General features: G+C 43.0%; 27 protein-coding genes. 6 read left to right on the forward strand and 21 right to left on the reverse strand.

Annotated elements, in window-relative coordinates; all coding sequences use genetic code 11:
• The 3 genes from AB5443_RS06650 to AB5443_RS06660 all read left to right on the forward strand — a co-directional run.
• The coding region (locus AB5443_RS06650; RefSeq protein ID WP_368119600.1) for a DUF3990 domain-containing protein at positions 1–438 on the forward strand (438 nt) is incomplete at its 5' end.
• Between the two features lie 187 nt (positions 439–625).
• Positions 626–1,846, forward strand: a complete 1,221-nt coding sequence (locus AB5443_RS06655; RefSeq protein WP_277133157.1) for an ATP/GTP-binding protein — start codon at positions 626–628, stop codon at positions 1,844–1,846.
• Positions 1,847–1,849: 3 nt separating this feature from the next.
• Positions 1,850–2,482 (forward strand): RloB family protein, encoded by a 633-nt coding sequence (locus AB5443_RS06660; RefSeq protein WP_277133159.1) that lies wholly within the window; start codon positions 1,850–1,852, stop codon positions 2,480–2,482.
• Positions 2,483–2,557: 75 nt separating this feature from the next.
• Here the strand turns inward: AB5443_RS06660 and mgtA are convergent, their stop codons facing one another.
• The 5 genes from mgtA to AB5443_RS06685 all read right to left on the reverse strand — a co-directional run bounded on the left by mgtA (position 2,558) and on the right by AB5443_RS06685 (position 13,722).
• Complete coding sequence (gene mgtA / locus AB5443_RS06665; protein ID WP_277133162.1) at positions 2,558–5,209, reverse strand: magnesium-translocating P-type ATPase; 2,652 nt, start codon at positions 5,207–5,209, stop codon at positions 2,558–2,560.
• A 132-nt stretch (positions 5,210–5,341) separates the two neighbouring features.
• Positions 5,342–6,709, reverse strand: a complete 1,368-nt coding sequence (locus AB5443_RS06670; protein ID WP_277133164.1) for an ATP-binding protein — start codon at positions 6,707–6,709, stop codon at positions 5,342–5,344.
• Complete coding sequence (locus AB5443_RS06675; RefSeq protein WP_073346444.1) at positions 6,706–7,392, reverse strand: response regulator transcription factor; 687 nt, start codon at positions 7,390–7,392, stop codon at positions 6,706–6,708. The genes AB5443_RS06670 and AB5443_RS06675 overlap by 4 nt, the downstream gene beginning before the upstream one ends.
• A 142-nt stretch (positions 7,393–7,534) precedes the next feature.
• A complete protein-coding gene (locus AB5443_RS06680) occupies positions 7,535–10,387 on the reverse strand; it encodes a glycoside hydrolase family 2 TIM barrel-domain containing protein (RefSeq protein WP_277133167.1) in 2,853 nt (950 codons plus the stop codon).
• 35 nt (positions 10,388–10,422) lie between these two features.
• Positions 10,423–13,722, reverse strand: coding sequence for a glycoside hydrolase family 2 TIM barrel-domain containing protein (locus AB5443_RS06685; protein ID WP_277133169.1), 3,300 nt, complete (start codon positions 13,720–13,722; stop codon positions 10,423–10,425).
• A gap of 232 nt (positions 13,723–13,954) precedes the next feature.
• Between AB5443_RS06685 and AB5443_RS06690 the strand changes: the two genes are divergently transcribed.
• A complete protein-coding gene (locus AB5443_RS06690) occupies positions 13,955–15,457 on the forward strand; it encodes an ATP-binding protein (protein ID WP_277133171.1) in 1,503 nt (500 codons plus the stop codon).
• Here AB5443_RS06690 and AB5443_RS06695 read toward each other — a convergent pair.
• From AB5443_RS06695 to AB5443_RS06705, 3 genes are all read right to left on the reverse strand, one after another.
• Positions 15,454–16,299, reverse strand: coding sequence for an AraC family transcriptional regulator (locus AB5443_RS06695; RefSeq protein ID WP_277133173.1), 846 nt, complete (start codon positions 16,297–16,299; stop codon positions 15,454–15,456). The two genes, AB5443_RS06690 and AB5443_RS06695, sit on opposite strands and share 4 nt — an antisense overlap.
• A 216-nt stretch (positions 16,300–16,515) precedes the next feature.
• Positions 16,516–20,715 carry a malectin domain-containing carbohydrate-binding protein gene (locus AB5443_RS06700; protein WP_368113510.1) on the reverse strand — a complete coding sequence of 1,400 codons (4,200 nt, stop codon included), beginning with the start codon at positions 20,713–20,715 and terminating at the stop codon, positions 16,516–16,518.
• 9 nt (positions 20,716–20,724) lie between these two features.
• Positions 20,725–23,424: a hypothetical protein gene (locus AB5443_RS06705; RefSeq protein WP_277133177.1), complete on the reverse strand. Its 2,700-nt coding sequence runs from the start codon at positions 23,422–23,424 to the stop codon at positions 20,725–20,727.
• 221 nt (positions 23,425–23,645) lie between these two features.
• Between AB5443_RS06705 and AB5443_RS06710 the strand changes: the two genes are divergently transcribed.
• Together AB5443_RS06710 and AB5443_RS06715 are read left to right on the forward strand one after the other, a co-directional pair.
• Complete coding sequence (locus tag AB5443_RS06710; RefSeq protein ID WP_368113511.1) at positions 23,646–26,078, forward strand: ATP-binding protein; 2,433 nt, start codon at positions 23,646–23,648, stop codon at positions 26,076–26,078.
• A gap of 95 nt (positions 26,079–26,173) precedes the next feature.
• Positions 26,174–26,707, forward strand: a complete 534-nt coding sequence (locus AB5443_RS06715; protein WP_277133179.1) for a GNAT family N-acetyltransferase — start codon at positions 26,174–26,176, stop codon at positions 26,705–26,707.
• A 454-nt stretch (positions 26,708–27,161) separates the two neighbouring features.
• On the opposite strand, the gene AB5443_RS06720 is transcribed toward AB5443_RS06715, so the two are convergent.
• The 13 genes from AB5443_RS06720 to AB5443_RS06780 form a co-directional block, all read right to left on the reverse strand.
• Positions 27,162–28,706, reverse strand: coding sequence for a hypothetical protein (locus AB5443_RS06720; protein WP_277133181.1), 1,545 nt, complete (start codon positions 28,704–28,706; stop codon positions 27,162–27,164).
• 22 nt (positions 28,707–28,728) lie between these two features.
• Entirely contained in the window at positions 28,729–30,291 is a 1,563-nt protein-coding gene (locus tag AB5443_RS06725) for a PQQ-binding-like beta-propeller repeat protein (RefSeq protein WP_277133183.1), read from the reverse strand.
• Positions 30,292–30,303: 12 nt separating this feature from the next.
• Positions 30,304–32,016 (reverse strand): hypothetical protein, encoded by a 1,713-nt coding sequence (locus tag AB5443_RS06730; RefSeq protein WP_277133185.1) that lies wholly within the window; start codon positions 32,014–32,016, stop codon positions 30,304–30,306.
• A gap of 13 nt (positions 32,017–32,029) precedes the next feature.
• A complete protein-coding gene (locus tag AB5443_RS06735) occupies positions 32,030–33,712 on the reverse strand; it encodes a hypothetical protein (protein ID WP_277133187.1) in 1,683 nt (560 codons plus the stop codon).
• A gap of 16 nt (positions 33,713–33,728) precedes the next feature.
• The gene (locus AB5443_RS06740; RefSeq protein WP_277133189.1) at positions 33,729–35,477 is read right to left on the reverse strand and encodes a RagB/SusD family nutrient uptake outer membrane protein; all 1,749 of its coding nucleotides are present in this window, start codon (positions 35,475–35,477) and stop codon (positions 33,729–33,731) included.
• A gap of 20 nt (positions 35,478–35,497) precedes the next feature.
• Positions 35,498–38,746 carry a TonB-dependent receptor gene (locus AB5443_RS06745; protein ID WP_368113512.1) on the reverse strand — a complete coding sequence of 1,083 codons (3,249 nt, stop codon included), beginning with the start codon at positions 38,744–38,746 and terminating at the stop codon, positions 35,498–35,500.
• 374 nt (positions 38,747–39,120) lie between these two features.
• A complete protein-coding gene (locus tag AB5443_RS06750; protein WP_368113513.1) occupies positions 39,121–39,876 on the reverse strand; it encodes a creatininase family protein in 756 nt (251 codons plus the stop codon).
• Positions 39,877–39,903: 27 nt separating this feature from the next.
• On the reverse strand, positions 39,904–40,896 hold the full coding sequence (locus AB5443_RS06755; protein WP_195407239.1) for a FecR family protein: 993 nt from the start codon (positions 40,894–40,896) through the stop codon (positions 39,904–39,906).
• Between the two features lie 5 nt (positions 40,897–40,901).
• Positions 40,902–41,522, reverse strand: coding sequence for an RNA polymerase sigma factor (locus AB5443_RS06760; RefSeq protein ID WP_277133194.1), 621 nt, complete (start codon positions 41,520–41,522; stop codon positions 40,902–40,904).
• Between the two features lie 54 nt (positions 41,523–41,576).
• Complete coding sequence (locus tag AB5443_RS06765) at positions 41,577–41,879, reverse strand: type II toxin-antitoxin system RelE/ParE family toxin (RefSeq protein WP_277133196.1); 303 nt, start codon at positions 41,877–41,879, stop codon at positions 41,577–41,579.
• Positions 41,861–42,184, reverse strand: coding sequence for a hypothetical protein (locus AB5443_RS06770; protein ID WP_277133198.1), 324 nt, complete (start codon positions 42,182–42,184; stop codon positions 41,861–41,863). Before AB5443_RS06770 ends, AB5443_RS06765 begins: the two co-directional genes overlap by 19 nt.
• Before the next feature lie 180 nt (positions 42,185–42,364).
• Positions 42,365–44,569 carry an alpha-L-rhamnosidase C-terminal domain-containing protein gene (locus tag AB5443_RS06775; protein WP_277133200.1) on the reverse strand — a complete coding sequence of 735 codons (2,205 nt, stop codon included), beginning with the start codon at positions 44,567–44,569 and terminating at the stop codon, positions 42,365–42,367.
• A gap of 28 nt (positions 44,570–44,597) precedes the next feature.
• Positions 44,598–46,082 (reverse strand): right-handed parallel beta-helix repeat-containing protein (locus AB5443_RS06780; protein WP_368119601.1); only part of this gene is annotated, 1,485 nt, incomplete at its 5' end.

A 46,082-nucleotide genomic window follows, 5' to 3' on the forward strand; every position in this document is an offset into this window, starting at 1 on the left:
GTCGTATCCTGTAGACAAGGAGGTACTATGTGGAAAGATTATGATATCATAAAAGGTGGTATAGCAGATGATCGTGTGATACGTACTATTTACCTCTATATGCGTGGTGATTATACCCGTGAAGAAGCTTTATCGCGTCTGGTTCATCAAGATCCTAACAATCAAATTTGTATCACAAACCAAAAAGTGATTGATGAACATTTACATTTTATAGATGCTATTTCCATACCTATACCATCTCCAACAAAAGAAGTTGCTAATGCTGATATTGTAATGCAAGGCAAATATTATGGTATTATGGAGCAACTTGCTGCCCGTCTGCACATTTCAGATATGCAAGCATTAGAAATATTTTATAATAGCGACAGTTATCAGCGTATTATTCATCGATTCGGGGATTTATACCTCATGAGTGATGCATATATTAAAACAGTGTAATAATAGTCCTGCTTCAAAATCTCCGACATTCAAATCATGTCTGATACCATAATCACGCATATGATAATATCCACTCTCTAATTGTATCCCGTAAGACATAAAATAATATAATTCACCTAATAAATATTCTTTTTCCTGAAAATAAATAGTATATTTGTGATAAGTTCTCAAATAAATCGATTAAAATATGATTATTCAATTTACAATAGGAAATTTTCTATCTTTCAAAGAGCAATCTACATTGTCATTAGTAGCGTCGGCTTTGAAAGAAATACAGATTCCGGCTGAAGATATAATCTTTGGTGTAGGGACTGCCGGATTATCATTGATGAAGAGTGCGGTTGTTTATGGTGCTAATGCATCCGGCAAATCTAATTTCATTAAGGCATTTGAGTTCTTTAAATGGTATGTGATAAATTCGTCGAAGGATATTCAGGCAGGGGAACGTGTTAATATAGAAAGTTTCCGGTTAAATTCGCTTACAGCGAGTGAGCCAAGTTATTTTGAAGCGATATTCTGTGATGAAGATAATCAATACCGTTATGGATTTGAAGCTGATAATTCATTAGTACATTCGGAATGGCTTTATCAAAAAGCCAATAAAAAGAGGGCTAAGGAAGTAGAATTATTTTATCGGGGAAAAGATAGTTTTGATATTCATACTAAGTTTGTCGTTGGCAAAGAACTTGCAGGTAAACGAATGGTGAGAGCAAATGCATTATTGCTTTCTGTTGCGGCGCAATTCAATGACCCCACAGCGGTAGAGATAATGCAATGGCTGAATGAGACTACTATTATTTCAGGTTCTAACGATGAAAAGATATGGAATACGGCAGCCATCCAATTGGATGATAGCAAAATGAAACAGAGAATTATTGAATTTTCCCGTTATGCTGATTTAGGCATTGAAAGTATTGAAAAAATTGATAATGCTATCGTGAGTACACACACGCAATATGATGAGAAAGGTAATGAAGTCAAAACTATTACTTTCCCATTCAGGAAAAATGAATCGGAAGGCACAATAAAGTATTTTTCGCTGGCATACCCTATCATTGATGCTTTGGATAATGGAAAGCGTCTTATTATAGATGAATTTGATTCAAAAATGCATCCGCTTCTCACATGTAGAATTATTGCCTTGTTCAATTCAAAAGAAACAAATCCGCGAAATGCCCAATTAATTTTCACTACTCACGATACAAACTTGTTAAGTGCTGACATATTCCGGAGGGATCAGATTTGGTTTACACAAAAAGACCGTTATGGTGCAACTGAACTTTATTCGTTGGCAGAGTATAAAGTACGTAATGATGCTTCATTTGAAAAAGATTATTTATCAGGAAAATATGGAGCAATTCCAATTGTTGGAGATTTAACCCGTTTGTTTAATACTCAAGAAAATTAAGCTATGGCGGCTAAAAGGAAAAATATAAATCCGCGTATCGAAAGAAAGATAACACGTATCAGCGGCGTACGTGAAGTAAAACAAACATTTCTGATTATTTGCGAAGGAGTTAATACTGAACCGGACTATTTTAATGCTTTTCGTTTGACCTCTGCCAATGTGAAAGCCCTCGGGCAAGGTATGGGAACATTAGCATTAGTACAAAAGGCTATCAATATAAAAGAGCAAGAAAAGCTAAAGGGACGGACATATAATCAGAATTGGGTGGTTTTTGATAAAGATGACTTTCCAGAAAATGATTTTAACTCTGCAATCTTATTGGCACAACAAAATGGTTTTGAAGTGGCCTACAGTAACCAAGCTTTTGAATTTTGGTTTTTATTACATTTTAATCTGTACCAAGGGGCTTTACATCGTTCCAGGTATGAAAAAATGCTGAGTACTCTGCTCGGATTTGCTTATACAAAAAAATCGGGTGTAAGTTCTAAAATGTTCAATGTTTTGTTTACTAAACAAGAACAAGCTATTAATCACGCTAAAACTATCATGAAACAATTTGACGGGAATAACCCGGCACAACACGAATCTTCTACTACTGTTCATTTGTTGGTAAAAGAGTTAAATAGATTTCTATAATGTGGTATCAACAGGAAGAATATCCTGCTAATACCACATTAATTGATTGTCAATTTTTCAGTAAACCTACTATTATTATAGCCAACGTACAAACTTCCTGATATACCAATTCTTAATAACTTGCGTCAAGATACAATAAGAAAGCAGAATACCTATCAGCCAGGGGAAATAGCTTAATGGAAGAGCCTGCAATCCAATGGAACGTCCGAAAGACGTGAAGGGTATAAGAATTCCTACTGCCATGATTAATAGCGTCATTCCCATTACAGGCCATGTTGCCCGGCTTTGTATAAATGGAATCTTTCGTGTGCGTATCATATGGACAATCAAAGTCTGTGACAAAAGCCCTTCAACGAACCATCCGGTCTGAAACAAGGTCTGATGCTCGGGACTGTTACAGCTAAAGACATACCACATGACCAAATAGGTGGCAATATCAAAGATAGAACTGATAGGACCGATATAAATCATAAAACGGCTTAAATCAGACGCATCCCATTTACGCGGCTTCTTCAGAAATTCCGGATCCATACGGTCAAACGGAATGGTTGTCTGCGAAATGTCATACAGCAAATTCTGAATAAGCAGATGTATCGGCATCATCGGAAGAAAAGGCAGGAATGCGCTTGCAAATATCACGCTGAACATATTCCCGAAGTTTGAACTGGCTGTCATCTTAATGTATTTATTAATGTTGCCAAAGGTCTTTCGTCCCTCCAGTACACCATCTTCCAACACTAGCAAATCTTTCTCCAACAAGATAATGTCGGCACTCTCTTTCGCTATATCTACCGCCGAATCCACAGAAATTCCAATATCTGATTGCCGCAGAGCACCGGCATCGTTAATGCCGTCGCCCAAGAAGCCAACCGTATTTTCCTGCTCTTGCAAAAGAGAGATTATTTGTGTCTTTTGCAACGGGGTCAGTTTAGAAAATAGCGTAGTGCTCCTTACCGCTTCTTTCATTGCCGGTTCATCCATATTCTCGATATCCATCCCCGTAAGAGAACGGGTAGTGTCGATGCCTACCTGACGGGCAATCGCCTTCACTACGATGTCATTATCTCCTGATAATATCTTGACCTCCACTCCATGTACATACAATTGCTCTATCGCTTCGGCGGCAGACGGTTTAGGCGGGTCAAGAAAAGCAAGATAACCTATCAATACCATTTCTTTTTCATCTTCGACTGCAAAGTTTCCGTTCTTTTCGATAAAACTCTTTTGGGAAACCGCCAGTACTCTCATTCCCTGCCGGTTCATTTCTTCACTTATCTTTTGTGCCTTGACTTTCAAGTCGTCAGTCAAAGGATGAATCTGTCCGTCGAATTCCGCATATGTACATACATCGAGAATTTCTTCCACCGCCCCCTTAGTGATAATCTGCCGTTTGCCCAAACGGTCTTCTATAACTACGGACATTCTCCGGCGTGTAAAATCAAAGGGAATTTCATCTACCTTCGTATAATCATCCTTCAAATGCTCCAAATTCAGTTCTCTTACGTGGGAGAGAATCGCTTTATCCATCAGATTCCTTAATCCGGTCTGAAAATAGCTGTTGAAATAGGCATGGCGAAGAATACGTTTACTATTGTCACCGCTTCCATCTGCATTTATATATTTCTCCAACACTATTTTGTCACAAGTCAGTGTCCCTGTCTTGTCCGTACAGAGTATATTCATGGCGCCGAAGTTCTGAATCGCGTTCAGGTTCTTCACGATTGTTTTCTTTTTCGACATGGCTAGCGCACCTTTGGAAAGATTGGCGGTGACAATCATCGGAAGCATTTCCGGTGTAAGCCCTACGGCAACGGAAATGGCAAAGATGAAAGCCTGAAACCAGTCTCCCTTTGTGAAACCGTTGACCAGAAACACAAAAGGAACCATGACCAACATAAAGCGAATCAACAAAAAACTAACTTTACTGATTCCTTTATCGAAAGCAGTGGTAGCCCTATGCCCCACCAGACTTCTGGCAATAGTGCCCAGATAAGTCTTATTTCCCGTCTCAAAGACGATTCCTTTTGCAGCACCACTAATCACATTGGAACCCATATAACAGATATTATCCAATTCTACCACGCTCCCACTGCGGTATTGCTTTCCCCTGACTTCCGGCAATTTCTCAATAGGTTCTGATTCTCCGGTCAGTGATGCCTGACTGATGAACAGGTCTTTTGACTCGATAATGCGGATATCAGCCGGAACCATATCTCCGGCAGCCAGATAGACAATGTCTCCGGGAACAAGTTCTGTAATATCCAACTCTTCTTCCTGAGCCCCCGCCCGTTTTACCAAACACGTATTCTTTACCATCTTCATCAAAGAGTCGGTAGCTTCGCTTGCTCTCCACTCCTGCCAGAAACGCAGAATGGCACTGAACACGACCATAGACGCAATAATGATGACACCCGTCCACTCCTGCTCTCCCGGTGAAGCCATGAGTACATCCAAAATCAGGGATACAATAGCCAGTCCGGTGAGAACTCCGATAAACGGATTTATAAATGTCTTGATAAACAGGATAAAGGGATTCTTTCTCTGCTCGTGAACTACTTCATTCTTTCCATAGGTGGATTGACGTTGTTCCACTTCTCCTTTTGTCAGTCCGAGCCGGGTGGCCTGCAAATATGAATAGGCAGATTTGCCCGGTTGGGTAGCAACCAGAAAAACTTTTTCTGAATTGAATGAGTACTGCGGTTGGCGCAATTTCTTCTTCCACATCATAATCTCTTATTTTTAAAGTTACGAATTGCATTTTTTCAATCACGATGCAAAGGTAAGGACAGCTCCACCGGGAAGCTGTTAGAGATATATTAGAGTGGTATTAGAAAATCATTAGAATATTATCAGGGAGTGTCAGATATGAGGGAGCTTTACCACAAAAGTAGTGCCCTCGCCCTGATGGGAAGATACGGTCAGTTCTCCTTTATGTAAATGAATGATTTTTTGAGTCAAGGTCATACCGATGCCATGCCCGGAAGCAAAAGCTTTGTTTTCCCCACGATAGAATAGCCGGAATAGGTTCTCCTTGTCCTTGTCGGAGATTCCCACGCCATTGTCCGACAGGCGGATGACAGCCGATTGTTCCCAAAAGGAAATCAGCACGAATGAGCTCCGGTTGGAAGAATACTTGCAGTTGTTCTCTATCAGGTTCACGAATGCGGTAGTCAGCAGATAATTGTTCCCGACAACAGTCAGGACATTGTCGTTTTCAGCTTCCTGATCGAATACGAGTTCGACATGATATTCCGGATGAGCTTTCAACACTAACTCCCGTGCGTCCAACAGCAATTCATCCAGACGGACCTCCTCCATCTTGATTTGTTCCGATTGGTAATCCGCCTTGGCAAGGTTCAGTAGTCCGTCAATCAGCTTGATGATTCGATGGGCGTCCTGCAAAGCATTGTCGATAGCTGACTGATACTGTTCCGCGGTACGCTCTTTCAGCAATGCCAGATCCAGTTCCGCCGTAAGCGAAGCCATAGGAGTACGGAGTTCGTGGGAGACATTGCTTACAAACATTTTTTGTGAGTTGAACGATTTCTCCAAACGTTCCAACAGGTTATTGAACGCAATACAGAGTTCTCCTAATTCATCCTGTTCGTTTTTTACGGGAAGCCTTTTGTCGATATGGGATGCGGTGATATTTTCCGCTTCCTTCACAATGCTGCGTATCGGCTTCAGGGTACTTTTAGCAAGGATATAGCCTACAACTGCCAGTATTGTCAGTCCACCGATAAATAACAGGATTAACATATTCCTCAAAGCATCCCGATTGGCATACCCATAGCCGTCATAGGCGGCAGCGGTAACGATATATTCTTTCCCTTCAAAGGTATAGACAAGTCCTACCGCCTGATATTCATTGACATAGAAATTGATAGCCTTTCGTTTCAAGATGCGGGTGACCATTTCAGGAGTTTCCTTGATTATATCATTTTGGAGAGCGTCATGGTATAATATCCGGAAGTCCGGGGTATAGACAGCTACTTCCACCTCATTGATAAACTGCCGATTGTTCAAATAAATAGATTGCATCGTTGCAGCATCCACCTGATTATTCAGAAAAAGATGCGCCTTTGTTATCGCTTCACTTTGCAGATTCCGAAAAAAGGCATTGCTGCGTGAATGTTCACTCACGTAGTAGACAGCTATAACGAATACAAGAAATACCGCTGCGGTCAGTCCTGCATATTGCAGGGTCAGCATTGTCCTGATTTTCATAATTTGTCGGTTAGTATGAAACCCATTCCGGCTTTGGTGTGGATGAGTTTCGGTTCAAAATTCCGGTCTATCTTTTTGCGAAGGTAGTTGATATATACGTCAATGAAGTTAGTTCCCGTATCAAAATGGGTATTCCATACTTTTTCGGCTATTTCAATCCGACTCAATACTCTTTCGGCATTCTCTACCATATAGAGCAACAGGTTATATTCTTTTGGGGAAAGTTTGATAGATATACCGTTCCGTTCTACATTCTTGCCTTGCAAATCGATACGTAAATCTGCATAGGAAAGTTCATGCGGCAAATCCTTTTTATCACTATTTCCCCGTTTCAACAATACTTTTATCCTTGCATTCAGTTCCCTGAAATCGAAAGGTTTCACCATATAATCATCCGCACCGGCATCAAACCCGTCCAACTTATCGTCAGTAGCCCCCAGTGCCGTCAACATCAGTATAGGAATACAAGAATTTACTTTGCGTATTTCCTTGCATAACTCAAATCCGTTCATTTTCGGCAGGACAATATCGGAAATGACCAGATCGAATGAATGTGCCTGAAAAAGCCGGAGTCCCATCAGACCATCATATGCCACCATTACCTGATAGCCATTCTCTTCCAGACCGTTCATCAGCAGATTAGCTACCCGGGGTTCATCTTCTATAATCAATATTGTGTACATAGGAATAATGCGTGAATGATATATATCGGCAAAAATAGTAAAAACCTGCCAAAGCCGGCCCATATACAGAAAAATATGCCAAAAGAAAGTAGCATTCTCTCTTCTGGCATATTCGTTCAGTTGTATTTGAGTACTTTTATTCTTATTCTGTAAACCGGAAAACGATTCGTCCCGTTTGCGGACCATTCACCCACTTGGGTTGTGAAGAAGGGCCGCACAAGTCTGTTGAGTTTACTTTGTTACGTACGGGCGGAATCACGTTCAGTACGGAGATTCCACTTTCGGGAAGCGTGTAAAGCAAACGGTCACGACCGTCACGGGGTTGATATATTCCGATGTAAGTGCCGGGTGTTTCGTTTGTCAGGCTGATTGTACCCTCTTTCGTGCGGATATTCATCCAGGAAACATCTCCGAAGTAACCTTTGAACTCAGGATAAGTAAAGGTTTCACCCGGAATAGGGTCGTTATAGTCATTTTCCCAAATATCGTATTGTGCACCATGAATACGATTTTGCCATACACGATAAGGACCTGCTCCTAACCAGCGTTTACTGATTACTTGTTCTTCAGGATAGTCGAAACAGATTCCCATCAGGTCTACTACACCGGAGAAGTTATAAGTATAGTCGAGTGTAACAATTCCGCTCGGGTTGATTGTCCATTGGGCTTTATCCAAGTTTCCTAATTTATAATTAGCGGTGATAATTAGGTTTCCACCGTCTTCCCTTACATCAAGTTTGGTAAATACGGCTGCATCGGGAAATTCGCTGTAAGTGCGGTCTTTTTCCTTAGCCTTTTCGTCATCGTGATTATAGAACTGATCCAGTGAACGGTCTGCGCGACGGGCACCGATGAAACGGGGACCGTTGGCAAAACTGATTTTGCGTTTGTTTACAGATACACCTTTCAACTGACCGTCTTTCTTTGAGAAGACAAAAGTGCGATTGTTCGCTTTTACTGTAAGGTCATTATCTGTTTCGGTGTAAGTTGCTTTGCCGGATAACGGAGAAAGTTCCTCTTTTACCTGATTCAATTTATCTATCGGGAATGTCCAACGCCAAAGTTCATGACCGTATTTGTCGACAGCCGTCACAAAGAGAGCGTCCGCATCAGGGAGAATGGTTGTTTTAAGATCTAATATGCCTGCTGAATGAGCGGCAATATCACTACCTTGCACTTCACCTTGTTTTACAACTTTAGTGCCGGCATTGGGAACATCTGTCGCCAAAGGGAATTTCACTTGTTTCCAGAGGAAACGGCAGGTGTTCAGATTCAGGTAATCATAGCGGTTTTCTACGGATAACTTGCCGTCGAATTGCCTGTCAACAGAAGTGTCCATTATTTGTACAGGACTCCATAACTGCTTGATAGTGTAATAACTGCCTTCCTTTTCGTGATGCGGGCCTACAATACCGTCAGCGCCAAAGTTACCTTGGTTATCAATGAAGCCGTCCATATCTACCCGTTTCACCCCTTCGTCTGCCAGTACCCATAAGAAGCCGCCGATACAACGGGGATGCTTGCGCATCATTTCCCAATAATCATACAATCCGGCACCGTGCCCGCCATCATACAAGCCGTGAAGAAATTCAGTGGGCATAAAGATTTCCGGCAGACGCATATAGTTCTGACTTTCCCCATAGGAACGATAATGCATGGTTTCAAAACCGGAGAAGTTACCTTGCGGATGAATGACCGGGCGTTTCTGCGGGTCATATTTATGGAATTCTCCGTCCAGTTCCGTGTTCCATCCTTTTTCATTGCCATTGCTCCACCAAATAATGGAAGGATGATTCACGTCACGCTCTATCATACCTTCAATCAGGCGAACTCCGGTCGGAGTATCATATTTGCCATGCCAGCCACCCAGTTCGTCCATCACATATAATCCGAGAGAATCACACGCTTCCAGGAATTCAGGGTCAGCCGGATAATGGCTCAGACGAACAGAGTTCATATTCATGTCCTTCATTAAAAGGACATCTTCGATATTCTTCGCTTTGCTCAATGTACGCCCACTTTCCGGACGGAAGCTATGGCGGTTGACACCACGCACATTGATACGTACCCCATTGACATAAAGCCCGTCACTTTCGCGTACTTCGATAGTGCGGAAGCCGAATGTTTCCGTTTCGTTATGCAATACTTTGCCGTTCTTGTCCAGTAATGAGAACTGTGCCTTATAGAGATTCGGTGTTTCCGCTGTCCACAGGGCGGGATTAGAGACGTTCAGTTGGATAGAAGTCCAGTCTCCACCGGCTTTTACCGGAACAGTTGTTTCGGCCAGTTTCTTGCCTTTGCTATCTGAAATCTGTGCACGGACACTCATTCCGTCATTCGATATATTCGTATAGCAATTCGCGCGGAACGAGCCATCCATTTGCGCGTCAATGACAATGTGACGCAGATTGACGGCAGGCTTCACTTCCAGAAATACAGGACGGAAGATACCGCCGAAGTTCCAATAGTCGGCACGGCGTTCGGCAAGGTTCACACTCGCGTTCTCACTTTCTTTGGATACTGTTACTTCCAACAGGTTCTTTTTACCATATTTCAAGAAGTCCGTAACATTATACGAGAAACGGTAGAAAGCTCCCTGATGTTTCGATCCGACCTTTCGCCCGTTCACTTTCACTTCCGTATCTGTCATGGAAGCTTCAAAGACAAGATTCACTTGCTGTCCGCGAAACTTTTCGGGAACTTCAAATTCGTACTTATACATGCCCTTCTCGTCGGCGATCCCTTCGGGAAAAGCTTTACCGTAAAAGGTGATTCCGTACTGATAAGTACCAAAGCCTTGCAATTCCCAACAGGACGGAACGCCAATCTTCGTCCATTTGCCGGAGTTGCGTCCGTCGGTACAGAAGAAGTCCCATTCTACCATGTCATCGCATCCGCGGCCGGAAAGGTATTGCCGTTCCGTCTGTGGAAGATTCTGAGCAGCCAGGGTAGTTGCCAATGCCAAGGTTGATAATAAAGTGGTTACTTTTTTCATTCTTACTTTTATTATTGTGTTAGTTATTTAATAATTCATTTTTTGGTTATACGTATATGTAAGGTATGTTCCTTCTTCCCGATGGCATATTTCTTCAAGACGCCCGGACCGCAACTGCTATTCCCTAACCCGAGTACGGCGGTATCCAAGCTGAGAATAACCTCGGCACGTGGTTTTAAATAACAATCATGTGTCTCTTTGTACAAGTCCTGCGCGGTATAGTGCAAGGCAGATGCTGAGAATACCTCTTCCACCGCATCTATACGGATGCCTTTATTTTGTTTGTCCGTCAGCGTCAGATAATGCACTTCCTCTTTATTCCCACTATCCTGCGGACGGGGATAATGCACATACTGCTCATCTACCGTTCCTTTCCACAGCCCTGTGGCGGCAGAAGTTTTACGATCAGGATAGTTGTCCTGTGGCCCTCTTCCATACCATATAAACGTATCATAAGACGGAGAAAGACAGAACGCAATCCCCAATCGGGGCAGTTCGGGAAGTACTCCTTGCGGCAGGAAAGTTGTTTTCAGGTCAATCGTTCCGTCAGAACAGATAGTATAAACTGATGTAGTCGTTATCTTGCCTTCTTTATATACATTATTTGTCCGGACTTGAACAATCACAGCTCCATCTTCGCGCAACTGATGGTCGAAAGATTCCAGACTAATCTGCGGATTATCCATCCCATGCAATTTCCAGTCTTTCGCCAACCAGTTTCCAAAACTCTTATCATTATCGGTCGGAGCACGGAAAGCCTGTGTTACGGGTTGAACCGGAAAATCATCGGAGTGCGCCAACATCTCTTTACCATTATAAATAAGGGAAGTCATGCTTCCGGTCACTGTCTTCTTCCATTGTACGGAAAAGCCGCGTCCGCTGACTTGCAGAGTTTTATCATCCTCTTTTATTTGTAATTGTCCTTTATTAGCTAAACCGGCTGATAACAAATCGCCTTTTTGCAAACAGAATTGTTCCCAAGCTACTTCATGTCCCGCTTTTGCCCAAAGAGCGTCTGATTTCAGGACGATACTCACTTTAAGCTGACAATCAGCAGCAGGCTTTACAACATCTTTTCCTTTATTCCTTTTGTTGGAAGAGCTTTTGTCTGATAATGAACGGAAATCAGGTAAAGTCATTGTTCCTGTTTTTCCCGGAGCAACTTCGGGCAATATCAATTCCCCATGTTCTTTCTCCTTACCATCCACAGATAATGTCCACAGACAACGATACGATGATAAATCAATATGATGATTCCGGTTGGTCACTTTCAAGGCTCCATTCTCCATTCCCAGCAGAACCGGAGCATATACTTTCTTCACTTCCCAATATTTGGGCGTAGTTTCACGGTCGCTCATCAACAATCCGTTAAAGCAGAAGGCTTTCAAATTAGGCTTGTCACCGAAGTCACCGCCATAAGCCACCATAGTACGCCCGTCGGGTAATGTTTTATAAATCCCCTGATCCACCCAATCCCAGATAAATCCGCCCAACATGCGCGGATTACTGTATATCTCGTCCCAATATTCCTTGAAATTACCTAATGCATTCCCCATTGAATGGGCATATTCACTGGTCATTACCGGACGATTATCATTAGTACGTTCCGCAATCTCCAGTAACCGTTCCCAACGTGCATTTTCCGCCCGTTCCTTGTCTACCCCTTCAGCAATACCCGGATTCAGATATTCCTGTTTCACCCGTGTATAAAAACGGCTGATTACGTCCACAGTCTTCGGGTCAGGATTACCGTCCGTTCCTTGCGCACCTTCATAATGCACAGGACGGGTAGGGTCAAAATCATGCAACCATGCCGAGATAGCCGCAAAGTTAGGGCCATAACCACTTTCATTTCCCATACTCCACATTACGATACTTGGATAATTCTTATCACGTTCAGCCATACGGACAGCGCGATCCATAAATGCAGCATGCCAATCGGGAGTACTCGCCAGTGTCCCCCGCAATCCATGCTCTTCAATATCCGCTTCGTCCATCACATAAAGCCCTATGCTGTCACAGAGTTCATACCAACGGCTTACATTCGGATAATGACTGGTACGCACGGCATTGATATTAGCCTGTTTCATCAAGAGAATATCCTGAAGCATACGTTCGTCCGTCATGACACGGGCTGTGCGAGGATCATGTTCATGGCGGTTTACGCCCCGAAAACGAACAGGATTGCCATTTACCAGCAGTTGCCCGTTCTCTATTTTAACAGAGCGGAAACCTACCGGCTGCTCTACTTGTTCTATCACTTTCCCGCCAGAATCTTGCAGTGTAAGATACAGCCTATATAAATAAGGTGTTTCCGCCGTCCACCTGTGAGGGGATTTGACAACAGCCGACAGACGTCCCGTTTTGCGGGGACCGCGTTGCGGATACCACTCGTTCATCCGGCTTGCCTTATGCTCCAAATCGAGTATATCTTCCACGTCTCCTTGCAAAGTTACCACATCTTTTCCCGAAGCATCTTTCAAAACTCCCTGTATAGTATAACCTTTACCTGTGAATCCTCTATAAACACTGAATTGCGGGTCTACCTGAAAAATAAAGTCCTGATAATTGTTCGTTGACAAGGGCAGTGTACGTACCGCATAATCACGAATACGGATGTCCGGCGTATGCATCAGATGGATACTGCGATGAATGCCGCCGAAGCGCCAAAAGTCCTGATCTTCGAGATAAGAACCGTCACTATAACGGTAGACTTCCAATGCTATCTGATTTTCTCCGGAGTACAGATACTTTGTGATATTGAACTCACTCGGTTCCATACTCCCTTGGCTATACCCTACCCGTTCACCATTTATCCAAACATAGAAAGCACTCATAACACCTTCGAAGCGAAGGAATGTCTGTCCTTTTGCCGTCCAATCAGCAGGCAGAACAAAAGTACGGCGATACTGCCCCACCGGATTCCTCTCCTTATAAGTAGTGTAATCCGCTTTCGGTTCACCCATCACACGGGGCGGGTCAATCTTGAACGGATATCCCGCCGATACATAGATAGGTGTGCCATATCCGTTTATTTCCCAATTGGCGGGAACCGGAAAGTCTGTCCAGTCCCTGTCATCAAAGTCCGCCCGATAGAAATCAATGATTTTTTGGTCAGGAACAGGAGTCCACCGGAATTTCCACATTCCATCCAGACACAGGGAGCAGTCCCCCTTTTGTTCAGTAAATGGCGTAAATGCCGCCCGTGCCGGTTCCCGGTTGATTTGCAGGACATGATGATTTTCCCAGTCATGTACTGTTTGTGCCTGTATCGGACAAGCTATCAATGTCCCAAGCAATAAAGTATATATTTTCATTCGTTCTTTTTTCTTCATATCAAATAGACGAACAAAACCTCATTTTGTACTCTAAAAAAAGACTGATTAAAATATGAGAATCGAATCTTAAAAAAAGAACATCATATTAACATTCAATATGTTGCGAATTAAAATAGCCGTATAAACAGGCACAAAAAGGCTTGTCAAAATAGTGTTATCTTCCGGGAAATGGCTTTCTTTGTCATGAATTTAATTATTATCCTGTACATTGAACGAAAAATAACAAAACATGGAAGCAAACGAACAAACACTCTACAATGATGAATTGCTGAATATTCTGCCTGACGGAGTCATCATATTGGATATAAACGGAGAAGTCATACAACTGAACCAGCAAGCTCTTACGGAACTTCATGTACATTCGTCAGCCAACGCGATGATGCCTCTTCCGACCAACAGGATATTCAAGCTGTTAAATAAGAAAGAAGATATACTTTCGACCATTCTGGATGAAATCCGTCAGGGCAAAAAAACATATTCGCTGCCTGAGCATACATTTATGCAGGAACAAGTTGACTATACACAATTCCCGATAAGAGGAGAATTTGCTACAATGGAAAATGAAGAGGGTGAAAAAAACATCTTATTCTTCTTCCGTAACATTACTGTGGAACTGACACAAGAGTATATATTAAACACAGCCTTGCAAAGTACCAGAATATATCCCTGGTATTATGACATAAGCCGTAGTGAGTTTACTCTTGACGACCGTTATTTCGAACATTTGGGGATTCCGGCAGGCGAAAATAATACCTTGACAATGGAAGAATACGTAAATATGATTCATCCGGACGACCGGCAAGCTATGGCCGACGCCTTTGCCATACAACTCGGCGGGAATACAACATTCGACAAGACCGTACCGTTTCGCTTGCGTCGTGGAGACGGTACTTGGGAGTGGTTTGAGGGACAATCCACTTATATCGCCAATATATCCGGCCATCCGTACCGGTTGGTGGGAATTTGTTTAAGTATCCAGGAATACAAAGACATCGAAAACACACTGATTGAAGCCCGGAAGAAAGCAGAAGAAAGCGACCGGCTTAAAATGGCATTCCTGGCGAATATGAGTCATGAAATCCGAACTCCATTGAACGCGATAGTAGGTTTCTCGGATGTGATAGCTTCCACATATAATGAATTAAGCGATGAAGAACGGAGCGATTTTGTAAGGTTAATCAGCATCAATAGCGAACATCTGGTAAGGCTGATTGACGACATACTTGACTTGTCCAAAATCGAATCGAACACTATCAAATTCACTTACTCCAACTATTCCCTCAAATCCATAATGAAGGACATAGAGAAAGAGCAGGCAATGAAACATATGCCGGGAATTGAAATAAAAGCAATTTTACCCGATGATGATATTTATATTACTACTGACGCTACGCGCTTGAAACAAGTAATATGTAATTTCATAAACAATGCCCGGAAATTTACAGAAGAGGGACACATTCATTTCGGCTTTATGGCTGATTCGGGAAACAGTGATTCGGTTTGCTTGTATGTTGAAGATACAGGAGAAGGCATTCCTCAAGAATGCCAAAAAGAAATATTCGACCGTTTCTATAAAGTCAATACCTTCAAGCAGGGTACGGGACTGGGGCTTTCTATCTGCAAGACGATTGTAGAACATCTGCAAGGGAGTATTTCCGTTGCGTCGGAAGTAGGAAGAGGCAGCCGTTTTACCGTTACATTACCGCTCAAAAAACAGCCGGTAGAAGTTTAATGCCCCCTGTATTCCTGCGGAGTAACACCCGTATGTTGCTTAAAGAACTTATTGAAGAAAGAGATATTATTAAATCCCAAAGATAAGGCTATATTCTTCACCGGCTCGTTGGTTGACTTCAGCCGGGATTTGGCATCCATCAGAATGACGGATGCTATGACTTCCAGGGGCGTGTTTCCCGCCACCTTTTTTATTGTTGAACAGAAATGCGGCAGACTAAGCCCTAAATGTTCGGCATAAAATGAAGTTCCGTGATGAATTGTATAATATTTCATGACCAACTTCAAGAATTCCTGATAAATCTCATATTTCCTCGACTGAGAAGATAAATACAGGTTGTTTTGCATTTTATAGATTTCAGTGGCTCCCTGAAGATACATGGTAAGAACCGCCTTTACTATCTCCCTGTTTGCCAATGTCTTTGGAGAAGCATACGAAAGAATTGATGATTCATAAAACATCTTGTAGCTGCAAGCCTGCAATGGAGATAATCTTATTATCGGATTCTCCATAATAACAGGGAGAAGATGTTCCGTAGACTTCATCAAGTTTATACCTTCTATGAATCCGGATGAGAAGCCGGCATAATAAATATGAATATCCGGCGAGAAATCAAGAATTTCCATAAAATATCCCGGCGGTAAGGTTATCAAGTCATTCTCACCGATAGTATATAGATTCCCGTTGATTGTTGTTTGTATTATCCCTTTTATACAGAGGATGAAAAAACCAGCCTCTATCCTGCATGGAAAGTTCTTATACCGTCTTAATAAATCTATCTCATATCCTTCTCCAACAACATAATCAACCGGTAAATCAAAACTAGGTATATCGCTCTCCATTGTGTTATTTTGTTTTTGATTTCAAATATAGAGATTATTTGAAATTTCTCCCTCGAATAATTAAAATCGGAATATCGAATATTAAAATAATAACATTTATATCTTATTCATAAGAAAGGATCAGGATATGAAAAGCGGGACACCGGAAGTATATTCAAACTTCTTTGTGCCCCGCTTCTATTTATTACTGCTTATATGCCTGACTTCCGGAAAGCCTTACTGAATATCCAATGCGTCGAACGCCAGACCATCCATATTCTCTGCCGAAAGCAGCACCTTATAATGTCCGGCATTAATATATGTGCCGGTTGTGGTACTCATCATTTTCCACTTGTCCGGTGTTTCCGGGAACGTAAGGATATCCTCTTTCAGCACTACACCTTTCGCGTCGATGAACTTCATCAATACAGGTATCGGTTTTCCGCTTGTATTCATATATTTAAAACGCAGGGCATAGACTTGCGCCAATCCGGTGGAGACATTCCATTCGATACTGTTACCCTTTCCTTTGCTGAAAAACACCCCTGTCTGTTTACGGTGTTCTTTCTTTTGAAATTTACCTTTCAACGTAGCGGCTTCCGCTTCGTAGGCCACGCTGACACGGGCGTTCTTATCTTCAGGAAGAAGTTCTTTGGGCGTTTTTTCCATCACTTCCTTACTTGCTTTTTCCCAACTCCAATCGGACGCGGAAAATTGCGCCGGCTTCAAATCCGTATTTGTGGAAGCGATAGCAATACCTGAAACCAAAGCCTGTCCTGCTTTCACTTCCGGGAAGTGTATCCTCAATGTTCCACCTCTTACTGTCGCATACACCACTTTCTTACACACTCCGTCGTGCCCGCTTTCCGCCCATATATCCAAATCGTCTAACACGACAGAATCATTCACGGCAACATCGAAAATACGTAATCCTTCACAATCAGTGGAAGCACTTCCACCTGTTCCATGCCAAGGTTCCGTGAAATATAACTCAATGCGATAGGTACCATCTGATACCGGAAAACGGTATTCCAGTTGATGGCGTCCGAAACGGAAATGTTGGAACAATGCCCAATCATGAGTACCGCGAATCGGGTCGTTGGTAATACGTTGGCTTGCAAGATAAGGATTCAGTCCCTTAAAGTTTTCTGCCCACGAACGGGAATAATTCGTATTGTCCTGCAACCATGATTGACCGAAACTGTCTGTATAGTTATCGCCACCGCAGTTGATACGATAAATATAATTGTATCCTGCTTCCCCTTTCAATACAGGCTTTTCTTCCTGATAAAGAACTTCGAAATCAGGGGCTTGCTCCAGTCCGTCAAGTACTAACAGGTCTTCCACAACAGGTTTTCCTTTGTAGTAACCTACGGCACGAAGGACATTGTAACGGATGTCCCGGTTTTCCCACATAAAATGAGTACCTGTTCCGTTGTTCTTTTTACGTCCGAGAAAAGTGGATTTTTCATCAGTCACACCGTTATATAGCAATACTGAGTCACAGTTACTATAAGCCTCGATAGTGGCACGACGGCGTCCTTTCTCAAAACGGTTTGTCCATGTATGGGATACCAGATAGACCATCGGGTCTTTTGCTGCCGGAACGTAATTCGCACGATACATATAATAGACGTCCAACGGCTCTTCCCAAGGGGTAACCAGTCCTTTATAATTGAACGGCCCTACTTTATCTATTTTACGATATGCTTCATCCGGCTGTCGGCGTCCGGGATTGTCATGGCTGCTATATATCCACTGGAACTGTCCGCATACACTGTCCTTAGCCTGTTCAGCCAAGCGAATCTTAGTTTCCATCAACTGGCACATACGGCTTTCGCTCCATACTCCATTGACTTCAAATGCTCCGGGCTCCGTATGCAAATCTATACTTCTCCATGCTCCATATTCTCCATTCAACAACTGATTGGGTTGAGAGAGTTCACGACCATACTTGGTCACATCTCCACCATATGTACCACTCCAATTCTGAACCACATTCCAGTCTGTACCTTCCCCGCCATTGCAAGTGGTGATGATACGCATCGTACGTGCAGTCGGATCCATTTCACGAATGATTTCACTGCACTCTTGCGCGAACTCACGAGGTAGTGTACTCTCATTCTGTAATCCCCACATCACTACCGATGGAGAATTACGGCGTTCTTTTACCCATTGGCGGAGCAATCCCTTGAAGTTCTCACGAAATTCCGGTGTGTCATACCACACATGGGCAGAAAATTGCGTCCAGAACAAGACACCCTCTTCATCCCAATACTTCTGATAATCGAGGTGATGCGGTTGATGGGCGTCACGGAAAGCATTGAAACCTGCCGCACGCATTTGTTTTACTCTTGCGGCTACCTGTTCCTTGCTGAAAGCATGGCTTTGCCCGAACTGGTGTTCATATTCGCATACACCATTAATAAATACCGGTTTTCCATTCAAATAGAAACGTCCGTCTCCGTCATTGCGTTTCACCGGCCAACTTATAGTACGGATACCGAACGGCGTAAAAATCTCATCCGTCGTTTTCGTGTCACGCTTAATCATACTGGCAAGTTTATAGAGATATGGATTCTCCGTATCCCATAAAACGGGTTTCCCGACAGGAGACTGCTGACGAATCACTTTCATTTCTCCCGGAGCCAACGTTACTTTCTCCACCAGACGGAAAACCTGTTTGCCATCCGCATTACTCAGTTTATTGACCAACTCTACAGTTTCAGTTGTCTTGCCATAATTCTTAACTTCTGTCTCTACAAAAACATTCGCTGCCTTTTCATCATTCCAAATATGTACGCCGAAAGGCTCGATACGAATCTCGTCCGTTGCTTCAAGCACCACAGGGCGGAAGATACCCAACGGTTGGGAGCCTTCACTAAATCCCCATTCCGAGGAACAGCCGCCGCATACCCAAGGCATATCCGCTATCATTTCCGGATGCCCGGCCTTTACTTCCAACCGGTTGGTTCCTTGTTTCAAGGCATCGGTAACATCCAATGTCAATGTAGTACGTCCCACAGGATGGCGACCGAAATCCTGCCCGTTCACTTTAATGGTAGCATATGTACCCACTCCTTCAAAACGGAGAAAATATCGCTTCCCTGCTTTCTTATCTGTAGTGAAATCCTTCACATACATGGCAGTTCCGTGCATATTTCCATGCGTTAACTGACGGTATCCGTAATAGTCATCCCAATTATGGGGAATATTCACTGTTTTCGCAGGCATCATGAAATTGCCCTTTAAATGGGTAGCTTCTGTAATCCAGGTTTTCCAGCCCTCATTCAATTCTGTGATAAGTCTGCGGTTCTTTGTTTCCGCTTTGGGGAAACGAACAGCCGAGCGTCCCATCGGCTTGCTTGTAGCAATAGCGATGCCGCGCTGTTCTGCGTTATTGACCGCACAATAGAAATGATAGACTACTCCGTCATGTTTCACCACATAACTTTTATGTGCAAACAGTTCATCATAGTTCTTGGAAGGAATAATCAAATCCGCTCCCTTCCAGTCCGTCCAGTTCACCAAGTCATAGCTGGCGGCAAACGTATTGAATGCCTTGTATTTTCGTGAAGGCTCAAAAGCGGAGAAATAGAACATCACATACAGATCCCCCATCTTTTGGATATGCGCGTCTCCTGTAATCGTTCCATCCGCTTCATGTGCAAAGACCGGATTTCCTGCGTACCGCTTCCATCTTTTCATATCCTTGGAGAGTGCGATTCCTACACGTTCCCCTTTCAAATCCGTTTCGGGATGACGGCCGCCCGCATTGTAGAACATCACAAACGGTGCTCCCAATGTTTTGTCTTTATCCCAATAAACAGTGCTTTTATATTGAGTCAGTTTTTCCCACCATTGCGCATCCTTATCATGGATACTCAAAATCGGTTTATCCAATGACTCCCATTCATGTGCGGTGGAAATGTCTCCTTTCGTAGATGCCAGACCGACAAAAAGCGGAGCTTTCACAGCTTCGTAACCAGTGCCCTCACCACCTATATAAGTCATCCAATGACGACCTTTATACGTTTGCAGTTCATAGCTTCCACCCCACTCCATATCCGGCAATGCGGGAAAACCGCCGCGCTGGTTGCAATCCCATTTACCATCCCGATAAGAAAGGATGCGCCCCAAAGTGCGCCATTCGAGCAGGTTTTCACTTTCCGCTATCCATGTCTCGTATCCACGGCCGTCCGTACCGCTCTTGCCATTATAAACGACATAAGTCATTAACCACTTGTCACCCTGACGAAAAACGGTGGGACAGTCAATCTTATGATAATTATCTGCTGGAGCGACAGCAAGCCCGTATTTATACGGTGTCTTCACTTCCTCGTAAATCTGTTCCATCCGTTCCTGCGGAACTTCATGTTGCGCAGGAACGGACAGGGCAGTTACCATACAGGAGATTGTCAGTAATAATCTTTTCATTATCCAATATTAATAGAACAGCCAATCCATTGTTTCTTCGTCTCCGGCAAGTCCGGCATTACGGGCTTTCGTATCCGCAGCAGTGAATCCCAACACTTGAAGATACCCTTTGGGCAACATCAAGGTATGCTTTCCTGGCGTGAAACTATATGCGTGTACATTTGCCAGAGGCATTCCGTTGATACGAACCGCGTTTGTCAATACCGGTTCCGCCTGTCCGTAATCATTGGCGGAAGCGTCAATTTCCAATTTCGGAGCTTTCGCATATTTCTTTTGGTCGTCCTTGAAGTAAGCTACCATTAATTTTACCGGAGCGTCCGTCTCAAAAGTAATGCTTGTTCCCTTTTCGCGTTGCTCACTTCCATTGAAGCGGAATGCCTGCATACCTTTCAGTTCGGGAGCTACCGCTTCTATTTTGCCGGAAATATCAGTAAACAGGGAAATACTCTCATCTACTTTCACTGTCGGATAATTCGACATAAGTTTTACTGCGGCAGGAGCCCAGGCAGCGATTTCCACAGTTTCAGCGACAGCGTTTCCGTTCTGCTTTTCTTTCAACAGGGCGAGATTGGCTTTGAAGTTCTCCAATTCCTTTTCATAATGTACCAGCAATTCTTTCCAAGTCTTATTCTTGCCATCATCTCCACCGATAGGAATACGGCGTTGTGCAGTCTGCATACTGTTCGCATACAAATAATGCCCGTCTGTCAGTTCCACCAGTTTGCGATAATGCTCCAAGCTTTGTTCCATCAACGGAATCGCTTCTTCCAGATTCTTGATATCCTTTCCCCATTGATAATCCAATACCAGTTTCGCAGCTTTCACCTTCAGGTTGAATGCATACGCAAATTCACGATAACAATGCATATCATTCTGTAAACGTGCAAATTCATCCTTATTGGATGATACGGAAGCGGCTGCCTTGTCAATGGCCGCTACCGCCTTGTCTCCATGCTCTATTACCTGAGCTATAATATCCAATGGCATTTCACCCACATGAGGTTGCTTCTTCCATTCTTTCTCTACATATTCAATCAGCTTCTCGCCTTCCGGCCCGCAGCTTTCATAGAATCCCGGATAAATAGTATATTTATAAGGATTGACAAGCTGACTCATAAACATACCCAGCAATAATGTCTGGCGGTTTCCTTCCGTAATACCAAAACGACGGAGCAGTTTCGGAGCAATCTCCCCGCTTTCTTCATAAGCAACGCGGATATTACCCGCATTTTCGTCAGATGTTCCGTAGAACTTGCCTAACTGCCGGTTCCAGTAACCTACCTCGTCCGTACGGTCACGATGACAATTCCATGCATAGCGTCCCCATGTCTGATACCAAATCCAGTCGCGGTCTAATTGGAACTCACGTTCGCCATCCGGCAGTTTGTCGGCAGTATATGGCCAGTCCCAATAAGAAGCCTGCGGATAAAGATGCAGGGCATTGGCGCCATGTACATTGTGCATGGCCTGCACCGCTTTTTGGACGAAATCAGGAGAACCCCATCGGAACGGTTCCAGATTTGCCAGGATATGTACATTGCTGATATGGATAGAACCCAGAGAACTCAAATCCGTATGAATCTTCGACCAGGGGCCGCGTGGCTCATACGTTGTCAGAGACTCACCGTTGTACTTATGCATGGTATAAAGATTCTTATATATCGGCAGTGCGGCATCCATCACCAGTTTGCAGTCCGTATCATGTGCACGCAACAAGAGAGGCGGCTCGTCCGTACGCCCCAATGCCTGCAATCCGTCCTTTACTCCCGGAATGATTGTTTTCGTAAACCATTCCACATCATCTTCTACCGTACACATCGCTTCACCCAAGCAGACAAGTAATCCTACATTCGGATACTTCTCAATAAAGGCGGCAATGCTCTTGCGTGTATAATCGGCAATCACCGGAGTGATGGGACGGTTACGATCCTGAGTTTTCAGTCCGTAATGTTCAGCAAACGGTTTCGAGAGAATGATATTATAGAACATCTGAATAACGAAAATACCACGCTTGTCCGCTTCTTCCGTAAGGAAAGAAAACATCTCTTCATTCTTCTTGAATGTTTCCTCGTCCACTTCCAGTGCAAACGGATAATCTTCCAGTTTCACCAATGACGCAAACGGGTGTCCGTTCCAGAGATACAGGGAATTCATACGGTTGGCAACCAACATATCCAAGTATTTAATCCATTGTTCCTTATCATAGAACCACGGGAAACTCTCGGGCGTATAGGGATATTCATAAACACCGTGTCCCGGCAGATAAGTCATTTTCTGCAAACCGACACAAGCACCACGAAGCACCATTTCCGGCCCGTCCTTCAGTTCTTCCGGAAAGTTCAGTTTGCCTTCCGAATCGTTCACACAGTCTATCAGTTCACGGCATCCGTAGATTACGCCGCTGCCGTCCCTGCCAGAAACTCTGGTAAGATTGCCGGCAGTCGTAATATGAAAACCCTCTTTCTTCAAAGTGGTATCATTCACTTCCGTCAGCAGAATTGTCTTTATTTCCGGATCGGAGAATGTGGTGTCTCCCTGTTGCATCATTACCTGATAGCCTGCTTTATCCAAGGTAGTCTGTAACTGCTCCGCACCGAACAGGACACGGTTGGACGCATCCGGCGGAGTCATAATTTTCACGGTTTGCTTGCCACACGCTGTCAATAGAAGTGCGCATGCCGCAAACATGAATAATTTGGTATTCTTCATTCTTCTGATATATATTATTAATTATATAAATTCAGTTCTTATCTAAGAGGAAGACGAAATAATCCTCTGTTTGTACTCATTCTACCATTTTGCCACTATTCGATACCGTAGTTCCACTTTTCGCTTTGCGCAAGTATGCAATCCCCTCATTATTTAAAAGTTATACTTATCTTTGCAAGCTAATTTCTCAAACAGTAAACAATAAACAAGGAACAAACAATATGAATGAACAATCAAAATTTGACTATGAAAAATACCTTCAGATAGCTCAAATGGCCAAAATGGGATGGTGGGAGTCAGATTTGAAAAATAAAGAATATATCTGCTCCGACTTTATTGTAGACTTGCTCGGTCTTAACAGTAACCGTATCAGTTTCACGGATTTTCATCAAAGAATACGGGAAGACCATCGGTTGCGGCTTAAAAACGAATTCCTGTCCCTCTCAAATCTGGAAATCTACGAACAGATGTTTCCCATGCAAGCCAAAGACGAAGAGATTTGGGTGTATTCCAAAATCAACTTTCAGAAGCCGGACAAAGAGGGCTATAGAAATATGGTCGGTTACCTACAATGTATAGACAAGCCTTTCGATAACTCGAACGAAAATATAGATTTTCTTCAAGTCAACAGCCTGCTTTATCAGCAAAACAGTATTTCATATTCATTGCTTGCTTTTCTGCAAAGCGATGATACGCAACAGGTAATTGACCGGATATTAGGAGACATTCTCAAGCAGTTCAAAGGAGACCGCACCTATATCGTTGAAATAGATAGAGAGAGACAGGTACAGAACTGCACATATGAAGCGGTCGCAGAAGGGGTGTCTGAAGAACGGGACAATTTACAGAATATATTTTGGGATGATTCTTTTTGGTGGAACCGCCAAATTACGGACAGGAAATCCATTATCCTGAATACATTAAACGACATGCCTACGGAAGCTCAGGAATATCGCACCTTGCTGGAAGCACAGGACATCAAGTCATTGATGGCAGTCCCGTTGGTAGCCAAAGACGAGGTTTGGGGATATATGGGCATTGACATGGTCAATACTTACCGCAGTTGGAGCAATGTCGACCTTCAGTGGTTCTCTTCCCTTGCCAACATTATCAGTATCTGCATAGAGCTACGGAAATCGGAACTTCAGGCAAAAGAGGATCGCCGCGCTTTGGATCATAGTGAAAAGATTCTGAGAAATATCTATAAGAATCTGCCCGCAGGCATCGAACTGTATGATAAGGACGGGTATCTGGTGGACATCAATGATAAGGAACTTGAGATATTCGGCTTGGCTGACAAGAACGGAGCATTAGGAATCAACCTTTTCAATAACCCTAATATTCCCTTAGAAGTAAAAGAAAAGCTGAAAGCTAAGGAAGATGTGAATTTCTCAATCAATTATGATTTCTCGAAAATAAAACAATATGTGAAAACCCACAGAACGGGAGTTATCAACCTTACAACCAAGGTTACTACTCTCTATGATTCGCAAAATCAATTTATCAACTATCTGTTCATCAATATAGATACGACAGAAACGACCAATGCATATACCAAAATACAGGAGTTTGAAAACTTGTTTCTTCTGATCGGTGATTATGCCAATGTGGGATTCGCCCATTTCAATGTGATGACAAGAGACGGATATGCACAGGATACATGGTACAGGAATCTGGGAGAACAAGAAGGGATTCCCATGCCGCAGGTTATCGGGGTATATTCTCATGTAGTTCCCGAAGACCAGGCAGTCTTAAGGAACTTTGTACGTGAGGTCAGGGAAGGGAAATCGACCAGTCTACGCAAAGAAGTCCGCGTTTGCAGGGATAACGGCAAATATACATGGACAAGTATCAATGTGATGGTCAGGGATTATCGGCCGCAGGATGGAATTATTGACATGTTGTGTATCAATTATGATATTACGCCGCTGAAAGAGACTGAACAGAAATTGATTGTCGCCCGCGACAAAGCGGAAGAACTGGATCGCCTGAAATCTGCTTTCTTGGCTAATATGAGCCATGAAATACGTACTCCGCTCAATGCCATTGTCGGCTTTTCCAGTCTGATGGCGGAGACGGACAGCAGGGACGAACGGCAGGACTATATCAAAATCGTGCAGGAGAACAACGAGCTGCTCCTGCAACTTATCTCTGATATTCTCGACCTTTCGAAAATAGAAGCCGGCACATTCAATTTTGTATATACGAATGTGGATGTAAACGAGACTTGTTCAGAAATTATCAAGTCAATGGGTATGAAAGTGAGCGATAATGTAGAACTGATTCTTGAGAAAACAATGCCGGAATGTTACATCTACACGGATAAAAACAGATTCGTTCAAGTGATTAGTAACTTTATCAACAATGCACTGAAATTCACCCAACATGGAAGCATTACTTTAGGATATGAACAAGAATCACATCAAAAAATCAAGTTCTATGTGCGCGACACGGGCGTAGGCATACCGAAAGACAAGCAAGATAGTGTATTTGAGCGTTTTGTGAAGCTGGACAGTTTTGTTCAAGGCACGGGGCTCGGACTTTCCATCTGCAAAAGCATCGTTTCGCAAATGGATGGAGAGATTGGCGTTGAATCAACCGAAGGAGTTGGTTCCAGCTTTTGGTTCACGCATCCGTATCATGTTGCCGACTAAATCAAATATAAACGGAATCTTTAATCCCTTAAACAATAGTGTACTTTTCAGAATAAATTAAATCGTATATTTGCATAATTATTATTTTCACAATTATGCAAATATATATAGAAACGCCCCGCTTGATTCTCCGTGACTGGAAAGAGGAAGACATTCCGGCATTCGCACATATGAATGCCGACCCTCATGTCATGGAATTTTTTCTTAATCCGCTAACTGCGGAAGAGACATTTGCTTTTTATCAACGTATTCAAAATGAGTTTCATACCTGTGGCTTCGGACTATATGCCGTCGAGCGCAAAGAAGACCATGCTTTTATGGGATATACCGGATTACACCAGATTACATTTGATGTTGACTTTGCACCGGGAATAGAAATCGGTTGGCGACTGGGACATGAATATTGGGGACATGGCTACGCTCCTGAAGCAGCAAGCGCTTGTCTGGAATATGCCCACAATCATTTGGGTATTAAGGAACTGTATTCGTTCACATCTTTGCCAAATTTTCGTTCGGAACGTGTAATGCAAAAGATAGGCATGACACGCGTGAAAGAATTTAAGCATCCACTCGTTCCTAAGGAACATGCATTGTGTAAACACGTATTGTATCATATTAATTTGAAATAATATTATCAATAAGGAACTATTGACTTTTCCTTTTTTATTTCGTATATTTGCCATAACAAATCAGCCGAAATAAAAATGAAATATACAAAAATAAAGACATAAAGTAATAATTTGGAGACATGCCTGTGTATCCAAAAGAATATCAATGGGGTGAAATCTGCAACGATTCCACCCCGTTTTGTTTAATATATTCGGTATCGTTTAGTAAATTAGCCCGAATATTGTTTATTATAAACGTAAGACCCGTTTATAATAAACTGTTTCATTATTTATTAAAAACGCAAAATGAGTTTATTAGCATCTTGTATAATAAAAAGAAAACAGTTTAAGAGTAAGAATGGCACCAATACACTATTTACAAATATATCTATACATTTTAGGTAATAAATGAGCTTTACACTAATTTTCTTTCCCTCTTATTACTCATAGCAGCCAAGCTATAATCATAATTGAGTTACTGCCGCTCCACAGGGATATCTATACCTTTGTCCGATAAGCCCGGTCCGCCACCGCCTGTATATCCACCGCTTTCACCCGTCTGCCATTCGGAAATCCAAAATGAATATAAATCGGCCTTATTCAGATAAAACTTTAACCGGAGCGTTCTTCCCGCTAAAGGCTTCAGTTCCGGATGATTCTCCCATGAAATCATCTGTTTCGTCTTATCCGACTTCTTCATTAATATGCAGTCTCTTTTAGTGAATCCTTCTATTGGCTGCCCGTTATCACTCAGAACTTCTACCGCTAAAGTCCCTTTCACATCTGCGTTTACAAACAAATAGTTCCCATTTGCCGGAATCTGGGTTTTAATTTCCACATAACCTTCCTTTTTCCCCGCCCGCATCGAGACAAACCCGTCACGACGAAGCATCGCAAGCCCTGTGGCAAAGTTGGAATCATGTTTCGGCTTGCTATTATAGCGTCCACTGACATAAAAATAAAGGGAGTCTCCGACTATCAGAGGGTTGCCCGCAGTAGACTGTACATTACCCGCATTCCATGCATGAAAATCCTCACTGACAGGAAGAAAAGGTTTCTTGTTTTCCCGATTCCAATGGAAACCGTCTTTGCTCCAACCTATCAGGACTTCATTTCTTTTTTGAATATTCAGGCTGTCGCAAACATTGTTCTCCGGGCCCTGCCAAACGGTGAAGTAGCCTAACATATAGCCTTCATACGGCATTGCTTCATGATTGTATATCTGCGGACGCAACCTGGGGAATTGAGGATGACGCGGGTCATCCTCATCGGCATTAAACCAATAACGGATAAACTTATCCCTCTTATTGTCATATATCCTATGTGCAAGACTAACAAGCATTTCCGGGTCTTCATGTTCCAAATAATTGCGTGAACGCCTATACACTCCATTTATGGTTTTCAATGACAGGACGTATTTCTTGCGGAACGGGTCGTAATAGGCCGCACAACGGTCATACAACTCTCCCGAAAGAGCCTTCGGCGCACTCCAATGGATTCCGTCAGAAGAATATTTCAGTTTCATACTGACCGTGAAGCGATTGTTAAATTCTACAACAAACATTTTATAACGTTTTGTCCGGTCTTTCTCAAATTTGTCAAGCAATACGGAAACGCAATCATGTTCTAATGTATCTACGATATTGGTACCCGGCACAACGTCTAATTCCGGTTTTGTCCAGACTTTCCCGTCGGACGACTCTGCATAGCAAGTGACGAGACCCAATAACTTCCCGCCACCGGCAGAATACCACATCTTGAATTTATGCTCTTCTTCATCATACCATACGCCACCGCTGAAAGGAGCGGCATAAGGGTCGCCGTTTATATTCAATTCCCATTTCTTGTCAGCTTTCAAAACAGGATTGCCTGGATAATAGACAGGCGAATGATGTATCCGTTGCAGATTTGTTTTCTCAATTAATGTTGTATCAACAAAAAGGATACGTCCTGTTTGCCCGCATACGGAAACATTGCACATCAATAATAAGAAAACTGTCAATAATGAATATTTCTTCATAATCATCGGTCTTTCAAGATACTTACTTTTGTAAGCCCGTCCGTTGTGGATTCTGTCCTTTCATCGGCCACGCTGAATCTGCATAAGATGTAGCTCCGGATGAGATACATACCATATCAGACGCACCTGCAACAGCTTCTACACCGACATATAAATATCCTTTTGAATCCATTACCGGACTGGAAGTGCATTTTACTCCTAATTCAGCGGATGCAAGCAGACTACCGTCTTGTTTCACAATATAATAGATGGCTTTGTCCGAGATGATGTGGACATATCCTCTGTTATCAACGATTGGCACACAGTTGCTGACGTTCTCCGTTGTAGCATAATGCCATTTTAAAGAACCGTCCGGATTTAAAGCGATAACACCTGCCGAAGCTTCACCGGCAACAGCATTTCCACCGTTGGCATAAAGCGTTCCATCCGTACCAATCACAACACCACCGTTGACAATGGCGCCTGGAGTTTTATGTACCCATTTTTCCGTTCCGTCAGGATTCAAAGCTATAATAGCGCCACCTGATGTCAGTTCGGCTACGGTATAAATAGTTCCGTCCGCTCCTACTGTGTACGAGTTTCCTTTCAATGCCGTACCACCCAAATCTTTCTGATAAACAAACTTTTGAGTACCGGTAGCAAAATCATAACCAAAATATCCCGTATTCTTGGAAGAGCCGAAATAGACAGTTCCATCTTTCGACAGAGACATACCGGACAACACTTCCACATCTAAAGCTATTTCTTTGACTATATCACCGGCCGGACTTAATACGATAAGTTTCTTTCCCCGATGTCCGAAGTAGATATTACCGGATGCGTCAATAGCCGGAGTGACAGCATACAAATTGGAATCGGCGGCTTTGTACGCCCATTTCCTGCTGCCGTTGCTTCCTACGGCAAACAAGAATAATGCACGGGGATGTTCAGAAGTAGCCGGCTTCAAATCGCGAACCACAATATATACATCTCCATTCGGTCCCACTGCCGGACTTGCATATACCATGCTTGCCCCTCCGCCCGGATTCAGTTCATTCATATTGGCAGTTACGTCAAATGCCCATTTCAGTGTTCCGTTTTCCGTATCATAGGCAAAAAGTTTCACGTCGAATGCTCCTGTGGAAGTCTGGTCGGTAATCATATAAACCGTTTTACCGTCAGCCGACAATGCAGGTGAGACTGTACTTTCAATAGCTCCGCCCATTTCTTTCTGCCACATTACATTGATTGCTTTAGCGGGATCCAAGATGGTAAGGTCTTTCTTGGCTGTCGCGCTCAAACCGTTATTGTCGGTCACCGTCAGTTTAATGGTAAATGTACCGTCCGACGGATAAACGAAAGTTGGGTTCTGTTCCGTTGAGACAGATTTCTTTTCGTCTCCAAACTCCCATAACCATGCTATTATCCGATTCCCTTCATCGGGCACGGAAGCATCTTTAAAGACAGCAGCCTGTCCCAATTCATACATACTTTCACCAATGGTAAAGTCTGCCTTTGCCGCAGTGTTATAATATACCTTATCCTCTTCGCAAGAAGAAAATGCAAGAATACAAATCAATGATAATAAATAAGCTAATCTGTTCATAGTATTCATTTTTTAATTGGTTTTATCTATTCCGGAAATATTCAATCCGGGCCCTCCGCCAGCGGTGTAGCCCATACTTTCCCCGTTCACGGAAGGAGAAATCCAGAAAGCGAATATTTCACCGTTATCAATATAGAATTTCACTTTCAGTTGTTTGTCCTTTAAAGAGGCTAACGAAGCGTTTCCTGTCCATTCAATCCTCGCTTTTACATTATCCCCTTTAAAGGCTTTGCACTCGTCTTTTGAGAATCCTTCGATTACTTTATTGCCGGAATCCAAAAGTTCAACTTTCATTTCTCCCGTAACGTCGGCATTCACAAAGAAGTGAGAACCGTCAAATTTCAGTAAGGAAGTTTGCAACTCTCCTGTTCCTTTCATAGACGCAAATCCATCGCGGCGAAGCATGGCCAGTCCGGTAGTGGTAATCTCCTGTGTGCCTCTCAAACGACGGCCGCTCAGATAGAAATAGAGTTTGTCGCCTACTATTAACGGCGCTCCGGCTACGGATTGCAAATTACCTTGGTTCCATGCGTCCGGAGTTGTCGTATTTACGGCATGGAAAGGATTCATGTCCTCACGAAACCAACTGTAACCGTCGCGGCTATATCCCACCATGACTTGATTTCTCTTGATTACGTTGTCCGAAGCACAAACATCGTTTTCCGGCCCTTGCCAAACGGAGAAGAATCCCAACATAATACTTTCATAAGGGGTGGCATCCTGATTGTATATCGCAGGAGCGATGTCCGGATAGTCAGGATGACGCTGTTCATTCGCCCACGGACCGAACCAAAATGCACTCAATAATGCTTCCGCTTTTTTTGTGCCGGCTTGCGGGTCGGCATTTTCATTATAATCCCTTGCACGGACTAATTTGTTTGCGTCTATCCGGACATTGTGCCGCATACTATATACCCATACGTTTCTGAACGGATTCTTATAGACTGTGGAGCGGTCGGCAACCGGTTCCGATTGTGCGGCGGCACGCCAGACCTTGCCATCTGAAGAAGTTTTATAATTATATCTCCATTTTCCGGCTTCACGCGCCACTAAAAACATCTTGTATCTTTTCGATGCATTGCTTTCCTGTTTATCCATCCAAATAACGGATGCGTCACGTTCCGAGTTATAGTCAACGATATTTGTTCCGGCTACAACGGAAAGAGTCGGTTTCGTCCAGTTGATTCCGTCCGTTGATTCCGCATAGCAAGTCACTCCCGCCCCACTAGTTGCATAAGAGCCGCCACCTGCCATATACCACATCTTGTATTTTCCTTCCTTTTCGTCATACCATACCCCGTCGCTGAAAGGAGCGGCAAATGCCGCACCTTTTGTCCCGGTTTTCTCCCAATCCTGTTCCGGTGTCAGTATCGGATTGCCCGGATAATATTCAGGATAATGGAACGTACGTTTCAGATTGGTGGATTCTATCAGGAAATTGTCTACGAACAACTGGCGTCCTACCGAAATATTAATAACAGAAGGTTTATCCGACAGATAAAAAGGTGACATTCCCTTTTCCAGTTCAGACGAAGATGAACGTACCGGCGGCCACTGTTCGGGCAGACGAATCCCGTTGTACAATAGCCGTGAATCTACCGGCTCTTCGCCAGGCGGAACCACGACCGGGGGATTATTGTCTCCACCCGGAGTATCATCACTGCCACCGCAAGCTATCAGCATACAAGGCAGGAAGAATAGTAGTATATAAAATAAACGTTTCATAGTCATTTATCTTTTATTGGTTTGCAGGAACATCTATGCCGCTAGCTGACAGTCCTGGCCCGCCGCCGCTTGTATATCCGCGGCTTTCGCCCGTTTGCCACGGAGAAATCCAAAATGCGTATATATCAGCGTTATCCAGATAGAATTTCAGTCGGACAGCCTTCCCGACAAGTGATGCCATATCCCGGTGTTTCTTCCATGTGACCAATTGTTTTGTCTTATCCGTTTTCTTCATCGGCACACAGTCTTTCCGGGTAAACCCTTCCAATGGTTTCCCATCTTCATCCAGGATTTCTACGCTCAGGCTACCTTTTACATCTGCATTGATAAAAAGATGCTTGCCGTCAAAACGAATCTTCTCCGTCAGCAGATAACCGTCCTTATCTCCATGCATGGATACAAAACCATCCCTGCGTAAAGTAGCCAGTCCGGTAGATGTGTAGCTATCCCACATAATCTTGTTTCTTTGACGTCCGCTGGAATAGAAATAAAGTGAATCTCCTACTACCAGAGGCACTCCGTTGATAGACTGCATATTTCCCCAGTTCCATGCTCCTTCCGTCTCATTCACTGCCATAAAAGGCTTGAAAGAAGGACGGTAGAAATGGAAGCCGTCACGGCTATACCCTAGAAAGATTTCATTCTTTTTCTGAATCCCCAGTTTGGCGCAGACTCCATTCTCCGGTCCCTGCCATACACTGTAAAGTCCCAACATGATACTTTCGTAAGCAATGGCATCAAAATTGTAAATACCGGGGTCGACTTCCGGAAACTCCGGATGACGCGGCTCTTTATTGCTCGGAGTAAACCAGTAGACCATATTCTTGTCCGGCACTCCTTTTCGGATACGATGCGCGAAACTTACTGCCATTTCGGGGTCTTTATTTTCCAAATAGCTGCGTGAACGGGAAGAGACTTTTGTCCCATAACGCATGCTCAATGCCCACACATCACGGAACGGATTGTAGAATGCCGATGAACGGTCGTATAAATCACCGGACTGGGCCACTCCCTCTCCCCAATGAATCCCGTCTGACGAGTATTTCAAGATAAATTGCCATCTGCGGTCGGTGGGACGGCGTTCGACATTGAACATCTTATACCGTTTGGACGGGTCTTTCTCCTGTTTGTCCAACCAGATAGTGGCTGCGTCACGATTGCAGGTATCTACAATATTGGTCTGGTTCCAAATATCCAGTATAGGTTTTGTCCAGTGCTTACCGTCTTCCGATTCGGCATATCCAGTATAAAAGGTCTGATTGTCTCCTTTGTGAAGGACACCTGCACCGGCCAGGTACCACATTTTGAACTTCCGGTCTTTTTCGTCATACCATATCCCGTCACTGAAGGGGGCAGCGTAGAGCCCGCCTTCGGTTGTCTTTTCCCATTCCTTGTCAGGGCCGAGTACCGGATTCCCTTCGTAAAACCGGGGAGTATGGATGACTCTGTCCAGATTGGTTTCTGCAATCAGAAAGGAATCAACAAATAGTTGCCGCCCTATATTTACCGGGATTACTCCCGGCTTTTGTTTAAGATAGGGTATCGGCATATCTTGTGCTTTTTGTGGCTCCGCATAGCGGGGCGGCCATTGTTCAGGCAGGTGTATGCCATTGTAAAGTACTTCTGTCTGGGCAATAGTTATGCCCGGTACTACCAGACTGAACAGTAGTACCGCAATATTTTTCAAATTTATCATGCTAATTCTTTCTTAGTTAATATCCCGGATTATTTTCTGTGATATAAGGATTGGAATTCACTTCATTAATAGGAATCGGCAACCATTCGTGCTTGTTGGTGACGAATCCTTTAAAGTCATCTGCCGATATGAACTTCTTGAAGTTAGGATCAGATTCCTGCAACTCCGTAAAACGGCTGGCCAGCTTGCCCCAACGGAGCAAATCATAGAAACGATGCCCTTCCAAGGCAAATTCCAGGATTCTTTCATTCTGAATATCAGCCATGGTTACGGAAGGGAGTTCGCTCATGTTGGCACGTCCGCGTACTTTGTTTACTGCCTGCAAGGGAGTCATGTTCGATGCTTGTGCACCACCGCTGACGACAGCTTCCGCATACATCATCAACACATCGGCATAACGGATATATCGCCAGTTCACTCCATGGGCACGGGGCTGATTATACACATACTCCTTGACACCTGCACCTACACCGACCAGTTTAGGAGTCCCGTCCGCTTCCGTTTGTGTAGGCATGGAACAGTCAATCCCTTTCCTGATACCTGCCTTGAATGGGTGCGCCAAAGGATTGGATACAGTGGCGAATCCCTCTTTTTCATTCTTTGCGGGATAAAGTTCTTCCCATTTATATCCACCGGGGCCTTTCAGACGTATCGGGTTGCCACCTGCGTCATTTCTCAAATGAATGTCCGCATCCAAATCATTGAATATCATTGTGGAGAACATTCGGATATCAGTATAGCCGTCTTTGTCTATCGAATTCACAAACGCGTTATAAAGCCAGTTATGCACTACGCCTTCATAACCTACTCCCGCTCCCGGCAACATCAATCCACGTGAATCGAACGCTAGACCGGAAGTGGCAAGCCCCGGATTGAATCCTGCATTATCGACATCGCCCAAGAATTGAAACTCAAGGATTGATTCTTCATTATTTTCATGAGCGACATCAAAATTATCAGCATAATTTTTAGTCAGGTCATAAGTTCCGTATTTTCCGTCTATAATATCAGCAAATTCTTTGGCGGCTTCACTGTAAAATGTAGTCTTGTCTTCGCCATAATTTTGCTCGATTCCACTACGGTAGAGGTAAGCTTTTCCCAATAAGGCGGCTGCGGAAGCTTTTGTCACACGACCGGCATTCTTGCTGTCCCAATATCCCTTCACGGGCAACAGTTCTTTCGCGTGTGCCAGGTCTTCCTGAATAAAGTTCCATACAGCGGCAGGTTTCTCTAAGGGACGAACATAGTCATCGCCGTTTCTCGGCATCTGTCTGATGGGAGATATGTTCCGGAAATTAATCAACAGGTAATAGTGCGCAAAGGCTCTCCAGAAATAGGCTTCACCCATATATGCGTTCCGCAGTTCTTCATTGCCGCTAAAATCGACAGACGGGGCGGTTTCAATGATGTAGGATGCCTGGGATGCTGTGGTGTACATCAATGTATAAGGTTGCTCGATGGTGTAATAACTGGCATTCAAGTCGGCACCGAACATACCCGGCTTTCCATAATCCGAATTGGACGATGCTTCGTCAGAACGGATTATCGTGGTCTTAGAGCCGGAAGCTCCCAGGCAGCGTTGTGTAGACATATATCCGTACATGGTCATCACTGCGTCATTCACAGCGGACGGACTGGTGAAATAAGCTCCCATACTCGGCTGATTCGGATTGATAGCCAGGTCATCAAAGATACCGTTACATCCGTGTAATATCAAGCCGCTCGCCAAGATAAATGCGGCATATACTTTCTTATAGTTTTTCATATGAATCATATTTTTAGTTATCAGAATGAAGCGTTAAAACCAAAAGTGAACGTTCGGGCATTGGGGTATGAACTGATGTCAATCCCACGTGAGAACAATACGTTAGAACTTACTTCGGGGTCATAACCGGAGTATTTGGTCAGCGTAAACAGATTTTGTACGCCTGCATAAACGCGTAGTTTATTGAACCGGATTGCTTCCAGCCACTTTTTAGGCAGTGAATAGCCTAACTGAAGGTTCTTCAGACGTAAATAGGAACCGTCTTCAACATAAAATTCACTCGGCAGAGAGTTTCCGCCACTAGTGTTTTGGGTTTTCATGACAGGTATTCCCGTATTCTTATTTGTTTTCGTCCATCCATTCATAGCCTCTTTGACCACATTGTTGGAATAATCAAAATAATAGGTGTACTTTTTCTGGTTGAATATATCATTTCCCTGCACTCCCTGGAAGAAAACAGTCAAATCAAAGTCCTTGTATTCCATGTTGATGTTCAAGCCGTATGTAAAGTCAGGGATAGGGCTGCCCAGAATGACTTTATCATTTGCATTGACTACTCCATTCTTGTCCGTATCCGCAAAGATGAAATTTCCTTCCGCATCAAAACCATCAATCTTATAGCCATAGAATGAACCGATTGCTTCTCCCGGCATGGTAATGGAAGCTGCATCATTAAAGTAGCTGGACATTGCGCCGGAAGTAATCGGCTGCACGTTTTCCCCCAATGATAATACTTTATTTTTCAACGTTGCGATATTGAATGTCGCATCTATATGGAAGTCTTTCGTCAATTGTTTCCTGTAATTCATCATAAACTCCCATCCTGTATTTTTTACGGAAGCTGTATTGACGTACGGTTTTTCACGTGAACTGTTGATTTCAAAGATTTGCCCGGAAGACAGGTTCAAGTCAATCTGCGCCAACAAATCTACGTTCTTTTTCACGAAATAGTCTAATGATAAAGTCAGGTCATTGTTGAAGAAGCCCAGTTCGATACCAATATCTGTGGTTTTGGCAGTTTCCCATTTCAGGTCTTTCGATTTCAGATAGGCTGCGCGTCCTGTCACATAGCGCTCTCCGCCTACCGTGTAGGGAATAGGCCCATAAGCTATCGCGTCGAAATTATAGGGGTTGAGGAAGTTGGCTCCCAACTCACCGTAACTGGCTCTAATCTTCAATTTGCTCATTACAGGATTTTGGAACCATTTCTCCTGATGTACATTCCATCCGGCGGAAACAGAGGGGAAGTAACCTACCCTATTGTCTTTATGAAACTTGGAAGATTCGTCCCGGCGGATACTCAAGGACAGCAGATATTTATTATCATAATCGTAGTTCACACGGGCGAAGAAAGAAAGTAATGCCGCATTACTGTCGCCTGCCGAAATCTTGCCATCTTCATTTTGGAATCCGGTGATATCCGTTCCACCCAAGTCGTTAATGGTAGAGTTGGTCATGTAGCGATAGTATTCTCTCATCCAGCTTGTTCCTAGTAAAGCGTCTATTGAGTGACGGTTGAATGTCTTGTTGTAAGTCAGCAAGTTATCAATCGTATAAGTAAATTCTTCACCTCTTGTTTCCGATACGCTGTTGCGTGTATTGCCGTAATCTTTATCGGGAGTTCCATCTGAGTTCCATTTTGTGTAGTACTCAGGTGTATGGGTATAATTATGCTTATTGCTATAATTTCCGCTTAACGATAATTTGTATTTTAAGCCGCCCCAAATATCCAGTTGGGCGTTCAAAGAGCCGATTAAATCCGTCACTTTATTGAACTGGTCAGTATAATGCAATGGGGCTATCTTATTCTGCGCCTTGCCATCTTCGGGGTTGATGTAATAATCAGGGCCACCCGAAGTAAACCGTCCTTGTTCATCATAAATAGGTAATGTCGGCAAAGCTATGTTGAAAGCTGTAGTAGGAGTTTTATCCTTATGGGTCAGTCCGAGGGTTTCGGAAAATGAGAAACGTCCTTTTTTATAAGAGGTATTCAGGCGGAAGTTATAACGTTTATAATCCGAATAAATCGTCATGCCGGTCTGGTCAAGATAACCGAGGCTTGTACTGAAAGTAGAGTTGTCTCCACCACCTGCGATACTGGCATTCAGGTTCCATACCGGGGCAAACTGTATCCATTCTTTTGACCAGTCGGTATTCAGGTTCGGATTGGTAGGATTATCATTCTCCGGTGCATGAGGCAAGCCACTGTTGTCTGCCACCATATTGGCAAATTCTCTCCATTCCGACGCATTGAGAAACTCCGGAATATTAGTCGTTTTCTGGAAAGCGAACGAACCGTCTATCTGAATGACGGGCTTGCCGGACTTTCCTTTCTTTGTAGTAATCAAAACGACGCCATTGGCTGCACGTGAGCCGTAGATAGCGGCAGCCGCACCGTCTTTCAGTACTTCGATAGATTCAATGTCATTGGGATTCAATGAGCTTAATCCGGCATTACTGAATGCTCCGTCGATGACATACAGAGGTTCGGTAGCGCCAAAAGAAGCGGCACCGCGAATCACGATGTTGACATCTGCTCCCGCCACACCGGCTTGCTGTACGATGTCTACACCCGGTGTACGTCCTTGTAAGGTTGAAGCGACATTGGAAGATACCTGTTTGCTGATTTCCTGGGAAGAGATGGAAGCGACTGCACCTGTCAGGCTTGATTTCTTCTGCACGCCGTAACCGACTACTACGACTTCATCCAGAACTTCCGTATCGTCCTGCAACTGGATAGAATATGAGTGCTTATTCCCTACCTTTACTTCCTGTGTCTTATAACCGATATAGCTGACAGCCAGAAGTGCATCTGCCGGAGCATCCAATGTAAAGTTACCATCTACATCTGTCACAGTACCTGTCCCCGCTCCTTTCACCAATACACTGGCACCAATTACCGGTTCGCCTTTGGTATCTGTCACGGTTCCCGTTATTTTCTTTGTTTTCTGATTTCCTTGTGATGTAACGGGGGCTTCTTTTGCTTTGAGGTATATTTTCTTCTCCCCAATTTCATAAGCCACATTGGTACCCGCAAATAAGTCATCTAATACTTTGGAAAGGTCTTTGTCTTTTGCCTGAACGGAGACAATCCGTTCGGGGTTGACAATCGTACGGCTGTAAGCTACCGTAAGCCCTGTCTGTTTGGTAATGAGCGAAAATACTTTCTCCAACTTGACTTGTTGAAGATTCATTGTTATTTTCTGAGCCGATGCCGCAAGACTTACAGCAAAGCTCAATAACAATACAAGCAATACTCTGTTCTTCATACTTAGTTTGTTTAAAGTTATAAATAGGTTCTTAATCTCTTTGTATTTAGTGGACACACGAGATTAAGAAGCGGGTGAGGGAAAAAGCGTTTTTTTCTGAAGTTTTTTTATTTTCAATAAAGATTCTCGTAGTAACAAGTTCGTTTTCAATAAGATATGATTTAGCTTTTATTTGTAGGAAAATGGAATATAAAAAGAAAAGTCCTTCCGGATTTTATTTTCAGAAGGACTTATATCAATAGATTCAGTTTCTTGATTATTCGTTAGAAACAGTCTTTTGGGATAGTGACGGTATCCTGTCCACATAGTGACGCTATACTTACCGGATACCGTCACTATCACGCAAGGATAGCGTCACTATATTTTTTTGCAATCTAGTAAAGTTCCTGATTCACCAATTCGTCAAAGAGCTTTGCATATTTTTCCGCAACTGCTTCTGCAAACTTTTTACCTTTTTCCGCAGAAGCTCCACGCGGGTCGCCGACACCGGTATCTTTGGATACTTTTCCCCAGTTTCTGGGAATCCACGCCACCTTTTCATTCAAAGACTGTATGGCAAAGGTTTTGTATTCTCCATTCCCTGCTTCTTCAAGATTGACCAGTTCGGGATGATAATGCATCATCACTGACGTCTCGACTTCATCCGCATGGTCGCCCGGATTTTCAAAATAGTCCTTTGCCTTTAATACGGTGTACCATTCACTTGATGCTATCAGGAAGTCAGGATAGTCTACCGACAAATCACGAATCATACTTTTAAAAGTATTGCCGCCATGCCCGTTGATTATTACCAATTTACGGATGCCTTGAACATAAAGGGAAGAAACGATATCCGTCAATATGGCTTTCTGAGTTTCATAACGCGTATGGATACAGAAGGGTAATTCCCGTTGTCCCGGATTTTGTGACCCCATGCCGATGGGCGGCATGACCATGCAGTTCACGCCATATTCCTGTTTAGCTATCAATGCGGCATCAACCGCTACATCATGGGAAAGAATACAATCCGTCATATATGGCAAATGCAGATTATGAGGTTCGGTAGCTCCCCACGGCAATGCCACAATATCATATTTCCTGTCTTTTACTTTTCCATAACAAGATATGGATAAATCAACTTCTTTATTCATATGCCTTATTTATTTCTAATGATTATATTATTTCATTTTTACTATCACTTCTTTCTTATCTTCATTATACTCAAACTTCACCGGAGCGATTTTCTCTAAATCCATCAATACTTTCTCTAATAATGTATTGTCCGATGTCAATGTATAGACATACTTCAAAGCCTGCCCGTCTTCTACTTTAAAGTCCACATCATACCAGCGGTTCAATACCTTGATGACTTCCGGTAGCGGAGTATCTTTAAATACTATCACATTCTGTTTCCACATTGACAAGCGTTGCATATCGTTCATTTTGGATATGGTGCACTGTTTGTTCTCTTTGTTATATACCAATCTTTCGCCGGGTTGCACCGGGTATTTCTTTTCCGTAGGTAGAGTCATATTTATATTTCCTTCATCCAGACATACTACGATATCCTTGTTTTCCGGATAATCCTGTACATTGAAAGAAGTTCCCAATACGTGAATTGCCGGCCCGTTCAGGTTGACAATAAAAGGACGGTTCTTATTCTTGGCCACTACGAAATAGGCTTCTCCTTCAAGAAAAACTTCCCGGGTGTTTAAAGCAAACTTCTTGGGATATCTTAATTTCGAATCAGAATTGATATATACTTTTGTTCCGTCCTGAAACATGATTTGTATACGTTCGCCTTTATCTACAACTACTTCTTCATATTCGGAAGTGCCAAACAGGTCTACTTTTGAATTAAGTTGTATATAAAGTCCGACAATCAAGACAACAGGAATCAATACGGCTGCAACCCGGAAACAGATACGTTTCAACTTCTTCATACGAATGTTCTTCCGTATCTGCTCTTGTATTTTCTTTGAAGGGATATCATGGTTCACATACAAATCTGCGAACTCATTTTTTATAAGCTCGGAATCCCGTGTCATAGCAGCTTCCAGGTAGTCGCTACCCTCTTCCGTAGCAAACCACTCTGCCACATATTTTGCATTTTCCGGACTGGCAATTCCTGCCAGTACTTCTTCTATTTGTTTATCAGTAGGTCTGTTCATCTTTATCACTTTATTAAATGGACACTCAAGACGGTCATCAGAGTGGTGAATACAACAATTATTAACATCTTGCTTAAATGGATACGGAGAAGTTTCAGTGCTTCCGAATAATGTGTCTTGATAGTATTTATGGATAAGTTCATCCGTTCCGCTATCTCCTGATTCGTCAGTTCTTCCTGAACTTTCATCAGGCAGATGTCCCTTTTCTGAGCAGGAAGCATATCCACAGCTTTATAAAAACTGGACATCAACTCTTTCTTCTCCAAATTTTCTATCAGATTATCTTCGTAAGGTGAAGCGATTTGTGCCACCTCATAGTTCTTTGCAATAGCGCTGTTTTCATTGCGAATCAGGTTCAGGACATGATTTTTCGTCATTGTAAAGAGGTAGTTTTTCAGGCTGATTCCCACATGTAATTCCGAGCGGAATTCCCACAAACGAGTGAAGACGTGCTGCACTACATCTTCTGCCATATCGGAACTCATTAAATAACGGTAAGCTAATACATACAATAGTTTATGATATCTTTCATAAGCTTGGGTGAAAGCTCTTTCATCACCTTGTTCTATCAAGGCAAAGAGTTTTTCATCATCTGTATCAGTATATCGAGCTGTCTTGTCTAGCATCTCCTAGATTCTATTAGTTATTTTTCCAAAAAGATTAAAGGCTAATTTATCAAGTTACAAAGATGGATTCATCTGATTACAGACTATATACACAATTCTGATGGTCGTCTTCGTCTGTCTATAAATCATACGATATTTGGGATGTATTAGAAAACTTCTGTAAATTTTGGTAGAAGTACTCCTTTTTTTATCGAACATACCAATTTCCGGATGCAGACTTATATGATGAATTGCATTAAAAAAATCTTGTGTCACATTTATAGCTGCTTTTTGTCCTACATTACATGAATACCAGTTTACAATCTGCACAAACAACCGAAAAGCAGATTTATTCCATTTTACTTTGAGAGCATCCATTTGAAAAAAGCATTAACTTCCGCATCATCAACCAATCCACTGGCTTCGGAAGCCTTGATTCTATTATCTAATTCTTCGTCTGAAGTTACAATACCCGGCATAGGTGCATCTTTCAAACTGACATCGTTAATCAAAGACTCAAAATATGCTTCATTATATTCTGAATCTTCACCTAAAATTTCAAGACATTGCTCTATTTTTTCAGGATTTGTTTCTTTTTTTATCCGTTCAACAAGCTTCGCTTTCTTAGCCTTAAATACAGGTTTGGAATAATAAGTTGTTGAAGGTTCTTTTACTTTTGCCATAATCATAAATAGCTTGTTGTAGCAAAGATAGGAATTGTTTGGAGATTCTATAAATTAATAGGTCTATTTTTTCCAGTCAACAGATATTCTATACGAAAAAAGTCCCCGATTAACAATTCCCCTTTTCTAATGAGGAATTATCAATCAAGGACTCCATCCACTAACTAATTAACAAATAGATTACAAACGATAGGTAATAATTCTTTCTTCCGGCGAATCAATCCAAAGACGCCATGTATTCTCAGATACTTTTTCTGCTGTTCCTATGTTGGCTTTCGGTTGGCGGCTGCTCTTAATGGTAAGGTAGCCTTTGCCTTCCGTTGCCTTTACTTTGATTGTTTTCTTGTCCATATAGATATGGATGTCTCCATTCGGAGTGGGCACGGTGCCTTCCATCCATTTCAATCCTCCCAATACAGGAGCAATGGAGAATTCCTTATATCCTTCTTTTACAGGTTTTACTCCCAAGTAATATTTGCCTAACAAATAGATAGGACTAGCTCCCCAGGCATGACAGAGACTTTTTCCGTAAGGACGGCCATACATGGCAAGATGCTGCGTTCCGGTTTCTTCGGGGTTGTATTTCTCCCAAAAAGAGGTTGCACCTTCTTTCAACATTCCACCCCAATAGGCTTTCATTTCTTTCATTACTGCCTCTTGTTCACCAAGTGCGCAGAGGGCTTCCAGTTCGTAAAAGCGCATATAAGGGGTTGTTATTTTCAATATACTATCGTTCAGGAGAACAGAGTTTTTAATAGCTTGTTGCTTCTTAGCATCCAAGTATTGAAAGAATACGGAAAACATATTTGCATAGCGGGTCACTGCATCACTTTGCTGACCATTCACACAATTATGTACAAAGGCTTGTTTTTGGTCATTCCAAAAAGTTGGTTCCAACTTTGCTTTCAAAGCATCAGCCAGTTTTTCGTATTTCTGTTTACTATCTGCATCCCCGACCAGGTCTGCACACAAAGCCATTGTTTCAAGACTTCTGCAGAAAAGAACTTGTTCAAAGGAAAGTTCGCCCTTCTTATCCAAATAGCCGTCCGCCCAATCTACAAATACCCAGTCACCGGTCATTCCTTCCACCATGCCATTCTTATTGGTACGTCCCAGTACGTAGTCCATCATCGTCTGCATACGCGGATAGAGTTGGGTTACAAAATGACGGTCACCGCTATACATATAATAATCGTATACGCTAAGGAACCAATAGAATGTATAATCCATGATTGTATTACTATGGCTCGTCACGGGGTCTTTACCACGAAGCAGCCAAATAGTGCGTTTCACTGATTCGTTATCGAAGAAAAGATAGTAATTCATCAGATAACTTTGGATGGCATCACCGCTCCAGACCCAACGGTCGCGCTTGATACCGTCAATGAAAAACTCACGGGTAGTGAGATGCATCGTATAGGCTCCCACTTCCCAAATCCGGTTCAGTTCTTCATCATTACAACGGAAGCTGCCACGATATTCTTCGGGAAGATATTCATATTGCATGGAGACATCACCGATTGTCACTCCCGGTTCATGGGTGATATAGACATAACGGAAAGCCTTGCTATTCTCTAATGTATATCCATTATCAGAATCATTCAAGGGGGATGTACTGCGTATGGCAAGGTCGGTCATCCGCCCCTTTTCCAATAGAAACTTATCCAAGGTTTCGCAATAGGCTTTGTCTTTGGCCTCTTCCGGACTTTCACCATAATAGATTTCAATAGTGCCTTTTCCCGAAAGATTCTTCAGGGTGATATATCCGAAGGTTTCTTTTCCGAAGTCATACAGAATACCACCTTCGGGTTGCTCTGCCTTGGAGACAGGTTGATGCGGTTCACGCATTAATTTAAACTGTGAAGGACGTTGGGTGGCTCCGTCAAAATTCCAACATCCGGCATCCATGTAAATAGTGGCGGATGTGTCACTGGCTTTACCGCTTTCGTCAATCCATTCTTTATCCTCATAGGTCACCCGCCAAGAAGAATCAGAGTTGACTGTTTTTCCTTTTACATAGATTGCAGGTGGTGTAGACTGATTCCAAACCTTTATATTCAAGTTGTGCTTACCGGCAGGAAGAGTCATCGTTTCCGGCATACCGAACTGGAGTTTTCCATTCAGCTTGACACTGTATTTTCCCTCGACAGCAATGAATATTTCTTCCGGTTCGGCGAGGTTCAGTTGTTTGCTGAACTCTACGACTACATAGTGGATATCTGTTTTCCAAAAAGGGGGGAAAAATGCACCACGTTCCGTACGTCTGTTGTTCATTTGGTTGCCTAACCAAATTTCATAATCTCCCGGATACCATATCCAGGTTTGTGCAAATGTGCTGCTTGCCAAAGATAAGGCAGCCAGTAATATCTTATATTTCTTTTCCATTGTTCTTTCTACTGCTTTCTATCAATTCCTATCTAAGATTCAACAAATCCTTATATTCACTCTCCAACCCTGCACGTTCACGAATAGCAGTATCCACTTTCGAACCATTATTCTCCCATACATTGCCGGGGCCGTTAGCATTTTGCAAATATTTCTCTCCTTCTGTCCAGTTATCGCGAACAGTAATAAAAGAAGAACCTTCATCCGTATAAAGATAAAACCAATGATTCGGGTCGTGTACATAACTTGGTTTATAAATACTATGAACACAATTCTCCGTCACATAGCTTTTAGGTTGGGAACCAAGCGTATAAATCCCGGCTACATCATACATATGCTTTGCATAATGATGAATCAGATTAGCATGTACATGGTTATTGCGCATACAATTTACTGTCTGCGTCCATCCCCAACCAAGGCTGATACCACTATAAGGAACTTCACAAATCTCGTTATGCTCTATATGTATATCCCTCACGTATCCTGCCGCAATAGCGAGACATCCCCAGTCTTCATTACCAACTTCTGTAAAATAGCAATTATTGATTTGCTGATATGCGCATACTTCCCGACTGTCAGCAGGTTCATAAGGCAAATGTGTTTCATGGGCAGCCGGAGAAAAACTGCCGACTAACAAACCATTCCCCGCAATATCACGGAAAAGACAACCACGAACAACGCCACCCTGAACCGCTTCTTCATAATCCAGTCCCGTAGAACCTAAATGTTCAAAACGGCAACGCTCAAAATCAATCCGACTCGCAGCTATTACACTGACAGCCGCCGCAGGACGTCCCAGCCATCCTTGATTATCCAGTTGATGATTCAAATAATCCCGTTGCATCTTAGGGTCGATGCAATATCCATCCGTCAAGTACATACCTGCCTGAAGCGGCACATGCCCCTTTTCTGAAGGACGCATCCAAGTTGTGTACGAGAATGTAATTTTCTCAAAACGGATATTAGAGACAGGACGGTCTAGTGTACCTTCTATCTGCACCAATGTTTCAATGGCAGGTACTATCACTTCTGTATCTGCATCCTGCATCTTCTCCCCTTCCCGTGGATAATAATAAACCTTACGGGCTTCTATATCATGGTACCATTCTCCTGGCACATCCAACAGTTCCCAGGCATTTGTCAGATAGAAAGCGGAGTTATGCCCGTCCGTTGTCACCATCGGTCGTGGCCAGGGATGCTCGAACTGAATACGGCTTTCCGGCTGATGAAAACGTATCGCCGCACTATCTCCCTGCATTTCAACAGAACGAATACGGAGATTGGCAACACACCACATTTGATGAAGTACCATTTCAGCATATCTGGCCTTCAAATTCCCTTTGCTGTCTACGAGCTTGCGCATCGCAACCGCAGGAACATAAAGAATTTCGTTCTTCTCATCCACACTGCAAATGCGATTCATCTTCTCGAAATCTTTCACATCCCGTGCACGAACAGCCTTTTCTCCATTCACCCATAACTGACGGAAATCCAACGGTCGTCCATTAAATGC

Origin of the sequence: Bacteroides sp. RTP21281st1_H5_RTP21281_210402 (genome assembly GCF_040918965.1) — a bacterium.
Taxonomy (GTDB): domain Bacteria; phylum Bacteroidota; class Bacteroidia; order Bacteroidales; family Bacteroidaceae; genus Bacteroides; species Bacteroides congonensis.

What these genes read in the sequence shown, in the direction of transcription:
- AB5443_RS06655 (WP_277133157.1), top strand. Translation starts at nt 626, where the DNA reads ATGATTATTCAATTTACAATAGGAAATTTTCTATCTTTCAAAGAGCAA.
- AB5443_RS06660 (WP_277133159.1), top strand. Translation starts at nt 1,850, where the DNA reads ATGGCGGCTAAAAGGAAAAATATAAATCCGCGTATCGAAAGAAAGATA.
- mgtA (WP_277133162.1), bottom strand. Translation starts at nt 5,209, where the DNA reads ATGATGTGGAAGAAGAAATTGCGCCAACCGCAGTACTCATTCAATTCA.
- AB5443_RS06670 (WP_277133164.1), bottom strand. Translation starts at nt 6,709, where the DNA reads ATGAAAATCAGGACAATGCTGACCCTGCAATATGCAGGACTGACCGCA.
- AB5443_RS06675 (WP_073346444.1), bottom strand. Translation starts at nt 7,392, where the DNA reads ATGTACACAATATTGATTATAGAAGATGAACCCCGGGTAGCTAATCTG.
- AB5443_RS06680 (WP_277133167.1), bottom strand. Translation starts at nt 10,387, where the DNA reads ATGAAAAAAGTAACCACTTTATTATCAACCTTGGCATTGGCAACTACC.
- AB5443_RS06685 (WP_277133169.1), bottom strand. Translation starts at nt 13,722, where the DNA reads ATGAAGAAAAAAGAACGAATGAAAATATATACTTTATTGCTTGGGACA.
- AB5443_RS06690 (WP_277133171.1), top strand. Translation starts at nt 13,955, where the DNA reads ATGGAAGCAAACGAACAAACACTCTACAATGATGAATTGCTGAATATT.
- AB5443_RS06695 (WP_277133173.1), bottom strand. Translation starts at nt 16,299, where the DNA reads ATGGAGAGCGATATACCTAGTTTTGATTTACCGGTTGATTATGTTGTT.
- AB5443_RS06700 (WP_368113510.1), bottom strand. Translation starts at nt 20,715, where the DNA reads ATGAAAAGATTATTACTGACAATCTCCTGTATGGTAACTGCCCTGTCC.
- AB5443_RS06705 (WP_277133177.1), bottom strand. Translation starts at nt 23,424, where the DNA reads ATGAAGAATACCAAATTATTCATGTTTGCGGCATGCGCACTTCTATTG.
- AB5443_RS06710 (WP_368113511.1), top strand. Translation starts at nt 23,646, where the DNA reads ATGAATGAACAATCAAAATTTGACTATGAAAAATACCTTCAGATAGCT.
- AB5443_RS06715 (WP_277133179.1), top strand. Translation starts at nt 26,174, where the DNA reads ATGCAAATATATATAGAAACGCCCCGCTTGATTCTCCGTGACTGGAAA.
- AB5443_RS06720 (WP_277133181.1), bottom strand. Translation starts at nt 28,706, where the DNA reads ATGAAGAAATATTCATTATTGACAGTTTTCTTATTATTGATGTGCAAT.
- AB5443_RS06725 (WP_277133183.1), bottom strand. Translation starts at nt 30,291, where the DNA reads ATGAACAGATTAGCTTATTTATTATCATTGATTTGTATTCTTGCATTT.
- AB5443_RS06730 (WP_277133185.1), bottom strand. Translation starts at nt 32,016, where the DNA reads ATGAAACGTTTATTTTATATACTACTATTCTTCCTGCCTTGTATGCTG.
- AB5443_RS06735 (WP_277133187.1), bottom strand. Translation starts at nt 33,712, where the DNA reads ATGATAAATTTGAAAAATATTGCGGTACTACTGTTCAGTCTGGTAGTA.
- AB5443_RS06740 (WP_277133189.1), bottom strand. Translation starts at nt 35,477, where the DNA reads ATGAAAAACTATAAGAAAGTATATGCCGCATTTATCTTGGCGAGCGGC.
- AB5443_RS06745 (WP_368113512.1), bottom strand. Translation starts at nt 38,746, where the DNA reads ATGAAGAACAGAGTATTGCTTGTATTGTTATTGAGCTTTGCTGTAAGT.
- AB5443_RS06750 (WP_368113513.1), bottom strand. Translation starts at nt 39,876, where the DNA reads ATGAATAAAGAAGTTGATTTATCCATATCTTGTTATGGAAAAGTAAAA.
- AB5443_RS06755 (WP_195407239.1), bottom strand. Translation starts at nt 40,896, where the DNA reads ATGAACAGACCTACTGATAAACAAATAGAAGAAGTACTGGCAGGAATT.
- AB5443_RS06760 (WP_277133194.1), bottom strand. Translation starts at nt 41,522, where the DNA reads ATGCTAGACAAGACAGCTCGATATACTGATACAGATGATGAAAAACTC.
- AB5443_RS06765 (WP_277133196.1), bottom strand. Translation starts at nt 41,879, where the DNA reads ATGGATGCTCTCAAAGTAAAATGGAATAAATCTGCTTTTCGGTTGTTT.
- AB5443_RS06770 (WP_277133198.1), bottom strand. Translation starts at nt 42,184, where the DNA reads ATGGCAAAAGTAAAAGAACCTTCAACAACTTATTATTCCAAACCTGTA.
- AB5443_RS06775 (WP_277133200.1), bottom strand. Translation starts at nt 44,569, where the DNA reads ATGGAAAAGAAATATAAGATATTACTGGCTGCCTTATCTTTGGCAAGC.